The 57,671-nt window shown below is 68.5% G+C and carries 37 protein-coding genes, 1 tRNA gene and 1 pseudogene (1 of these 39 running past the window's edge); 19 read left to right on the forward strand and 20 right to left on the reverse strand.

Features of this window, described 5'->3' with window-relative positions:
• The first annotated feature begins 494 nt into the window (after window positions 1-494).
• Together GWK25_RS38440 and GWK25_RS38445 are read left to right on the forward strand one after the other, a co-directional pair.
• The gene (locus GWK25_RS38440) at window positions 495-1,709 is read left to right on the forward strand and encodes an IS110 family transposase (protein WP_215456098.1); all 1,215 of its coding nucleotides are present in this window, start codon (window positions 495-497) and stop codon (window positions 1,707-1,709) included.
• Between the two features lie 97 nt (window positions 1,710-1,806).
• Complete coding sequence (locus GWK25_RS38445) at window positions 1,807-2,241, forward strand: hypothetical protein (protein ID WP_215456106.1); 435 nt, start codon at window positions 1,807-1,809, stop codon at window positions 2,239-2,241.
• Between the two features lie 174 nt (window positions 2,242-2,415).
• Here GWK25_RS38445 and GWK25_RS38450 read toward each other — a convergent pair whose 3' ends face one another.
• The gene (locus GWK25_RS38450; RefSeq protein WP_215456109.1) at window positions 2,416-4,680 is read right to left on the reverse strand and encodes a LemA family protein; all 2,265 of its coding nucleotides are present in this window, start codon (window positions 4,678-4,680) and stop codon (window positions 2,416-2,418) included.
• A 572-nt stretch (window positions 4,681-5,252) separates the two neighbouring features.
• Between GWK25_RS38450 and GWK25_RS38455 the strand changes: the two genes are divergently transcribed.
• The 8 genes and pseudogenes from GWK25_RS38455 to GWK25_RS38490 all read left to right on the forward strand — a co-directional run bounded on the left by GWK25_RS38455 (window position 5,253) and on the right by GWK25_RS38490 (window position 16,863).
• A complete protein-coding gene (locus GWK25_RS38455) occupies window positions 5,253-5,675 on the forward strand; it encodes a hypothetical protein (protein ID WP_215456114.1) in 423 nt (140 codons plus the stop codon).
• 18 nt (window positions 5,676-5,693) lie between these two features.
• Complete coding sequence (locus GWK25_RS38460; protein ID WP_308404425.1) at window positions 5,694-8,438, forward strand: KGGVGR-motif variant AAA ATPase; 2,745 nt, start codon at window positions 5,694-5,696, stop codon at window positions 8,436-8,438.
• 281 nt (window positions 8,439-8,719) lie between these two features.
• Window positions 8,720-10,097, forward strand: a pseudogene (locus tag GWK25_RS38465) (IS1380 family transposase).
• 175 nt (window positions 10,098-10,272) lie between these two features.
• Window positions 10,273-11,487, forward strand: a complete 1,215-nt coding sequence (locus tag GWK25_RS38470; protein WP_215451804.1) for an IS30 family transposase — start codon at window positions 10,273-10,275, stop codon at window positions 11,485-11,487.
• Between the two features lie 102 nt (window positions 11,488-11,589).
• Window positions 11,590-11,659: transfer RNA gene (locus GWK25_RS38475), tRNA-Ser, on the forward strand.
• Window positions 11,660-11,993: 334 nt separating this feature from the next.
• The gene (locus GWK25_RS38480; RefSeq protein WP_215457881.1) at window positions 11,994-12,383 is read left to right on the forward strand and encodes a RidA family protein; all 390 of its coding nucleotides are present in this window, start codon (window positions 11,994-11,996) and stop codon (window positions 12,381-12,383) included.
• 385 nt (window positions 12,384-12,768) lie between these two features.
• Window positions 12,769-13,686 (forward strand): GNAT family N-acetyltransferase, encoded by a 918-nt coding sequence (locus GWK25_RS38485; RefSeq protein ID WP_215456118.1) that lies wholly within the window; start codon window positions 12,769-12,771, stop codon window positions 13,684-13,686.
• Window positions 13,687-14,838: 1,152 nt separating this feature from the next.
• Window positions 14,839-16,863 carry a glycosyl hydrolase gene (locus GWK25_RS38490; protein WP_215456121.1) on the forward strand — a complete coding sequence of 675 codons (2,025 nt, stop codon included), beginning with the start codon at window positions 14,839-14,841 and terminating at the stop codon, window positions 16,861-16,863.
• A gap of 55 nt (window positions 16,864-16,918) precedes the next feature.
• Here the strand turns inward: GWK25_RS38490 and GWK25_RS38495 are convergent, their stop codons facing one another.
• Together GWK25_RS38495 and GWK25_RS38500 are read right to left on the reverse strand one after the other, a co-directional pair.
• Window positions 16,919-17,635: a TetR/AcrR family transcriptional regulator gene (locus tag GWK25_RS38495; protein WP_215456124.1), complete on the reverse strand. Its 717-nt coding sequence runs from the start codon at window positions 17,633-17,635 to the stop codon at window positions 16,919-16,921.
• Window positions 17,636-17,716: 81 nt separating this feature from the next.
• Entirely contained in the window at window positions 17,717-19,333 is a 1,617-nt protein-coding gene (locus GWK25_RS38500; RefSeq protein WP_215456128.1) for a gamma-glutamyltransferase family protein, read from the reverse strand.
• A gap of 191 nt (window positions 19,334-19,524) precedes the next feature.
• On the opposite strand from GWK25_RS38500, the gene GWK25_RS38505 reads away from it, so the two are divergent.
• Genes GWK25_RS38505 through GWK25_RS38515 form a run of 3 tightly spaced genes read left to right on the forward strand, consistent with a single transcriptional unit; the run spans window position 19,525 to window position 22,032 of the window.
• Complete coding sequence (locus GWK25_RS38505; protein ID WP_215456129.1) at window positions 19,525-20,406, forward strand: ABC transporter substrate-binding protein; 882 nt, start codon at window positions 19,525-19,527, stop codon at window positions 20,404-20,406.
• A gap of 2 nt (window positions 20,407-20,408) precedes the next feature.
• Window positions 20,409-21,248: an amino acid ABC transporter permease gene (locus tag GWK25_RS38510; protein WP_215456131.1), complete on the forward strand. Its 840-nt coding sequence runs from the start codon at window positions 20,409-20,411 to the stop codon at window positions 21,246-21,248.
• A 1-nt stretch (window position 21,249) separates the two neighbouring features.
• Window positions 21,250-22,032, forward strand: coding sequence for an amino acid ABC transporter ATP-binding protein (locus tag GWK25_RS38515; protein ID WP_286014574.1), 783 nt, complete (start codon window positions 21,250-21,252; stop codon window positions 22,030-22,032).
• A gap of 153 nt (window positions 22,033-22,185) precedes the next feature.
• On the opposite strand, the gene GWK25_RS38520 is transcribed toward GWK25_RS38515, so the two are convergent.
• The 10 genes from GWK25_RS38520 to GWK25_RS38565 form a co-directional block, all read right to left on the reverse strand.
• Window positions 22,186-25,284, reverse strand: a complete 3,099-nt coding sequence (locus GWK25_RS38520; protein WP_215456132.1) for an RICIN domain-containing protein — start codon at window positions 25,282-25,284, stop codon at window positions 22,186-22,188.
• A 231-nt stretch (window positions 25,285-25,515) separates the two neighbouring features.
• Window positions 25,516-26,514 (reverse strand): aldo/keto reductase, encoded by a 999-nt coding sequence (locus GWK25_RS38525; RefSeq protein WP_215457883.1) that lies wholly within the window; start codon window positions 26,512-26,514, stop codon window positions 25,516-25,518.
• A gap of 71 nt (window positions 26,515-26,585) precedes the next feature.
• Window positions 26,586-27,347: an SDR family oxidoreductase gene (locus GWK25_RS38530; protein WP_215456133.1), complete on the reverse strand. Its 762-nt coding sequence runs from the start codon at window positions 27,345-27,347 to the stop codon at window positions 26,586-26,588.
• A complete protein-coding gene (locus tag GWK25_RS38535) occupies window positions 27,344-28,402 on the reverse strand; it encodes a zinc-binding dehydrogenase (protein ID WP_215456138.1) in 1,059 nt (352 codons plus the stop codon). Before GWK25_RS38535 ends, GWK25_RS38530 begins: the two co-directional genes overlap by 4 nt.
• A 38-nt stretch (window positions 28,403-28,440) precedes the next feature.
• Window positions 28,441-29,325, reverse strand: coding sequence for an amidohydrolase (locus GWK25_RS38540; RefSeq protein ID WP_215456141.1), 885 nt, complete (start codon window positions 29,323-29,325; stop codon window positions 28,441-28,443).
• Between the two features lie 37 nt (window positions 29,326-29,362).
• On the reverse strand, window positions 29,363-29,710 hold the full coding sequence (locus tag GWK25_RS38545; RefSeq protein WP_215456143.1) for an L-rhamnose mutarotase: 348 nt from the start codon (window positions 29,708-29,710) through the stop codon (window positions 29,363-29,365).
• Entirely contained in the window at window positions 29,707-31,716 is a 2,010-nt protein-coding gene (locus tag GWK25_RS38550) for a hypothetical protein (RefSeq protein WP_215456145.1), read from the reverse strand. Before GWK25_RS38550 ends, GWK25_RS38545 begins: the two co-directional genes overlap by 4 nt.
• 66 nt (window positions 31,717-31,782) lie before the next feature.
• Complete coding sequence (locus tag GWK25_RS38555; protein WP_215456146.1) at window positions 31,783-32,661, reverse strand: carbohydrate ABC transporter permease; 879 nt, start codon at window positions 32,659-32,661, stop codon at window positions 31,783-31,785.
• The gene (locus tag GWK25_RS38560) at window positions 32,651-33,565 is read right to left on the reverse strand and encodes a sugar ABC transporter permease (protein WP_308404426.1); all 915 of its coding nucleotides are present in this window, start codon (window positions 33,563-33,565) and stop codon (window positions 32,651-32,653) included. Before GWK25_RS38560 ends, GWK25_RS38555 begins: the two co-directional genes overlap by 11 nt.
• Entirely contained in the window at window positions 33,562-34,923 is a 1,362-nt protein-coding gene (locus tag GWK25_RS38565; RefSeq protein WP_215456147.1) for an ABC transporter substrate-binding protein, read from the reverse strand. The genes GWK25_RS38560 and GWK25_RS38565 overlap by 4 nt, the downstream gene beginning before the upstream one ends.
• Window positions 34,924-35,264: 341 nt before the next feature.
• Between GWK25_RS38565 and GWK25_RS38570 the strand changes: the two genes are divergently transcribed.
• From GWK25_RS38570 to GWK25_RS38580, 3 genes are all read left to right on the forward strand, one after another.
• The gene (locus GWK25_RS38570; RefSeq protein ID WP_251829227.1) at window positions 35,265-36,062 is read left to right on the forward strand and encodes a FadR/GntR family transcriptional regulator; all 798 of its coding nucleotides are present in this window, start codon (window positions 35,265-35,267) and stop codon (window positions 36,060-36,062) included.
• Between the two features lie 408 nt (window positions 36,063-36,470).
• A complete protein-coding gene (locus GWK25_RS38575; RefSeq protein WP_215456148.1) occupies window positions 36,471-38,522 on the forward strand; it encodes a family 43 glycosylhydrolase in 2,052 nt (683 codons plus the stop codon).
• A 252-nt stretch (window positions 38,523-38,774) separates the two neighbouring features.
• Window positions 38,775-40,268 carry an alginate lyase family protein gene (locus GWK25_RS38580; protein ID WP_308404427.1) on the forward strand — a complete coding sequence of 498 codons (1,494 nt, stop codon included), beginning with the start codon at window positions 38,775-38,777 and terminating at the stop codon, window positions 40,266-40,268.
• A 261-nt stretch (window positions 40,269-40,529) separates the two neighbouring features.
• On the opposite strand, the gene GWK25_RS38585 is transcribed toward GWK25_RS38580, so the two are convergent.
• From GWK25_RS38585 to GWK25_RS38605, 5 genes are all read right to left on the reverse strand, one after another.
• Window positions 40,530-41,408, reverse strand: a complete 879-nt coding sequence (locus GWK25_RS38585) for a carbohydrate ABC transporter permease (RefSeq protein WP_215456149.1) — start codon at window positions 41,406-41,408, stop codon at window positions 40,530-40,532.
• The gene (locus tag GWK25_RS38590) at window positions 41,405-42,385 is read right to left on the reverse strand and encodes a carbohydrate ABC transporter permease (RefSeq protein WP_215456151.1); all 981 of its coding nucleotides are present in this window, start codon (window positions 42,383-42,385) and stop codon (window positions 41,405-41,407) included. Before GWK25_RS38590 ends, GWK25_RS38585 begins: the two co-directional genes overlap by 4 nt.
• 98 nt (window positions 42,386-42,483) lie before the next feature.
• The gene (locus GWK25_RS38595; RefSeq protein WP_215456152.1) at window positions 42,484-43,794 is read right to left on the reverse strand and encodes an ABC transporter substrate-binding protein; all 1,311 of its coding nucleotides are present in this window, start codon (window positions 43,792-43,794) and stop codon (window positions 42,484-42,486) included.
• A gap of 67 nt (window positions 43,795-43,861) precedes the next feature.
• Complete coding sequence (locus tag GWK25_RS38600; RefSeq protein WP_215456153.1) at window positions 43,862-46,828, reverse strand: glycoside hydrolase family 2 TIM barrel-domain containing protein; 2,967 nt, start codon at window positions 46,826-46,828, stop codon at window positions 43,862-43,864.
• Window positions 46,829-46,936: 108 nt separating this feature from the next.
• Entirely contained in the window at window positions 46,937-47,935 is a 999-nt protein-coding gene (locus GWK25_RS38605; protein WP_251830659.1) for a LacI family DNA-binding transcriptional regulator, read from the reverse strand.
• Between the two features lie 446 nt (window positions 47,936-48,381).
• Here GWK25_RS38605 and GWK25_RS38610 point away from each other — a divergent pair, with 446 nt between their 5' ends.
• On the forward strand, window positions 48,382-51,189 hold the full coding sequence (locus tag GWK25_RS38610) for a DNRLRE domain-containing protein (protein WP_215456155.1): 2,808 nt from the start codon (window positions 48,382-48,384) through the stop codon (window positions 51,187-51,189).
• 175 nt (window positions 51,190-51,364) lie between these two features.
• The gene (locus GWK25_RS38615) at window positions 51,365-54,262 is read left to right on the forward strand and encodes an RICIN domain-containing protein (RefSeq protein ID WP_215456156.1); all 2,898 of its coding nucleotides are present in this window, start codon (window positions 51,365-51,367) and stop codon (window positions 54,260-54,262) included.
• 58 nt (window positions 54,263-54,320) lie between these two features.
• Here the strand turns inward: GWK25_RS38615 and GWK25_RS38620 are convergent, their stop codons facing one another.
• Both GWK25_RS38620 and GWK25_RS38625 read right to left on the reverse strand, forming a co-directional pair.
• Window positions 54,321-55,601 carry an MFS transporter gene (locus tag GWK25_RS38620; protein WP_215456157.1) on the reverse strand — a complete coding sequence of 427 codons (1,281 nt, stop codon included), beginning with the start codon at window positions 55,599-55,601 and terminating at the stop codon, window positions 54,321-54,323.
• Between the two features lie 306 nt (window positions 55,602-55,907).
• The gene (locus tag GWK25_RS38625; RefSeq protein WP_215456161.1) at window positions 55,908-56,849 is read right to left on the reverse strand and encodes a LysR family transcriptional regulator; all 942 of its coding nucleotides are present in this window, start codon (window positions 56,847-56,849) and stop codon (window positions 55,908-55,910) included.
• Between the two features lie 121 nt (window positions 56,850-56,970).
• Here GWK25_RS38625 and GWK25_RS38630 point away from each other — a divergent pair, with 121 nt between their 5' ends.
• Window positions 56,971-57,671, forward strand: partial view of a fumarylacetoacetate hydrolase family protein gene (locus tag GWK25_RS38630; RefSeq protein ID WP_374200715.1) — the 5' portion only. 328 nt of this gene lie beyond the right edge of the window; only the first 701 of its 1,029 coding nucleotides appear in the window; the start codon lies at window positions 56,971-56,973; its stop codon lies beyond the right edge, outside the window.

Genomic DNA, 57,671 nt, shown 5'->3' on the forward strand with positions numbered 1-57,671 from the left:
CCCGCGCACGGCGCGGGCGCGCGCCGCCTCGACGGCGCGGCCTGCCTCTGTCTTCGCCCCGGCTGGCCGCGCCAAGGCGGCGCGCTGGCGAGCTGCAGGCATGAGATGGGAGACACCCTCTGTGGCTGGGGCCGGTCGGCTCCACGGCTTTAGGCAGCCACTTTGGGGCGAGCCTCGAAGATCATGGCCCCAACGTCGTGCTTTACCGGGCAGGTCCACAGACTGCCCGACGCGCCGGAAGCTTACGGGGCCATGATCACTCGCCCCAAAGCAGCTCCAGCCCAAAGCCGCTCCGTAAGGTGTTTGGCGGTCCGGAAGAGTGGGGTGTGGCTCTAAAGTCGCTTGCCCCCGGTGGCTCCGGTGGAGTGGCCGCCCCGCTCTTCGGGACGCCCGGGCCGCTGATTGAGATGTGCGAATCGGTCGCTGTTTACGGAGCTGACGGCGGGGTGTCCTCGGACCGGAACGGCACGCTGCCCGAGGCCGAGGAGAGGCACATGACCACACAGTTGCCCTGTTTATGGGTCGGTATCGACGCCAGCAAGGCCCACCACTGGTGGGTCGCCATCAACGACACCGGAACCACCGTCTGGAGCCGGAAGGTCAGCAACGACGAGGCCGTCATCCTCGCCGGCCTGAGCGAGATCCTTGCACTGGCCGGTGAGGTCCGCTGGGCCGTGGACCTCACCGGCACCGCGCCCGCCTTGTTGCTGACCCTGCTAGCCGACCACGGCCAACGAGTCGTCTACGTGCCAGGCCGAACGGTCAACCGCATGGCCGGCGCCTACCGGGGCGAGGCCAAGACCGATGCCCGCGACGCCTACGTCATCGCCGAGACAGCCCGTCTGAGGAGGGACTTCTCCCCCGTCGAGGTGCCCACGAACCTGGTTGCCAACCTGGCTCTGCTCACGACCCACCGCTCCGACCTGATCGCCGACCGGGTCCGCCTGCTCAACCGTCTCCACGACGTGCTCACCGGCATCAGTCCTGCCCTGGAAGCGGCCTTCGACTACGCCGACCACAAGGGCGCCCTGGTCCTGCTCACCGGCTACCAGACCCCCGGCGCCCTGCGCCGCTGTGGCCAGGCCCGTCTGACCCGCTGGCTCGCCGCACGAGGCGTGCGCCACGCCGAAACGGTCGCCGCCACCGCCCTCACCGCCGCGCATGCCCAGCACATCCAGCTGCCCGGTCAGGACACGGCCGCGGGCATCACCGCGGACCTCGCCGCGCAGGTGCTGGCCTTGGACGAACGGCTCAAGCAACTCGACCGGCAGATCAGCGACACCTTCCACACCCACCCGCAAGCCGCTGTCATCGAGTCGATGCCGGGGATCGGCCCCATCCTCGGCGCCGAGTTCCTTGTCGCCGCGGGTGATCTGGCTTCCTACCCCGACGCCGGTCACCTCGCCTCCGCTGCCGGCCTGGTCCCCGTCGCCAAAGACTCCGGACGTCGCACCGGCAACCTCCGCCGACCTCAGCGCTACAGCCGCCGCCTGCGCAGAGTTTTCTACCTCTCCGCACAGACCAGCATCATCCGCGACGGCCCCAACCGGACCTACTACCTCAAGAAACGCGCCCAAGGACACAAGCACATACCCGCCGTCATTGCCCTCGCCCGCCGTCGCGTCGACGTGCTCTGGGCCCTGCTCCGCGACAACCGCCCCTTCGCCACGAGCCCACCAGCAAGGACGCGTACCACCACAGCAGCTTGACCCAGTCGAGAAGACTCCGCCGACCGCCATCACAAGTGCGGCGTGCATGATGACGCAGTGCAAACACTTCTGGTCAAGTGCGGACGACGGGGGAACCGTGGCCTACCAACTCAGCTTCTTCTGCCGCTCTGGAGAAGACAGCGGCGACGAGGCGCTTGATCGCCTGCTGGACCACCTCCTGGAGAGCGGCGACCGACTGGTGGGCGAGTGGCTGGGGCCGTTCGAGAATTCGGTGGCCGCGTTCAGGCTCGGCACTGGTTCCAGCGACAGCGACAGGCCAGTCGCGGACTTGCTGACACTGGAAGTACACGTGGGCGTAGCAGAGATCGCAGAGTCTGTGATCACTGCATCGCCTAATGACGAGCAGGGCATCTGGGGGTGCGACCTGCTCGCCACCGTCACCCTCAGCGGGGACAACCCCGACTGGGCTCTGCTGCACCGCATTTGGGCCGCCGTGGTGAGCCTGTGGAAGGCGGTTCCTTGGGACGAGTCGTCCGGGTTCGAGATCGCTGCCGGCATGCCGCAGCTCTGAGCTACTACCAAGATCACGGCCAGTTGCGGCGCCGGTCAGCAACGCCGCAGGCCAGGCACCACCCACATACGCGATCTCCAGACTGATGCTGAAGCACCCGGCGAACGGCGCTTGACTGGGTCATTAAGACTCCACCGACCTCAAAATAGCGGCCTACGGGTCAAGATCTGCCAACTACGAGAGTTTTCGGATCACGCTGTCATACTTGTCCTGGATGTGGTCTTCTTTGATTTTTCCGTTACGGGCCTGGCGCAGAAATACCATCAGGTCTTTTTCATTGAGCGGTAACACGAATCCCTTGTTGTGCATAGCAATCCGCTTAATGTGCCCATAGTAAGAGGCTTTCATCTCACCCCGAAACACCACGACGATGAATCCGCCACCGAAGTCGTTGAGGTAGTAGCTCAATTGATGAAAGTCGTCAGCGTGCAGTTCCGCATAGTTCTTACACTCCCAAATCACCTGGGTAGCGCCGTACCTAGTACGCATCGCCTCCCAGAATCCACCGCTTGCTCGGTTCGATGTGATCCAATCCCTGATGACCCTGCCATCGCTATCTCGGGATTTCGGCTCCACATTCCCAAGGGCACGGAAGAAGCACAGACGAATTACGTCCCCGACTACTTCCTCAAAGTCCTGCGCACCAGCAGTACCCAGCTCGATTTGCTTGAGATCCTCCATGAGCATCTCGATGTGAGTAACGTACTCAGTTCTTTCGAGACCGCCAGGCAGATCCTCAATCTTTCCAATTTTCCCAAACTCAACATCTTCGGGAACGCTTCTGACAAGTGTGTCTTGGAGATCCAGCGCGTCCCAGTAACAACGATGGATGACGATATCCGTCGTGTCACTTACTGGAGGCGGGCTGGTATCGAGCGGCCCCAGAGCGCGGAATTTAGGAGCCTTCCCGGCAGCTCTAATTCCAACAAATCCGATGTCATAAAGAAGGCGGATGAACTTCTCAGGCGATGCATTGACAGAGAGCCATGACCCACAGAGCTGCACAACCTCTGAATCTTTCATCAATTTCCTGATGAGATCCTCGACCGCGCCAAAGGTGAAAGAATTACCGAGCCCATAGAAGCGCGAAAGTACGGTCGCTATCTGAGGGAAGTTCTCTGAGTACTCGTCACCGAGATCACGGAATCGGTTGTCCGAGAACCGGCGTCGGGCCTGCTGAACATCCTCAAGAAGAATCTTGTCGTGACCCGCCCCTTGCGCGGCTTCCACGGCATTGCTGGTATAAATCAAAATGTCGCGTGGTCGCCTCTGGCAGTACGTTAGAACGTTACTCCACGCCTCATCCGGGTGCTCAAAGAATGCCTGCCAAGTTGCGCCCCGCAGACCGAATTTTGCCGTCAGGTTTCGATTCAGGCGCTTCTCAATGACCTCCAAAAGTTGGCGCTCATTCCACTCCATCCCAACCACCGCAGTCTCAAGCCGGGAAGACTCAGTATCGAGTGCCCGTACTCGCTCAAAGATGTTCTCCCGAAGAAAAATGATCGCGCGAGCCCATGGGATCTGAGTAGAGACTTCCTGGCATGCATGCATGAACGCCGTCAGGTAGATAAGCCCTTCGTCACTCCCTTCCCAATAATCATCGATACTGTCAATCAGCACCGTATGCGTAGCGATACCCTCGGACGATAGTTGCTTCATCTCGTCCGCCACTTTGCGAGCGACCTTGTTCTCTGCGAGCCACCGCTCGTCATCGCCATCAGCAAGTGCGCCACTGATTCGCGCAATGATTTTCAGGCAGCGCATGTCAAAATCCATGGCGGCATAAGAATCTAGTTCAGCTTGGATTTCGCTCGGCAACCTATCGCGTCCTGGGCGTTCCCGGTGCCACATGGAGACGATTTCTACTTGCAACGCTCTACGAAACGCCGAAACAAGGGACCTGAATGGCTTCTGTTTGACGTTAGTGAGTAGCTCGACCTCTTGCAAGGTTGAAGAAGGGCTGAAGATCTCCGGAACGATGACACACGTAGCGCCGCCGTTAATTCCGCAATACTTCCTAACCGCTGTCTTTCCGGTTCCGCGCCGCCCCACAAAGAACACCTTTCCGCTGTCCGGATCCAAGGCGGCTTCGAGCGCAGGGGTGTGAACATAGATGCCTGGGTCACTCAGAGCGGCATCATATTCAGCGAAGGACTGACCAATATTGATCCGCTTGATCGCATCCTTGGGAAGGCGAAGGCCAGTGGAAGGCTGCGCCACTTCCCGTGCAGGAGAAGCAACCGGTTCCGGCGTTCCGGATGGCTTTGGTGCCCTACTTCTCTTACGACGAACCACGGCAGCTCCCCACACCGACGACGCTCGATTCGCACCATAGTGCCTGACCCAGTGCGTAAGCGCCCAGGAAACGAGTGAAATCACAACTTCTGCGACCAGCGGCACGAGCTGGGAGCCGTGCGACATCACCGCCAGCACTCTCATCGCCCTCATCTAGAGGATGAGCATGGGGCCGTCCCTGGACCCCCAGGTCAGCCGACCTCCACCGACAACGACAGAAGCCCACGGCATCCGGCCTGGTACCGGTCGGCATGTCTGGTGGCGCTGGGCCGACCGGCCGGACGAGCCTTCGGATGCCCGCCCAGTGCCTGATCTGTTCCGCTGACATCCAACGCTGACATCAACGAGCGCGGACGGCGGCGACACGCGGCAACCACTTCCGGCACCGATACCCAACGCGAGTACCGACCAGGACGAGGGTAGATCGAACTCCTAAAGCGGGTGTCGCAGGTTCGAATCCTGCCGGGGGCACAGTCTCTGAACAGCGCGTTTACCTCTCTGAGGTGGGCGTGCTGTTCTTCTTTAGCCATGGCCATGACCATGAATAGGTTCGAGAACCGGAGCACCCTACGTAGACAAAGCGACGTCAGCGCGGCAGCATCCGTCCCAGCGGGGCCTGCTTCCAAGTACGGGTCGACGTCAGCGCCACCCTCCCTCTCACGAGGGTCCTTCTCCGACCCAGGGGAACCTTGGCACTGGGGTGACAGGATGGACCCATGGTGCTTCAGGTGGGGGTCAAAGCGCTCCAGAGGAGACGAGATCAACTGCGCGACTCAGCGGAGTCTGTTGACTCGAATAGCGCGCTTGGAGACGTGGCCACGGTCTGTCTCCTCCTCTTCTACGCCGCCGAGTGCGGGCTCAAGGAACGGCTGCTCGTTCGGCAAGGGCACCGCGACTCTGCAGCCTTGGAGGCCACCCATGACCTTCGCAAACTGGCAAAGGAACTGCGGCTGCCTCGGGTCATGGGTGCGCGCCTCGACCGGCTTCAGAGTTGCAAGATGCACCCGCCCACGCGTGGCTCTGTCGCCCTCGCCGATCTACATCAGGCATGGCGCTATGGTGCAAAGCTTGACTCGGAGGACGAGAAGGAAGCCCAGGAAGCGCTTCGCGCTCTGATCAGCTGGTGCCAGCAGGACTAGGGGTAGGAGTACGTGGTCGTGGCCGAACTAACTGACCTGGAAGGGTTGGCTCCCCCCGAGCATCTCTTCACTTGGGTTGACGTGGAAGAGCACCTGGCTCTCCTGGCGGCAGCGGGCCGATGGCCGCGTTGGCTACAGGCAGCGGATGGCTGGTGGGACGGCCTAGAGCTCGTTGTCTCACCTGGTACGGATGCCGAAGAAGTGAAGCGATGGTTGGACGAAGCTTTCGGAACGGGTTCGGCCGAATGGCACGACGCCACGCTGGTGCTGGCGCTCGACGACCCGAGGGCGACTGAGTTTGTTGGCCTGCCCGTCATGCTCAGCCCCGAACCGGAGAACGTGAACCAACCGCGACGTGTCCCGCTGCTGCGCGAGAAGCACATCACTCCGCAGCTGGCGAACCCGCTGGAAAGGCCCGCCGACGAGTCCTTTGCCGGCGACGTACAGCTAGTGGCGTTCCATTCATTCAAGGGCGGAGTCGGACGCACGGTCCACGCGGTTGCCATGGCTGATGCGGTGGCCCGGCGTGGCGGGAGCGTCCTGCTGATCGACGCCGATCTCGAGGCCCCCGGAATCACGTGGATGCACAGAGCCCAAGGGGGGCAGCTCGACTTTTGTTATGAGGACCTGCTCGCCCTGTTGCAGGGAGCCGAGGACAGCAGTTGGTCGGCGGCCGTGGAAATCGCCGCCGCTTACCTGCCAAATCAGCAGGTTGGACGGTATACCAGCGGGGGGCGTGTGACCGTGGTCCCGACCAGCCGGAGGCCACTGCTTGGTCCACCTCGGATCGACCCAGCGGATCTGCTCACACCGGGCCGCTCCCCGTACTTCCTGACCGAAGCACTCGTGGCGCTCGCCGCCCGTGTCGGCGCAGACACCATCGTCATCGACCTGCGCGCGGGAGCAACCGAGTTGTCCGCCCCAGTGCTGCTGGACCCGCGGGTCCAGCGCGTGTTCGTCACCACCCTGAGCCACCAGTCACTCGCCGGAACCGAGAGACTGCTGCGGCAACTGGGACACCAGGCACCGACGCTGCAGGGTATTGATCCGGCTAGCTCTGTGATCATCACGCAGTACCGGCAGGATGTGCACGAGGACCAGGCGGAACGCGCACGTAATGAGCTGGGCAGCGCGCTATTCGCGTCGCTCAGGCGGCCGGCCACCGAACCGGGCACTGAGCCTGACGACACCGGCGAAGTAGACACCGACCTCCTTTCCCAGCCACTACTCAGTCCGTTCAGAGAAGAGCTGCTTGCACTCCCCTCCTCCTGGGACGCTGTAATGCGAGTGCTGGAAAGCAGCAAAGTAGCCGAGGCTCTAGAGCCGATTGTGCCCACTTTGGTCGCTCCGGCCGCCCCTGCCGCAGAGGAACGGCCGGAGGCTGTCGACCACACCACGCTGCGTAGCCGACTAGCGGATACCGCTCGACGGTTTATCTATGCCGAACGAGAAGGCATGTCGTCAGCGAGCGGCTTCCTAGTTACCGATCCGCTGCGCAGGTTGCTGGGAGATCACCGTACAGAGCCGCCCGTAGCGCTCGTGGTGGGTGCCAAAGGCGCAGGCAAGACCTTCATGTACGCGAAGGCATGTGCAGCCCGGTCCTGGGACAGGTTCGCCAAGCAGTCTGGCATCGAGGGCGTTCAGCTAACTGTGCCTGTGGTCCCAGTGCTTGAGTCGGACAACCTGGAGTATGACGACGTAACAACGCAGGACTTGCGCAATGCATTCGTGGCAGGACACAGCGGGGAGTCGGGCCAGGGTGCCACCTCTCAGGAAATCAAGGACCGGCTGAAGACGGGCCTCACAACGCTCAATGCGCAGGACGAGCTTCAATGGCGGCACTTGTGGCTTGAGTGCCTGGCTATCGCGGCAGGCGTACGGCCGTCTGAAAGCAGCAGTGCGGAAGCCGCCCTGACCGAGCTCGGTAGGCGAGCGCGGGCTGTGTTCGTCATCGACGGGCTTGAGGACTTGCTGCAGTCGCTCGACAACGAGTCCAAGCGCACAGCACTGCGCGTATTGCTGATCGACGTTCTCGCCTGGCTGCGCTCGCTGCGGGGGCGTCCTCTTGGGCTGGTTGTCTTCGTCCGTCAGGATCTGGTGACGCGGGCTGTGCGCCAGAACAGTGGGCAGCTCTTGGCCCGGTACGAGCCGTACGCGCTGCGCTGGGACAAGGAAGAGGCATTGCGGCTCGCGCTGTGGGTAACCGCTCACGCCCGCGCGCTACCTACGCCCGTGGACGAGTCCCAGATCACTGAGCTGTCGTACGACGACCTCGTGGAGACCCTCATCCCAGTGTGGGGCTGGAAGATGGGAACAGAGAAGTCCAAGGAAGCACGTTCTCACCTCTGGGTGCCCGCTGCCCTCGGTGATTTCAATGACCAGGTGCAAGCCAGGGACGTGGTCGTGTTTCTGTCCGAGGCAGCACAGTTGTCGATTCCCCAGACGGCGTGGGAAGACCGCGTGCTGGTCCCCGGGGCCATGCGCAAGGCACTGCTCGCCTGCAGCACGAACAAGATCGACTCGATTCAGCAGGAGAATCAGGAAGTCGGCGAGCTGTTGAGCCGACTACAGCAGGTACGCAAGCCAGTGACGGTGCCCTTCGAGTTGGAGGAGGTGGAAATCTCAGTACAGGAAGCGGATTTCCTCGTGGACTCCGGGGTCTTCGCTCGAGGCAACGATGGTCGCTACTGGGTGGCCGAGATCTATCGACACGGTCTGGGGTACGGAAGCGAGCGCAGAGCCAAGGTGCTGTGGCGACGATGACAGCGCTGAAAACGCCCCGCCGGTCGCGAAGATGTCGCGATACCCCAGGGTCCGCGACTGCAGAACGCGCAGGCGGGCTGGTCTGCAGAACGGATGCAGCACACATGAGCATGGGAAGCCCCACAGACACTTGAGAACTACGGAGGAGCGTTTCTCTAGCCTCGCGCTTTCATGAAGCGGGCTGTCCGGCAGGCGGTCAGGAAAGCAGAAAGTGCCCCTGACCAGCAAGAATGAGGATTGTCTAGGTCCTTGTTCCTGCCACCGCCGGAGGCACTTCCCAGGTGAAGCACCCTATCGGGTCCTACCCCCGTGTCCGCGTCCAGGACGAGGGCCGCCAGGTCGTCACCCAGGCCGGGTCGGTCCTGCTCGTCGAAACGGTCCGCAAGACCGGTCTTGACCAGGCCATATCCCAGGCTCTGGCTCCGTGGCGCAAACCGCGGGCCGTCCACGATCCCGGCAAGATCCTCCTGGACGTCGCCATGGCGGTCGCACTGGGCGGGGACTGCCTCGCGGACGTCGCGATGCTGCGGTGCGCGCCGGCCGTCTTCGGCCCGGTCGCCTCCGACCCGACCGTCTCCCGTCTGATCGACACCCTCGCCGCCTCCGGCGAGAAAGCCCTGCAGGCCATCCGGTCCGCACGCTCCGAAGTCCGGCGGCATGCCTGGTCGTTGGCCGGCGAGAACGCCCCGGACGCCGACGGTCAGATCACCGTCGACCTCGACGGCGTCCTCGTGATCGCGCACTCCGACAAGCAGGCCGCGGCCGCGACCTGGAAGAAGACCTACGGCCATCACCCCCTGACGGCCTTCGTCGACCACGGACCGGGCGGAACCGGTGAGCCCGTCGCTGCCCTCCTCAGACCGGGAAACGCGGGCTCCAACACCGCCGCCGACCACATCACCACCGCCCAACTCGCCCTGGCCCAACTGCCCAAGCCCTACCGGCGAGGGCGGCAGACGCTGATCCGCACGGACTCCGCCGGTGGCACCCACGACTTCGTGTCCTGGCTTGCGAAGCGGGGCCGATGGCTGTCCTACTCGGTCGGCATGACGGTCACCGAAGCGATCCACGAACACGTACTGAAGGTCCCCGCCTCGGCCTGGACCCCGGCCGTCGAGGCCGACGGTGAGGCCCGGGACGGGGCTTGGGTCGCCGAGCTCACCGGCAAGCTCCTGGACGGCTGGCCCAAGGGCATGCGACTGATCGTCCGAAAGGAACGGCCCCATCCTGGTGCCCAGTTGAGGATCACGGACGCGGACGGCATGCGGATCACGTGCTTCGCGACCAACACCACCGGCCGGCCGATCGCCGCCCTCGAACTCCGTCACCGGCTCCGGGCACGGGCCGAGGACCGGATCCGGGCCGCCCGGGCCACCGGCCTGCGCAACCTGCCCCTGCACGACACCGCCCAGAACGGGGTCTGGCTGGAGATCGTCCAGATCGCGCTCGACCTGCTGGCCTGGATGCCCATGCTCGCCCTGACCGGCCGGGCGAGGCTCTGGGAACCGCGTCGCCTGCGGTTCCGCCTGTTCTCCGCAGCCGGCCAGCTCGTCACCACCGGTCCCGCGCAGGATCCTTCGCCTCGCCCGGCACTGGCCCTGGACCGGCGACATCACCGCCGCCCTCGAACGGCTCGCGCTCCTGCCCGACCCCGGCTGACCAACAACCCACCGTCCCTGCGACAGCATCACCCGCCCCGGGCAGTGGAACCCGGCGCCCACCCGACGCGACAGCCGGGCCACCGACCTGCCCACCATCAGCTCCGGAAAGCAAAAGGGCCCACCGACTCCTTGGGTTCTAGTGGTCGTTGCAACACCCCAGCTCAGGGGATGCAATGGACTTCGAGATCCGTAGGGATCGGACGGCTCAGGGCCCTGTGAGGCTGAGGCGGGAGCGTGCGGAATACTCCCGGCTCGTGCAGCAGGGCTACAGCAACAAGGAAGCCTGCCGGCTCGTCGGGATCGACGCTCGAACCGGCAGGAAGTGGCGTAACGGCCGCAGCGCCGACCGCAGACAGAAGGCGGCACCACCGATCAATGCGGTGGTGCCGCCTTCCGGTCCGTCCCGGTATCTGCGTGAGGCCGACCGGATCCACATAGCCGACCGGCTACGGGAGAAGGCGACAGTCCGGGCGATCGCTGCCGAGCTGGGCCGCAGCCCGTCCACCGTCAGCCGGGAGATCCGCCGCAACCGGCACCCCGGCAACGGCCAGTACCGCCCGCACGCCGCCCAGGCCCGCGCCGACGCCCGCAGGCCCCGGCCCAAGCCGGGCAGGACCGGCCAGAACCCCGAGCTGCGGAACTTCATCCAGGACCACCTGGACCTACGGTGGAGTCCGGAGCAGATCTGCCAGGCTCTGCGGGCACAGTCCCCCCAGCGGCCGGAGATGCACGTGGTCCACGAGACGGTCTACCAGCCCCTCTACGTCCAAGGCCGGGGCGAACTGCGCCGCGAACTGGCCCGCGCCCTGCGGACCGGCCGCACCCGGCGCAAGCCGCGCCGCCAGGCCCAGCAGCGCCAGCCGCGGTTCTCCACCCCCATGGTCATGATCAGCGAACGGCCCGCCGAAGCGGAGGACCGGGCCGTGCCCGGCCACTGGGAGGGCGACCTCATCATCGGCAAGGACGGAAAGTCGGCCATCGGCACCCTGGTCGAGCGTGCCACCCGCTACGTCATGCTCCTGCACCTGCCCGGCGACCACAGCGCCGAGAGCGTCCGCGACGCGCTGGTCACCACGGTGCAGACCCTGCCCTCCCACCTCCGCAGGTCCCTGACCTGGGACCAGGGAAGCGAGATGGGCGCGCATGGCGGGTTCACCATCGCCACCGGCATCCCCGTCTACTTCTGCGACCCCGCCAGTCCCTGGCAGCGCGGCTCCAACGAAAACACCAACGGCCTGCTGCGGCAGTACTTCCCCAAGGGCACCGACCTCTCGCTCCACACCCCCGAGCACCTGACCGCCGTGGCCACCGAGCTCAACGGCCGCCCACGCAAAACGCTCGGCTGGGAAACCCCAGCCGAGCGCCTGCATAAGCTACTCGCGGCCTGATCAAACCAACCACGTGTTGCGACGATCCCTAGAAACCGCCCTCCGTCGGCGGACCCCCGCGAAAGATCGAGGCTAGGCGAAACGCACTACAGCCAGCGTTTCTGCAGGTCACAGCCCCGCCTCGAGAAAACTCCTAAAGCGGGTGTCGCAGGTTCGAATCCTGCCGGGGCACGACAAAAAAAGGCCAGCTCAGGAGGGTTTCCTCTCAGGCTGGCCCTTCGTCGTGTCGAGGCCGTGCCACACGCGTGCCAGTTGCTGAGATTCGTCACGTAATGTCGCGTGCCCCCAGCCCTCAGCCCAGAACTGCGGCGATGTCTGGGGCAAAGGCGGCTTCGCTCGAAGGTAACCTCTGCCGGGGCCTTCCACGATGCACGTAGCTGAGACGCGGCGCGCGTTGAGCCCGCGACCCAACGCGCTTTGGAGCGGACGGAGTTGGCGCCGTATACCGTTGCCTCTTCACCTGTCGTTCGTGGAGGCCACCTGTGTCCGATGAGTCGGTAGAGACCATGCTCACCCACATTCCGCCAGACGGGGTCGCCCCAGGGAACGGCTATAGCCATGTGGTTGTGGGTGAAGGCCGACTGGTCGTCATCTCCGGGCAGGTCGCACTGGACGAACAGGGAAACGTGGTCGGGAAGGGCGACGCGGCCGCCCAGGCCCGTCAGGTCTTTGAGAACCTGCGGCGCTGCCTGGCGGCAGGCGGCGCGACGTTCGCCGAGGTCGCCAAGTTGACCTTCTACGTCACCGACGTCGCCATACTGCCGGAGGTACGGGCCGCCCGCGACGCGCACATCGACACCGCGCGTCCGCCTGCCAGTACCGCGGTGCAGGTGGCCGCCCTGTACCGGCCGGAGCTCATGCTGGAGGTAGAAGCCCTCGCCATAGTCCCTCGGTGACTCGGTAAGCCTGGGGCCGGGCGGTCGGACGGGTTACTGTTCTTTGGTCTCGCCCCGGGTGAAGACGCGGCCGACCTCCGGCCAGGCACCGCCTCGCTTCCGCACGGGCTTGTGACCTGCGGCCACCGACTGATCGTCTGTGGCGCCCGAACCCAACCGCCACGGGGAACGCTTCACCACAGCGATCACGGGTCAGGGCGTGGGAAATCCGTGGACGGGCCCGCGGCAGATCACTTAGCGTGTGGCTCCACGCCCTGAGACGGATGGAAGGAGGTGAGTGCCGTGCGGTTCACACCTTTCCAGCGCTCCCCCTTTCCGCTGTCCCGGCGTGGTTCGTGAGTTCTGACCGGGAGCGCTCCAAGCAGCCTGTATCCCGGAGGAATCCATGACCGATCCGGTCATCCGCGCGCTCTCCGCGAGCGATGCTCATCTCTTCGACGCACTCCCCGACCCCCTGGGCGCCCGTGAAGGCCATCGGCGTACCCGGTTCCGCCCCGACTGGAAGCGCGTCGCCCTGCGCGACGGCGAGGTCGTCGCACGCGGCGCGTGGTGGGGCGGCCCCGACGACTCGGAGCCCGTCAACATCAACTGGTTCGACGTGGCCGAAGGTGAGGAGGAGGCCGGGGCCGAACTCCTGCGCTCCGCTCCCTGGCAGGTCGAACTCGAGATCAACCTGCCCGGCGGCTGGCGGGAGAAGACCGACCTGCGCGCCGCCGCCGAGGCGCGCTTCGCCGCCGCACGAGCCGCGGGGTACGAACTCCTGGTGGAACGCTTCCTGTACCGCTGGACCCCGGAGCGAGGTCTGCCCGAGCGGCCCGGACGCCTGCGCTTCCGCGCCGAACCCGACGACACCGTGTTCTTCGACGCGTTGCGCCGCATCCACTCCGCCACCCTGGACGCCCACGCGCTCAAGGCCATCGAGGAGGGCGGCCTCGACCAGGCCGCCCGGGAGGAACTCGACTTCTTCCACTGGTGCCCCTCCCCACGGGAGTGGTGGCAGACGGCGTACACGCCGGAAGGCGACCTGGCCGGTATCCACATCCCGGCCCACAACCCCTCCGGCCCTATCATCGGGTTCATCGGTGTCGTCCCGGAACAGCGCGGTCGCGGCTATGCCTACGACCTCCTCGCGGAGTGCACCCACCTCCTCGTCGAGCAGGGCGCGGAGTTCGTCAGCGGAGCGACGGACCAGGGCAACTTCCCCATGGCCGCGAACTTCGCCAAGGCCGGCTTCCCTGTCATCACTGAACGCGTCAACTTCCACCCGGCGGGCCAAGCGGCCCAGCGGCCCAGCGAGGAGTAGCACGCGCTGAGGGGTCCGGTCCGAGGGCAGGTCCGGACCCCTTGTCAGCGACATTCGGGATCTGCGTTGTGGGCCCGCCGCCTGCTCGGTCGTAGCGGTTTGCCTGGGAGCGGTCCCGGTGGGAGTGGGTGTCGAAGTCTGTTCGGAGGGGTGCAGGGCGTGTCCGCAGACTTCGGGTCCTGGATCGAATCGCTTGGTCCTGGTCCTCACTGTTGACGAAGGACACCCTCGGAGTTGCTTGCCACGGGGGCTGAACGGCCGATTGCGCTGGTGCATCCCGGGCTCCGCGTGGGCCGGGCCACAGGCGACGAGGTCTACGGCGGCGATCCGCAACCACGGTCCGCGCCGGAAGAGCGCATGGCCGGCTACGTACTCACCGTCGCCTGCCCAGCCGAAGTCCCCACCGCTGCGGGAGAGTTCCGTGCGAATGCGCTGGCAGCCGCGCTCGCTCCCAGCCTGGCCGAGGCGATGCGGACCGCACGTCGGCCGGCCTTCGTAGTCCTCGACGGGACGCTTCATGCCGACGGTTGCTGTGAGCCATGCCCTCGAAGGCTGGCGGCACCTGCGGAAGCTCCGCATGAAGCGACTTGACCGAGTCACGCCAACCTCTTTCTTTCTTCTTCAACCTCTAGTCGAATAGCACCACTTGAAGCACACGCGTGTCGTGCGTTGCGGATGTCCCTGACCAGGACCCCATCTACCTGCAGCCGACCGCGTCACGGGAAGGACCCCACAGGTGACCCACAGACCCTGGATGCTCAGGGCAGCGGCGACAGCCACGTTCTCGACCTTCGCGGTGGCGCAGGCCGCGAAGGTGCACCGACGACGGCCGGGGATCGGCGCGATCCGATGGCCACGCCGGGCACGACCATGACAGCTCCGCCCGGAGTGCGACGGTCGTTCGACGGCCGACTGGGCAAGCCGAGCACCCGCCTGTCCCCAGCTACCTGAACGCCCCCGGCCCGCATACGGCTACGGCTACGGCTACGGCTACGGCTACGGCTACGGCTACGGCTACAGCAACGACTAGGCCGGCTCACGGCACCCCTGGGGCGGTGCACCCCGGCCCCCCGGCCCCCAGGCCCCCGGCCCTCCGGCCCGCCGCAGTCACCTCCCCCTGGCAAGAGATCGCCACGTCAAACGGAGACATACATGCCCAGCTCTCCCCTGAACCGCCGCGCATTCGTCCTCCTCGGTGCCACGGTCGCCGCGGCAGTCGGCGCCCGGACGTCGGTGGCCGCCGCGGCGACCTCCCCCACCTCCTCCACCGCGCTCGCCGGTACGCCGACGCCGGTCCGCATCGTCGACGACAAGGCGACCCCCGCCACCCGCGCGCTGTTCGCGTACCTGAAGCGGCAGCAGGGCAAAGGCATCCTGTTCGGTCACCAGCACGACCTCACCTATGGCTTCACCTTCACGACCCCCGACGGCAAGGCGTCCGACACCAGGGCGGCGGTGGGCGACCACCCCGCGGTCTTCGGCTGGGACACCCTCATCCTCGACGGCGACGAACGCCCCGGCGTCGAGGGCGGGACCGAAGCCGAGAACATCGCCGCGCTCAGCCGGTGCATCCGGCAGGGGGACGCACGCGGCGGGATCAACACCCTCAGCGCTCACATGCCGAACTTCGTCACCGGCAAGAACTTCTACGACACGACGGGCCGCGTGGTCGGCCAGATCCTTCCCGGAGGCGCGAAGCACGCGGACTTCAACGCCTTCCTCGACCGCGTCGCGAAGGCGGTCAAGGGCGCACGGCGGCCGGACGGCACCGCGATCCCGGTCGTCTTCCGCCCCTTCCACGAGAACAACGGAGCCTGGTTCTGGTGGGGCGCCGGCCACACCACCTCGGCCGAGTTCATCGAGCTGTTCCGGTACACCGTCGAGTACCTGCGCGACACCAGGGGCGTCCACAACCTGCTCTACGCCTACTCGCCCAACTCGAGCTTCGGCGGCGACCCGACCGGCTACCTGAAGACCTACCCCGGCGACCGTTTCGTCGACATCCTCGGCTACGACTCCTACGACGAGAACGCCGGACCGACTCCCTGGCTGGACGGTGTGGTGAAGGATCTGGCGATGGTGGCCCGGCTGGCGAACGAGCGAGGCAAGGCACCGGCCTTCACCGAGTTCGGGGAGGGCGGCACCGAGGTCCGCGACCCGCAGTGGTTCACCAAGCTGTCGCAGGCCATCCAGGCGGACCCGCTGGCCCGTCAGATGACGTACATGCTCACCTGGGCCAACTTCGGTGGCACCAAGCGTGCTTATGTCCCGTACCCGGGCCACGTCCTGCTACCGGACTTCGTCGCCTACCACCAGGACCCCTACACCCGGTTCGCCGCCGACCTCCGGGGGGTGTACTCCGCTCGCACCACCGCTGTCAGGAACGCCCCGTTCATGCACCTCGTGACCCCTACGGACCGGCAGCGCGTAGCTGCCTCCAGGACCACCGTCCGGGTGCGCGTCACGCCCGCGAGGGCGAGCCGGGTCACCTACCGCGTGAACGGCGGACGCGCCAGACGGCTGCGCCTCGACGCCGACGGCTTCTACTCGGGCGACTGGTCGATCGACCCGGCCACGCGGAACAACCGCTCGGTGACCCTCACCGTGAGCGCGCGGGTGGACGGCAGGACGCTCACCGACTCCGCCGTGGTCCTCCTCGACGAGGCCCGACCGCTGCCCGCCGGCTGGGTCGACGACTTCGAGGGATACGCCGGAGACGACGTCGCCCTGAGCGAGGCGTACACCCATGTCAACTCCCACACCCTCACCCTGTCGGCCGACCACAAGTCCTCGGGCTCCTACGGACTGGCCTACGCGTACGACTTCACCGGCGCCGAGTACACCGGCACCGGCAAGCCGGTCGACGCGGACTGGTCCGCCTTCACGTCCCTCGCGCTGTGGCTGCGGGGCGACGGTTCCGCAAACGGCGGGGCGCTCCAGATCGTCGCCGGCGGAGTCGATTTCTGGTACCAGGTTCCGCTGTCCGACACGAGCGGGCAGGACATCAGGGCACCCTTCAGCGAGTTCACACCCGCTCCCTGGGACACCGCGAACGCCGGGGCCGTGCTCGACGCGGCTCACCTCGCCGAGGTGAAGGCGTTCAATCTGTACCTCGTCCATGGGAGCGGCGCGGCGGCCAAGGGCATCGTGTACGTGGACGACATCAGGGCCGAGTGAGGACGTGGACGAGGTCCCCGTTCCTCCTTGAGGAGGTCGCCGCGCTCGGTGATTCTCACGGACTGTCGTCCGACCGGTCTCCGGCCCGTGCCGTCGTCCGGACCTGTTCGATCACCGACTGGACGGCGGTGACGAAGTTCTGGGGGTCGTCGAGCGCGCAGAACCGCGGGGAGACACGGGCGATGTTGGGGTACTGGTCGGGCGGCAGTGTGAGGTAGTCCGTCGTCCACGCACGCAGGTCCGCGTCCCTGAGTTCCGGTGGCAGCGCGGCGAGGCTGGCGTCCATGGCGCTGTAGGCGAGCACGAGGTCGGCGAAGACCCGGTAGTAGCGGGCGGCGTCCGTGTCGTCGAGACCGGCCCTGCGCATGCAGTCGAGCTTCCGCTCGACGGAGCGGAACTCGTTCTTCCGGCGTGCTGTACGCGCGGCGGCCAGGGCCCCGACGTTCGGGTGCCGGAGGAAGGCGTCGTGCGTGTGGATCGCGATCTGCATCAGGTCGTGCGCCCAGTCGTCCGTGGGCGGTGGCGTGTGCGCGAGCGCCTCCTCGTGCAACGCGTCGATGAGGGCGAGCAACAGTTCGTCCTTGTTGCGGAAGTGGCGGTAGATCGCCGTCGGGTGGGCCGACAGTTCCCGCCCGAGTGCCTGGAAGGTCAGTTTGTCCATGCCCGCCGAGTCGGCGACCCGGAACGCGGCCTTGATGATCAGCTGCTGGCTCAGGGTGCCCCGCGGCAGCCTGCTTCGGCTCGCGCTCGTGGATGCCTTGCTCGTTGTCATGTCTCCGTCCCCGTTTCCTTCCCCGACTTCTTCCCCGACGTCGTGCTCTCCCCTGCCGGCGCACCGGTGTCCGGGGCGGTGTCAGCCCGCCACGGCGGAGCCGTCCGCACGCGGATCCGTGGCCGCCGCCAGCCATGGCCGCCCGGCGACCGTAACCCGGCGCACCAGTTGCCCGTGGCCCACTCCGTCGTCGTGGGGCTCGATCCGCTCCACGGTGAAGCCGGCGCGCTCGATGGCGTGGACGCCGGCGGCGGGCACGTCCCGCTCCGCCTTGACCACGCCCGCGCCCTCCGTCACGCCCGCCTCCATGGCTCCGAGTACCCAGCGCGGCGCGGATGTGGCGTGCCGGGGCGGTGCGCCGTTGGCGAGGTGCAGTGCCAGGTGAGTGTGCACCTGCGGTTGGGCGCGTCCCCCCATGGCACCGTGGGCGGCGCTGAGTCGGCCGGCCTGGCGGGTCAGGACCGGCATCAGGGTGTGCAGGGGGAGCTTGCCGCCGGCGAGGCGGTTCGGCGAGGTGGGGTCGAGGGAGAAGGACGCGCCCCGGTTGTGCAGCACGACGCCGGTCGCGGGGTCGAGGAGAGCGGCTCCGAAGGCGTGGAAGACGCTCTGGATCAGGGAGACCCAGGTGCCGTCCGCGTCCGCGACGACGACGGCGACGGTGTCGCCCGACACCTTGCGCTGCCCCGCCGGTCGGACGGGCGAGTCCGACATCGCCTCCTCGGCGACGGCTCGGACACAGGCGTCGGACAGGAGCTCTTCGACGGGGACGGTCGTCCAGTCGGGGTCGGCGCAGTGGCGGTCGCGGTCGGTGGCGGCGCGGGCGAGCACGCGCGCGACCGTGCCGGCGTCGCGGCCCGCCGGGTCGAGGGGGCCGCGGGCCGCGCGGACGAGATCGAGCGCCTTGAGGGCCTGGAGGAAGTACGGGCCTTGGGAGTTGTCGCCGCTCGACAGGTACTCAACGCCGTCGTACGACGCGCTGTGCGGTCGCGAGAGCCGTACGGTGTGCTCGGCGAGGTCCTCCTGCGTCATGGCCGAGCCCCGTTCGGCCAGCAGCTTCACCAGGCTCGTGCCCACTTCACCGCCATAGACGGCGGAGGGGCCCTGGTCCGCGATCGTCGCGAGCGTGCGGGCGAGGTGGGGCTGGCGGAGCGTCTGCCCGGCGGCCAGGACGTCGCCGTCCGCGAAGAACACTCCGCGCATCCCGGGGTCGAGGGCGAGGCCGGCGCGTTCCCGCCTCAGGTCATGGGCGAGGCCGGGGGCGACGGCCACGCCGTCCCGGGCGGCGGTCTCGGCGGGGGCGAGCGCCGCCGCGAGCGGACGGCTTCCCCAGCGTGCGGCGAGTTCGGCCCAGCCGGCGACCACGCCGGGAACCGTCACGGGCAGGGCGCCGAGTACGGGCATCACGTCGTACGCCGCCGTCAGGGACTCGACGTCGACGGCCCGCGGCGACCGTCCGCTGGAGTTGACGCAGCGGATCTCACCGTCGGCGGTGCCGACCAGGGCGAGCAGGTCGCCGCCGACCGAGCACTGGTTGGGATACACGACCGTCAGCAGGGCGGCGGCCGCGAGTGCCGCGTCGACCGCGTTGCCGCCGCCGCGCAGCACGTCGGCCGCCGCATTGCTCGCAGCCGCGTGCGGGGTGGCGACGGCCCAGTCCGGACCCTGCGCGCCCAGCTGGCGCTCGGTGAATGCCGACATCGCTCCCTTTCCCGGTGGACCTCAGGACCTCTGCATCGAACCTCTGTTAACTGCCTTGTAACAGTGGGTCCTTGACAGTCCTGAACCGTCCGCCCTAGCTTCCCGTTTCACGGAACTCCATAGTCAATGGCGCTGACTATGGCATTGACTTACTTACCGCGCAACAGTGCGAATCCGTGAAGGAGTTCGGTATGGCCAGGTCGCTCCTCTGTTCTCGCCGATCGGCGTTCACGCTGGTCGGAGCCGTTGCCGCGGCGGCGGTCACACTCACCGGCTGTGGAGGTTCCACGGATGCCGCCGGCACCTCCGGCCCCACCCTCCCGGCGTCCGTCAAGGTGCCCGCCGACACGCTGGTGAAGGACGGACAGATCACCTACTGCTCCGACATCAGCGCGCCCCCGCTGACCTTCTACGACGCGTCGCAGAAGCCGGTGGGGGCCGAGATCGAGCTCGGAGACGCGCTCGCCGCCCAGCTCGGTGTCCGCGCGGAGTGGGCCAACACCAGCTTCAACGGCATCATCCCGGCGTTGCAGGCCAAGCAGTGCGACGCGATCATCAGCCAGCTCTACATCAAGCCGGAGCGGGAGAAGGTCGTGGACTTCGTGCCGTACATGTACGCCTCCAACACCCTGCTCGTGGCGGCGAAGAGCGCCGGGGACATCAAGAACGCGGACGACCTCTGCGGCAGGAAGGCGGCCGGGCAGACCGGCACGACCGTCGTCCAGTACCTCACCGACCGGTCGAAGCAGTGCGAGGCGGCCGGCAAGGCGAAGATCGACATCCGGCAGTTCACCAAGGACAGCGAGGCCCTCCAGCAACTGCGCCTCGGTCTCGTCGACTCCTACGGCACGACCCTCGAAACCGCCGCGTACGCCACCAAGCAGCAGCCGGACACCTTCGCGTTCGTCGGCGAACCGTTCAACCGCATCAAGGTCGGCGCCGCCACCCGCAAGGACAACCCGGCCCTGCACGATGCGCTGACCAAGGCCCTGGCAGCAGTGCGGAAGAGCGGGACGTACACCTCGATCCTCAAGAAGTGGAACCTGACCGGCGACGACATCGAGGGGAAGTAGACGTGGCCGACGTCCTGCTGCTCGCCGACTCGGCACCGGGAGCCGGCTTCGACTGGTCCTTCTTCTGGCACCAACTGATCTCGCCCTCCGGTGCGTTCCTGGAGGGACTCTGGCGCACCGTCTACATCTCGGTCGTCGCCCAACTCCTCGGCGTCGCACTGGGACTTGCCATCGCCCTCGCCCAGCGCAGCCGCTTCGGCGCCCTGCGCCAGGTGGGCCGGACCTACGTCTGGCTGGTGCGCGGCACACCACTGCTCGTCCAGCTCGTCCTCGTCTACAACGGCCTCGCCGCTACGGGCATCTACCGGTTCACGGACCTCGACCTCGGCGGCTTCGTCCTGCTCGGTGTCGTCCAGGCGGCCGTCCTCACGCTCGCCGCGAACGAGGCGGCGTACATGGCGGAGATCTTCCGCGCGGCGCTGGACGCCATCGACCCCGGGCAGACGGAAGCGGCCCAGGCGCTGGGGATGACTCCGGCGCTGACCATGCGGGTCATACTGCTGCCCCAGGCGCTGCGGATCGTCGTGCCGCCACTGGGCAACGAGTTCAACCTGATGATGAAGTCGACGTCCCTTCTGTCGGTCATCGGCCTGCAGGAGATGTTCCTGACGGCACAGTCGATCAACTCGGCGACGTTCAAGACCTTCGAGATCTTCCTCGTCGTCGCCTGCTACTACCTCGCCCTGACCACGGTCTGGTCCTTCGTCCAACGCCTCATCGAGCGCAAGTTCGCGGACCCCGGCGTCACCGTGGCCAGACCGTCCCTGCGCGAGCGGTTCGTCGGCGGGGGCCGCTACGCCGGTCGCAAGGAGGACTCGCTCGTCGGCAAGGGAGCGCACTGACATGGAAACGACTACGACGGCGGTGATGTCGGCCCGGGGAGTGGTGAAGCACTTCGGCGGCGTACGCGTCCTGGACGGCGTGTCCATGGACGTCATGGCCGGTGAAGTCGTGGTCGTCGTGGGCCCGTCGGGCTCCGGCAAGACCACGTTCCTGCGCTGCCTCAACCATCTGGAGACCATGGACGAGGGCGAGATCCTCGTGCACGGCCGCCCCGTGGGCTACCGGCCCGGCTCCGGGCGGCCGGTCGAGGAACGGCCGAAGGTCGTCGCCGAACGCCGTCGCGACATCGGCTTCGTCTTCCAGCGCTTCAACCTCTTCCCGCACCTCACGGCCCTGGAGAACGTGGCCGTGGCCCCGGCGAGGGTCCTCGGCCTGTCGAAGGCCGAGGCGCGGGAACGGGCGCACGCCCTGCTGGCGAGGGTCGGCCTCGCCCACAAGGCGTCGTCGCGGCCGTCCGCCCTGTCCGGAGGTCAGCAGCAACGTGTCGCCATCGCCCGCGCCCTCGCCATGAAGCCGGCCCTGATGCTCTTCGACGAGCCGACCAGCGCCCTGGACCCGGAGATGGTCGGGGAGGTCGTCGAGGTGATGAAGGAGTTGGCCGAGGACGGCACGACGATGATCGTCGTCACCCACGAGATGGGCTTCGCCCGCTCCGCGGCCGACCGCCTCGTCATGTTCGACCAGGGTGTCATCCTGGAGGAAGGGCCTCCGGAGAAACTCATGACCGACCCCGACCACGCGCGCACACGAGCGTTTCTGCACCGGATCCACGAGCACGGCTGAAAGCCGTTGTGTGTAAGCGGCTCGACCTGGCGACCGGTGCGGGTGGTGAAGACCGACGGACCGTGAACCCGAGGAGGAGCCGTGGCGACGGGTCCTCCAACGCCCCCGCGACCCCCGGCGCATCGCACGCCGGGGGTCGCGGGGGCCGAAGGGTCAGTCCACGTTGACCACCTTCCACAACTGGCTGTTGGCGTTCGTGTCCGTGTTCTGGACGAGTTGAGTGCCGCCCGAGGACACGTCGAGCAGCTTGTCGCTGTTCACGTTCTTGATCTTGTAGTAACCGTTTCCGGTGGCGACCAGTGTCCAGCGCTGGTTCGCGGCGTTGGTGTCGGCCGCCTGGATGACGGTCGCGCCGTCCGCGGTGGCGGCACCGCTGACCTCGATGAGCAGGCCACTGTTCCGGCTGACGATCTCGTAACTGCCGTCACCCACCGGGGCGAAGCGCCAGTTCTGGTTCAGGGCTCCGGAGTCGGTCCACTGGATGACATTCGCACCGGCGGACTTCGACGCGCCTGAGACGTCGATCGCCTTGTTGCTGTTCTTGTTGACCACCTTGTAGTTGGCGTTCGTCGCGGGGAACTGGATGGAGGCGAACGCGTCCAGGGCGCAGACCGTGCCGGAGGAGGCGGTGTTCTTCGTCCCGGTGCACACCACCTTGATCGTGTGTGGGCCCGAGGCCAGGTCCGTCTTCTCGAACAGCGGCACCTGCTTCGTCACCGTCGAGGCGTAGGCGTCGAGGCCCGCCTGGGCCAGGGTGCCGTCGATGTAGACGTCCACCTTGCCCATGTTCGGCTGCGTCATGCCGAGGTACCGCACGCCCGTGCCGGTGAAGGAGAACTCGGCGTAGGCGCCCGTGGTGTTCGTGAACTTCTCGGACCCGTTCATGTCCTTCGTGTCGTTCCAGTTCGACCAGGTCCCGGAGTAGGTCACGCCTGCGGCCTTGTCGTCGACGTGGCTCCAGCGCTGCCGTACGACGGCCTTCGACGCGGGGGACGCGTTGCCCTGGGCGTCCACGACGTAGAGCCGGTAGTCACCCGCTGTCTGCGGGACACGGATGCTCGTCGAGGTGCCGCTCGCGCTGGTCTTGGTGGGACCGGCGGCGAACGTCGTCGTACCGGCGGGCGCCAGCCAGAGCGTCTTGGTGGAGTCTCCCGGGCTGCGCACCGGAATGGTCATGACGCCCTTGCCGGTGAAGGTGCCGGCGGGCAGCGCGTGGTCCGGCGAGGTCGTGATCGCGGCGGGGAGGATGTCCTTGTAGGCGTCTTCCACACCCGCGTTCACGGCGATGGCGTACGCCGGTGACGGCCACACGTTGTCCACGTACGCGCGCACGTCCTGGATGGTGCTGTTCGGGACGCCCTTGTCCCAGATCTTGTTGACGGCACCGTAGGTGTTGGTGAACTTCAGGTCGTGCTGACGGCCCCACGTGCCGGAGTGGATGACGGACGTGACGTCCTTGTCCACGTCGAGCACGTTGTCGTGGTAGTTGATGAAGGCGGAGCCTTCATCGGGGTGCAGGCCGTACTTGTGGCCGGCCGGAACGCCCTGGATGTAGTTGTCGCTGATCTCGGTTCCCGGCTGCGCTCCCAGGGTGTAGATGGGGCCGGAGTCGGCGAGCGTCTGCATCGTGTCGACGATCTGGTTGTAGCGGACGGTGTTGTTCTTCGCCGTGGTGGTCGGGTTCCCGGGATTGATGGAGTTCGTCGAACCGTCGAAGTTCCACCAGCCCCAGCCGAGGGTGATGCCCGCCCACGGGGACTTCTCGATCCGGTTGTGCTCCACGGACAGGGAGTCCACGAAGTACGCCGACACGGGGCTGGATCCCTGGAACAACACCGCGCTGTCGTGGAGGTAGTTGTTCGTGATCGAGATGTTCTTGCAGACGCCCTCGACGTTCACCGGGTACTTCTCGTTGTTGGTCGAGGTGTAGTCCCCGATGTACACGTGCTGGGGGTGCCCCACGGTGATCGCGGAGCCGGCTATGTCATTCGTGACGTTGCCGATCAGCTGCGAGTCGGTCACGTCGTTGACCATGTTGATTCCGTCGGCGCCCGTGTGCTGCACCGTGTTGCCCCGCAGGGTGATGCCGTCGGCGTTCTCGATCTGGATGATGCCCGGCGGCAGGTCGACGTTGCGGTAGGTGTACGCGTGGAAGTTCTTCTTCGCGTACACGGTCGAACCGGAGTTGCCCTGCTGGCCCTGCCGGAAGACGGAGTCGCCCACCTTGGTCAGGCCCCAGTCGGAGTGCTCGACCTTGAGCCCGGAGAACGTGATGTTCCGCGCGTGGTCGGTCCTCGACGTGCCCGCGATCCTGAGGAGGGTGGACACGTTGTTCGGCGCGAAGACCTTCGCCGACGTCATGTCCTCGGAGCCCGACTTGTAGTAGTAGACGGTGTGCTGCGTCTTGTCGAAGTAGAACTCGCCCGGCTGGTCGAGGAATGCGTACGCGTTCATGAGGGTGTGGGTGCCGGAGGCGTCGAATCTGCCGTTCGGCGGCCCCTGGGCGATGGCCGCGCCCGGCTGCTGGAACAGGGCCACGCGGTTGGCGCCGTCCGAGCTCGTGGTGATCTGCCGGACGCCCACGATGGCCGACGTCCAGGTCGTCTGCGTTCTGATCTCCACGTCGTCCTGGTTGGCGGCGATCGCGGGCAGATCGGTGAGGCTGTACTTCGCGCCGTCGCACTGCGAACCCGACTCCCAGGCCCAGGGAGCCTGGCCGGCCGTGACGGTGTAGGTGCCGTGGCAGCCGGCCGAGGGAACCGTCTTCGAGGCCATCTGGGCACGCTTGCCGTCGACATACAGCGCGCGGAGCTTGTCGTCGCGGTCCAGCGGGGCCTTCCAGATGTTCCCGCTGTGCTGGGTCCAGCCGTCCACCGGGACTCCACCGTTCAGCACCGGCTTCTCGTCCTGGTAGGCGGCGTACACCACACGGTGGCCGTTCGTCCCGGAGTCGGCCGACGTGAAGTCGATGGTGCTGCTCACGGGGTAGTTGCCGCCGCGCAGATAGACGTTGATGTCGCCGGTCATGTCGTCGTTGACCGTGCGTACGACGTCCCGTGCGTGCCGCAGGGTCTTGAACGGCGCGGAGATCGTCCCGGCGTTGGTGTCGCTGCCGTCGGGGGCGACGTAGTAGGTGGCCTGGACCGCGGCCGAGGCCGGGGACGCCAGCGTGAGGGAGGTCAGCGGCGTCGCGCAGAGGACCGTGGCCAGCACGGCCGAGATTCTGCGGGCGGTGGAGGGGAAGGGCTTCATCGTCCGCCCCTCCTGCTGGATCGGTCGGTCGGGAAAGCGTTCATGCGGCGGCTCCGGGGGTGCGGGCGTGCGATTCAGCGGACGGGGGTGACTTCCTCAGTACTTCCTCGGTGCTTCCTCAGTGGCAGAAGCGGTACGGGTTTCCCTGGCGACGGACGCGGAGTGGCCCGGGTAATCGGTCGGGCGGGGGGAGGTCGACCGGACGTGGTGTGCCCTCCCCCTTCAGCGGCATCAAGGGGCACCGCCGGCGCTGATGGGGACGTCCTGCCTGATCAGTCCCCGCTCGCGCAGGTCGTCCCAGAGCGCCCGGGGTACGGCGCTCCGCTGGAGTGCCACGTTCTGCGTGACCTGCGCGCGGTCACGCATGCCGAGCGTGACGTTGACGGTGCTGGGGTGGGTGCCCGGGAAGGCGATGGCGGCGGCGGGGAGGCTGGTGCCGTGCTCCTCGCAGACCTCCGCGATCGCCCGTGCGCGGGCGACCAGCTCCCGGGGAGCGTCCTGGTAGTCGTACTTCATGCCTTCGGCGGGCCGTGGACGCGAGAGCAGCCCGGAGTTGAAGACACCGGCCGCGACGACGCTCTTGCCCGTGTCCCGCGCGGCGGGCAGCACGTCGTCCAGCGCCGACTGGTCGAGGAGGGTGTAGCGCCCGGCGAGCATGACCACGTCGGCGGCGGTCTCCCGCAGGAAGCGGGCGAGCATGGCCGACTGGTTCATACCGGCGCCGACGGCCCCGACGACCCCTTGGTCGCGCAGCTCCGCCAGAGCGGGCATGGCCTCGTCGGCGGCCTGCCGCCAGTGGTCGTCGGGGTCGTGCACGTAGACGATGTCGAGCCGGTCGAGGCCGGTGCGGCGCAGGGACTCCTCGATGGAGCGGAGCACGCCGTCGCGGCTGAAGTCCCACCGCCGGCGCAGGTCGTCCCGGACGACGAAGCCCTCACTGTCGACGCCCTGGGGACGCTCATTGGGGACGAGGAGCCGGCCCACCTTGGAGGAGACCACGTACTCGTCCCGAGGACGCTGCCGCAGCGCCGCCCCGAGGCGCCGTTCGGAGAGCCCGAGGCCGTAGTGCGGCGCGGTGTCGAAGTACCGGATGCCCGCGTCCCAGGCCGCGTCGACGGCGGCCGACGCGTCGGCCGCCGAAGTGGTGCGGTACAGGTTGCCGATCACCGCCGCGCCGAACCCGAGGGCGGTGAGTGCGACGGACGTGCGGGCGACCGTCCGGCGTCGCATGACGTCCTCCTCGTGGACGTGGCCGGGGACGCGGACGTCGACCTGGCCCGGTACGGAGTCGGGGCCGCCGCTCATCGGCCGAGCCATCCGCCGTCGACGGGCAGGGTGGTGCCGTGGATGTAGGCGGCGGCGCCGGAGGCGAGGAAGACGGTGGCGCCGGCCAGGTCGTCGGCGCTGCCCCAGCGTCCGGCGGGGATGCGGTCCAGGATCGCCTTGCTGCGGACGGGGTCGTCCTGGAGGGCCTGGGTGTTGTCGGTGGCGATGTAGCCGGGGGCGATGGCGTTGACGTTGACACCGTGCGGGGCCCACTCGTTGGCGAGGGCCTTGGTCAGACCGGCGATGCCGTGCTTGGCGGCGGTGTAGCCGGGGACGGTGATGCCGCCCTGGTAGCTGAGCAGCGAGGCGGTGAAGATGACCTTGCCGTGGCCGCGGGCGACCATGCCGGCGCCGACGGCGCGGGTGAGGACGAACTGGGCGCTGAGGTTGACCTGGAGCACCGACTCCCAGTCGGCGTCGCTGTGCTGGGCGGCCGGGGCGCGGCGGATGGTGCCCGCGTTGTTGACGAGGATGTCCACCGGGCGTTCGCGTCCGGCGAGGTCGGCGCCGAGGGCGCGGACGGCGTCGGGGTCGGCGAAGTCGGCGCGGATGGCTTCGAAGGTGCGGCCCAGGGCGGTGACGTCCTTCTCCACGTCGCTGCCGGATTCCTCCAGGGAGGCGCTCACTCCGATGATGTCGGCTCCGGCGGCGGCGAGGGCACGGGCCATGGCCCGGCCGATACCGCGCCGGGCTCCGGTGACGACGGCGAGCTTCCCGGTGAGGTCGAAGGCACTCATACGGCGGCTCCCTGGGTGTCGTCGGAGTGGTCGGTGTCGTCGGCGCAGTCGAGGAGGATCTTCATCACGTCGCCGCCCTCCAGCGCCTCGAACGCGGCGGGCGCCTGGGTGAGGGGGACGACCTTGCTGATCAGCCGGCCGGCGGGGACGGTGCCGTCGGCGACCAGGGCGACGGCCTTCTCGAAGTCGGAGCGGTCGTACAGGCGGGCGCCGACGAGGGTGAGTTCGCGCCAGAAGAAGCGGTGCAGGTTCACCTCCCGGGGCCGGGGGTGGATGGCGACCAGGCACAGCCGCCCCCGCACCCCGAGGACTTCCACGGCGGTGTGCACACCGCCGGCCGCACCGGACACCTCGAACGCGACGTCCGCGCCCGCGTCGGCCGTCCAGGCGCCGACCAGGGCGGCGATGTCGTCGGCGGCCGGGTCCCACGTGGCCAGCCCCAACTCCTCGGCCGTCGAACGGCGGTGGGCGCTCAGCTCCACCACCCGCACCTCGGCCCCGGCGGCCTGCGCGACGAGTGCGATCAGCACCCCGACCGGACCGCCGCCGACGACCACGACCTTCTCGCCCTCGGTGACCCGCGCCCGGCCTACGTCGTGCACGGCCACCGCGGTGGGCTCCACGAGCGCCGCCCGGTCCAGCGCGAGTGACTCCGGCAGGCGGATCAGGGTGGAGGCGGGCACGGTCCAGCGCTGCTGCATGGCGCCCGGGGAGTCGATGCCGATGAAGTCGAGGTGCTGGCAGACGTGTCGGTGACCGGCCCGGCAGGCGGGGCAGGTGTCGTCCCAGCGCAGCGGCATCACGGTCACCGCGTCGCCGGGCGCCCAGTCCTGCACGCCCGGACCGACCCGGAGGACCCGGCCGGACATCTCGTGCCCGAGGACGGCGGGCCTGGCGACGCGGGCGTCCATGTCGCCATGGAAGATGTGCAGGTCGGTGCCGCAGATGCCGACGTAGGCGGGGGCCAGCTCCACCTCGCCGGGGCCCGGCTCCACGCCCGTAGCGGGGGCCGTGTCCAGGGTGCGGGCAGCCGTGTAGTGGACGGCGAGTGTCATCGTGTTCTCCAAAGTCCTCTTGGCACGAGCGCTGTACGTCAGCCGCGGGCGGGGAGGCGGTAGAAGGCGGTCGCGGTGCCGGCGAGGAGCGCGTGGATCTCGCTCTCCGCGCCGCCGGTGAGCAGTTCGTCCACAGTGGCGGCCCAGCGGTTCCAGCCGCCCGCGAGGTCGGCGACCGGCCAGTCGGAGCCGAACATCAGCCGGTCCGGGCCGAACGACGTGAGCAGTACGTCCCAGACCGGGCGGATGTCGGAGGTGGTCCACCTGTCGTGGTCGGCCTCGGTGATCAGTCCCGACAGCTTGCAGACCACGTGCTCGTGCGCGGCCAGCCGTCGCACCTGCTCTCGCCACTCGGTGAGTTGGCGCCCGGCGATGTCCGGCTTGCCCGCGTGGTTCAGCACCTGGGGCAGGTCGGGGAAGCGTTCGGCCAGCCGGATCGCCTGGTCGAGCTGATGGCTGCGGACCAGGACGTCGTAGGAGAGCCCGCGGTCCCGCGCGGCCGCCAACCCCCGTTCGACATCAGGGCGTTGCAGCCAGGCCGGTTCCGTCTCGCCCTGCACGAGGTGGCGCAGGGAACGCAGGTAGGTGCCGCCCGGTCCGGCGAGCAGTCGGTCGAGCGAGTCGCCGATCGCCGGCGACGTGAGGTCCGCCCAGCCGACCACCGCCTCGATCAGCGGCTCCCGCTCGGCGAGGGCGAGCAGGTCCTCCGTCTCGGGCACCTCCGGCACGCACTGCACGGCCACCGTGCCGTGGAGGTGACGGCCCGCGACGGGGCGGGTCGCGGTGGAGCGCAGGTCGTCGGCGGTGAAGGTGCGGCGGATCGACGTCAGGCCGGGGTCGTCGAGCCACGGCTGCGGGCGCTGGTCGAGGTCCCACAGGTGGTGGTGCGCGTCGATGAGGACGGGTGCGGGGGCGGAGGTCATGGCGGTTCCAAGTCGGGTCGGTCCGGCGCGGTCCGTGTCAGACGGTGGTGTCCTCGCCGGGCGGGTCGAGGTGCCAGATCTCGGTCAGTTCCGTCCACTGGCGGGAGTCGCCCCGGTCGGGCCAGGGCTCCTGGCAGGGGTCGGTGAGCTTCCACCACTCCTGCGTCTCGGGGTCGGCTTCGAGGACAGCCATGTCGGCCTCGAAGTCGTCGCCGTGGTACTCGAGGTAGCCGAACAGCACGTCACCGTGGAGGAAGATGCCGAAGTTGCGGATGTTCGCCCGGTGCATGGCCGCCTCCACCCCGGGCCAGACGGCGGAGTGCAGTTCGAGGTACCTCTCCCGGTGCTCGGGCCGGAGCCTGATGGTCTGGGCGATGCGCTTCACGCCGTGCTCTCTTCCGTGCCGGGGGCGGGCTCGCCCGTGTCGAACGGGGTGCGGTAGCTGGGGGTGTTGGCGCGCAGGTTCAGTCGCAGGACGAGCTTGATCCGGGTGGACGCGGGCAGCCGGACGGTCAGGAAGGGGCTGTCGCAGGAGAGCTCTTCCTCGGTGACGACCGGCTCGGTGTGGCCGTAGTCGTACATGTCGCCGATCCAGCCGTCGTCCTCGCAGGTGGTGTACCGGACGGCGGTGATGGTGTGTTCGGCGAAGGCGCCGGCCTGGACGATCACCGTGCGGTCCGTCTCAGGGGCGAGGTTGACCAGTTCGACGGTGGTCGCCTCGGGGTCGATGGAGCTGACCAGCGCGGCCACGTCCTGCGGGAGGCCGGCGCGGCGGGCGTCGGCGTCGTGGTAGCGCAGCCGGGCCTGCTGCAGGCCGCCGTTGTAGAGCACCTGGGGCCCGCCCCAGGTCAGCTGGACGAGGGCTTCGGTGGCCACGGGGTTCGACTGCTGCCAGACGTGGATGTCGGCCTCGGGCACGTCCAGGTCGCGGTAGCGGTCGACGCGGCGCAGGCGGTGGCGGATCTGGGCCTGGGCGGTGGCGAGGATGCGCTCGGGGTAGTCGGGGTCGTCGCCGGCGAGGAAGGCGAACCAGGCCTTCTCGTGCCCGGACTCCTCCTTGGCGCGGAACGGCCGCAGGGTGCGCCAGTCGATCGCCTCGGCCTCGCGCAGGTTCTCCAGCCGCTCGCGGTCGGCGTCCGAGGCCGAGTGGTGCCACAGGGCCACCGGCACGGGCGGGGTGGTCGGGTTGTAGTCGAACCAGCCGGTGTCGTTGTGCCGGAACGGCACGTGGAGCGTGGGGACGTCGGCGTCCGGGCCGAGTTCGACCGCCCACTTGGCGGGCAGGCTGGAGTCCGCCTCGGTGTGGGGCATCACCTTGCCGCGGGCGATGAGCGAGTCGAGCGTGGTGCGGACCATGGACAGGAAGTCGTCGTCCCCGGTGACCGTCGCCGCCGCGAGCGCAGCCACGCAGGCCGCGGTTCCGATGCTGTGCCAGCCGTGGGGCCAGGACCAGCCGTAGTGGCCGCCGTACCAGCGGCCCTCGAGGAGGCCGCCGACGACTCCGTCCGGGCTGACGTTGTCGGGGATGACACCGTCGTTCGCCTCGGTGCGCTCCCGCCACGCGCCGACGTAACCGACGATCCAGTCGCGGTAGCGCTCGTCGCCGGTAAGGATCCAGGCGTTGAGGACCAGACCGGTGGCGCCGAGGTTGAGCGCGGTGTCTCCGACGCCCATCCGGTCGCGCATCTGTGCGCCGAGACGCGGGTCGGAGGAGAGTGGGAACGGGCCGCCGCCCTGCGCCTCGGGGATCCACTCGAGCGGGTACCCGTAGGTATCGGCCTCCTTCTGGAGCCAGGGGTAGACGTCGCCGTCGAACAGGCCCGTGCGGTCGGGGTCGCTGCCGTTGTGCGGGCGGGTGATGATGCGGTGCTCGGGGTCGTAGTTGCCGTGGGCCGGGTCGACGTACAACTCCGCGAAGCGAAGGGCGCGTTCGGACCAGCGCTCGGGGTCGGCCATGCACAGGAAGAAGAGCAGCAGCAGGCTCTCGCCCTGGTGGAACCAGTCGTAGCCGCGTTCGTACTCGTCGCGCAGCATGTCCAGTTCGGTGAGCTGCCTGGTCACGCCCTCCCAGTGCTTCTCACTGGCGGGCAGCAGGTCGTCGGCGCCGCCGAGGAGGTAGAGCTGGGGCCAGTTGAAGAACACCTCGTAGAAGTCGTCCACTCCGTCGCGGGTGGTCAGCGGGCCGGAGTAGTTCAGACGTCCGTCGGGGCCGGTGAAGTCGCGGGCGAAGCGCCGCCAGGCGTGGTCGAGGAGGTCGAACAGGGACCGCTGGGCCACCGCCCAGCCGGGTGGTTCGAGCAGCGGCACTCCCGCCTCGATGTGAGGTGGCGGGGCCGGCTGCTCGCAGGGGGTGGCCTCGGCCGAGGAGGGATCGGCGGAGCTGTAGGGCATGGGGGATCTCCGTTCGGGGTGGGCGGCGGGACGGCGCACGCCGGGGACGACGGCCAAGAGGGGCCGCTATTCCTTGGTGGCGCCGGCGAGCATCCCGCTGACCAGGAAGCGCTGCGCGAAGAGGAAGACGATCAGTACGGGTGTGATGGCCACGAGCGTCGCCAGGGCCAGCTGCGGCCGCTCGATCGCGAGGGTGCCGACGGCCGGATTGAAGGACGGCACATTGCTGAGCAGGGTCCCGACCCCCACCTGGATGGGCATCTGGCCGCTCTCGGGCAGCATCACGTAGGGCAGGAAGTAGTTGGTCCAGTTGGCGACGAAGCTGAAGAACCCGACGAGCGCGACGACCGGTGTCGCCAGCGGCAGCGCGATGTGCCGGAAGACACCGAACTCCGAGCAGCCGTCCATCCGTGCCGCCGCCAGCAGGTCCTTCGGTACCGCGGTGGTGAAGTAGATGTACGTCAGATACACGCCGAACGGGTAGAACGAGTACGGCAGGATGATCGACCACATCGTGCCGATCAGACCGACCGCGTTGATCTCCAGGAACAGCGGCACCACCAGCGTGGCGGTCGGCATGAGCATCACGACCAGGGTCGAGACGAGCAGGGTGTGCCGTCCGCGGAACTCGGTCATGGCCAGCGCGTAGCCCGCCGGGATGGCCACGCAGAGCGTGATGACCAGCGAGATCAGCGCGTACAACGTCGAGTTGCCGAGCCACTGCAGGACGGCGTTGTCCTGGAACGCGGTGAGGGCGTCCCAGTTGGCCTGGAAGGTGTGCCAGGAGCCGAAGGAGAGCGGGCTGCCGTGGACGAGTTGCTGGTCGGTCTTGGTCGCCGCGAGGACGAGCCACAGCACCGGCAGCACGAAGAACACCAGGAAGACGAGCAGGACGGAACCGGTCAGCAGACGGGGCACGAGACGGCGCGGGGAACTAGTCGGCATCGAAGAACCCCGATCGCGCGACGAAGAGGGCGGCGGCCGACACACTGACGACCAGGAGCTCCACCGAGACCGCGGCGGCACCGTTGATGTTGTTCATCTGGAAGGCGAAGTCGTACGTCAGCTGGTTCAGCGAGTAGTCGCGTCCGGCCACGCCCACACTGGCGAGGGACAGCAGCTGCGGCTCCACGAAGAGCTGCGCACCGCCCGCGAAGGCCAGGATCACCATGTACACGATCCACTTGCGGAGCATGGGGATCTGGATGTGCCAGGCGGTCTGCCAGGCGCCCGCGCCGTCGATGCGCGCGGCTTCCATGACGTCGGTGGGGATGTTGTTGAGCGCGCCGTAGATGACGACGATCCAGCCGCCCGCGCCGGTCCAGAACGCGATGACCGTGAACAGCAGGGGCAGGTTGCCGGGCGCGATCACCTCGCCGAAGGTGCCGTACCCCAGCATGCCCAGGAGCGAACTGACCGGGCTCACCGTCGGGTCGAGCATGAACAGCCACACCAGCACACTCGCGGCGCCGGCGAGCGCTCCGGGGATGTAGAAGAGGAAGCGCAGGGACTTGCTGAGGGAGCCCGAGGCGAGGCGGTGCAGCAGCAGCGCCAGGCTCACCACGAACACCACGAGGGAGACCAGCCAGAACAGCAGGTACAGCGCGACATGGCCGACGGCGTCCAGGAAGCGGAAGTCCTGTGCGGTGGTGACGAAGTTGCTGAAGCCGGTGAACGTGCCCCCGGCGTCGGTGAAGGCGAAGTAGACGGCGTACCCGGTCGGCAGGATGCCGAACGCGATAAGGAGCAGTACGTAGGCCGCGACGAATGCGATGCCGGCCCGGCTCTGCCGGTCGGTGCCGTGGGGGCGCCGACCGGCAGAGCGGGGCGGGGAGGGGCTGAGGCTCACTGCTCGACCTTGTATCCGTTGGACTTGGCGTGCTTGACGATGGAGTCCTGCCAGGCCGGCAGCATCGAGACGATGGACTTGCCCTGGGTCAGGCCCGGCTTGATGGTGGCCGCCCAGATCGCCTCCTGGCTGAACTGGCCCGAGCCCCACTCCGGCCACACCTGGGAGGCGGCGGTGGCAAGCGCGCTCAGGTCGCCGGCGAAGTAGCCGGAGGCGTCCTGCTGCTTCAGCCATGCCTCGGCCGCCGGCGCGTAGGCCGGGAAGCCGGGCGACTTCTCCGCCTGGTAGGCATTGTCGGTGGTGACCCACGTCAGGAAGTCGGTGGCCGCCTTGAGGTGGGTGGAGTGCTGGGACAGCAGCCAGGTGCCGCCGCCGACGTTGCCCGTGGACGGCGCGCTGTCGCCCTGCCACTGCGGCATGGGCGCCACCCCGATCTGCTTGCCGGGGACCTTGAGGGTGTCCTTGAAGACCGCGCCGCCGAACCACGCTGGGCCCGGCATGAGCAGGACCTTGTCGGCCTGGTTCTTGCCGAAGTCGGTGCTGAAGACGCCGCTGATGGACATGGACTTGTTCTCGATCAGTACGTCCATGAGCTTGGCCATCTTGGTGCAGGCCTCGCTGGTGGTGTTCACCGACACGGACTTGGGGCCGGTGATGTGGTTGGCGCCGCACTTGCTCGCCCACAGATAGATCTCGGGGGTGAAGGAGTCACCCGCGTCACCGACGAGATAGCCCGGATGCTCCTTGGCCACCTTCGTGCCGAGCTTCTGGTACTCCTCCCACGTCGTCGGCACCGTGTAGCCGAACTTCTTCATCAGCGGGGCGTTGTACCAGAGCACCGCCTGGGAGAGGTCGTTGCGCAGACAGTAGACGGTGCCGTCGACCGTACAGACGTCGTTGGCGCCCTTGGAGAACTTCCCGAGGGTCGACTCGGGGACCAGGCCCTTGTTGAGCGGAGCGGCGAAGCCCGCGTCGACCGCCCAGGAGGTCTCGTTGTTCTGGGAGCTGAACACGACGTCCGGCCAGCCCTTGCCGGTGCGGTTGAACAACTGGACCTTCGTCTGAAGGTAGTTGGACCCGTTGGCGTTGCCGTCATAGCTGACGATGTTCAGCTTCACCTCCGGGTGCAGCTCCTGGTACAGCTTCGCGGCGTCCATCCGGGTCGCGTCCACCCAGACGGTCAACGCCCCGTCCTTCTGCGGCGCCTGCGCGAAGCCGTCCTTGGTGGTCTTGCCGGCGGTGCCGCCGCCACAGGCCGTCACGGTCAGCAGCACCGTGACCGCACACCCGGCGAGCGATGCCGCCCGCTTCCTGCCGAGGGCTCTCTTGGGGCTGGACGAGGACTGGTTGACGGTCATGAGTGACTCCACTGGGTGTGCGGGTGCGAGCAGAGGGGCGGCCCGGAAGGACGACGGAGACGGAAGAGGCGGCTCCGCTGCGAGCGGCGTGGAAGAAATTAGCCGCCTTATCGAGCAATACGTCAAGGGTGCGCGCAGCGTTCTGTTGCTGGATTTCTAGCAACAGGCGAGCACTTAGACTACATATGCCCGATAAGTTTCGTTTGCTCGCCCGGATGACTATGGCTCTCGCTATGGATCTTGGTCAGAATGAGTACGACTCATACCCCCTGTGCGCTACGATGCCGTCGGCTCCACCGCGATCAGTCGCGTGAGCAGAAGTCACCCGGGAGGCAGCACAGATGGACGACACGCCAGCGATCGAAGCGGCCCTGCCGGCTCAAGTCCCTGCTGCCGCGCCCACGAGGGTGGCCGACCCGGACGAGCGGCGTGACTACCGTCCCGGGTACGAGATCGTGGCGGAGCGGATCCTCGCGTACATCGCCGAGGAACGACTGGCGCCGGGTGACCGGCTGCCCACGGAGATCGACCTCGCCCGGACGCTGGACACCAGCAGGGCGGTGGTGCGGGAAGCCGTCAAGATCCTTTCGGCGCTGGGTCGGGTACGGGCGCACAAAGGGCGGGGTCTGTTCGTCGCGGACGACGAGGGCATGCTCACCACCAGCCGGTGGGGAGGCTTCTTCCGCCCCGTCGACATCGACCACGTACTGATGCTGTTCGAGTTCCGCAGGGTCCAGGAGATGGCCGCCAGCAGCCTGGCGGCCACCCGCGCCACCCCCTCGGAACTGCGCACCATCGAAGTCGCCATGGAGCAGTGCCGGCACGGGTTCGCCCACGGCCAGGTCGACGTGTTCAACCAGGCGGACGAGGACTTCCACACGGCCGTGTCGGCGGCCTCGCACAACACGTTCCTGGTCAGCGCCGTGCGGGACGCGCGACGCCTGCAGCGCCAGTCAAGCGCCATCGGAATCCACGACTCGTTCGGGGAGAACACCGAGGCGGCCGTAGAGGAGCACGAGACGATCTACCGGGCCATCCGTGACGGCCGCCCCGAGGAAGCGGCGCAGGCCACCGCGGCACACCTCGACCGAACCCTGGAGGACTACCGCCGCGAGATCCAGCGCCGCCTCTTCGGCTGACGCCATCTGGCCCCTTCGGCCGACGCCGCCCGTCCGTGCCCGAGCGCGCCCTGTTCCGGCCGCCGCCGCACGTCTCGGAAAAACGCGGACGAACCGTTGACTTCTGTGCGGCCGGGACTCTAACTTCGGCGTCGATCGGTTCGGCAAACCGATAGCCGTTCGACATATCGATCAATCGTCGTCCGCCCTCGGCCGCCGCGTGTACCCAAGGACGCGTTGCCCAGGCGTTCGACGGTGCGCCTTGCTCATGCCCCCGCACAACGCCGGTGAGGGCCGTCAGCCCGCTGGGACGCGGCGCGCACGACGCCAAGGCCGTGCCCTTCCACGTTCTCTCTCCCCCGCGTTCCCCTCGGGGTGTCCACCCACCGCTTCCCCCGCACCTGACGACCTCCAACCAAGGACTGCATCGTGGACCTCACCAGAAGACAACTCGGCCGGCTCGCCGCGATCGGTACCGGCGCCCTCCTCCTCCCGGGCCTGCTCCCGTCGAGCGTGGCGTCGGCAGCCCCTCCCCCGGCCGGCACCTGGGGCGACCAGGGCGACGGCACCTACGCCAACCCGATCGTCCCGGCCGACCTCAGCGACTGGGACTGCATCCGGGTCGGCGACGACTACTACGGCATCACCAGCACGTTCGGGTACTCGCCCGGCATGGCCGTCCTGCACTCGAAGGACCTGGTCAACTGGCGCCCGATCGGCGGCTCGGTCGACGACGTCACCCGCATCGGACCCGAGCTGAACTGGGACCGGATGAACCGCTACGGCCGCGGCGTGTGGGCCGGGGCCATCCGCTTCCACGCGGGCCGGTACTGGGTGTACTTCAACACGCCCGACGAAGGCTTCTTCATGACGTCGGCCCCGTCGCCGGAAGGGCCCTGGGAGCCGCTGCACTCGATGTGGCGGACCTCCGGCTGGAACGACGTGTGCCCGTTCTGGGACGACGACGGCCAGGGCTACCTGGTCACCACGCACTACTCGGACAGCTACAAGGTCCACCTGTACAAGCTGTCCGCGGACGGCAAGTCGCTGGTCGGCCCGGCCCCGGTGATCCACCAGTCGAACCGCAGCGAGGCCAGCAAGCTGTACAAGATCGACGGTGTCTACTACCACCTCTTCAGCGAGGTGAAGCCCGAGGGCCGGGTGCTCATGATGAACCGCGGCTCCAGCATCTTCGGCCCGTTCGAGACCAGGCAGTTGCTGCACGTCAACACCTCGGTGGACCGCGAGCCCAACCAGGGCGGACTGGTCCAGACTCCGGGCGGCGACTGGTACTTCGTGACCCATCACGGCCAGGGCCGCTGGGAGGGGCGCGTGCTGTCCCTGCTGCCGGTGACCTGGGTGGACGGCTGGCCGATCATCGGTGAGGTGGGCTCGGACGGCATCGGAAACATGGTGTGGACGGGCCAGTTGCCCGGCACCGGCACCCCCGGCCTCCCCGTCGACGCGCTGCCCGCCGTCGTGACCAGCGACACGTTCACCGACACCCGCCTCAAGCCGCAGTGGGAGTGGTACTACCAACCCCGTTCGGGCTACTGGTCGCTGACCGAACGCCCCGGCTACCTGCGGCTGAAGGCGTTCGCGCCGCTGGCCGGGGACAACCTGACGAAGGTGGGCAACACCCTCACCCAACGCGTCCTGCGCACCGCGGGCGGCGCCACGGTGACCGTCCGCCTCGAACTGGCCGGCCTCGCCGACGGCCAGCACGCCGGACTGTGCCACTACGCCGCCACCTACGCCGGACTGGGTGTCCGGCGCACCGGGACCACCACCACGATCGAGCACAACGCGGGTGGCACCCTGACCAGCGGTGCGGCCATCACGCAGAACGCCGTGTGGCTGCGCACCACATGGGACGTGAACGGGGTCAGCCGCTTCTCCTACAGCCTCGACGGGAGCACGTTCACCCAGGTCGGTGGGACCTACCAGCTCACCTGGGGCGGCTACCGCGGCGACCGGATCGGCCTCTACACCTACAACCCGGGCGGCACCGGCCACGTCGACTTCGACTCGGTGCAGTACACCATCGCCCCGGCGCGGACGTACACCTGCGTCAGCGTGCGCAGTGGCAAAGTGGCCGAAGTCTCCGGTGGGTCCGGCGCGGACGGCGCCGCCGTGATCCAGTGGACCGACAACGGCGCGACGAACCAGCAGTGGGCCTTCCAGTCCACGGCCGACGGCTACCACACCATCACCTGCGTCCGCAGCGGCAAGGTGCTCGACGTCGCCGGATCCTCCACGGCGGACGGCGCGCGGGTCGTCCAGGCGACCCCCGACGGCAGGACCAGCCAGCAGTGGCAGCTGCGCCCGCTGTCCGGCGGGGTGTTCCAGGTGGTCAACCGCAACAGCGGCAAGGTGCTCGACGTCAGCTCCGGCAGCACGGCCGACGGCGCCGCGCTGATCCAGTACACCAACAGGGGCAGCACCAACCAGCAGTGGACGTTCCGCCGGGTCACCGGCTAGACGCACATCGATCCCGCCCGCCGGCTGATACGAGCCGGCGCGGCCACGGCCCGGCCCGACGGCTCTCTCGCCGCGGGGCCGGGCCGTCTCGCACTGGATGCATGCAGTTGCAAATCATTGGCCATGGTGCCGGAGGGTGCCGGACGCCCGGCTGCCTTTCATCGGTGGTGCCCACCTTTTGTGTTATCGCCCGCTCCGTATCACGTCTCCCTACGTAGGCACTGTCCCCACAAGAGCCCGAGGAACGACACAGTGGCACTACAGATCAGCCGACGCAGCATGCTCAAGGCCGCGGGTGCGGCGACCGGCGCGGTCGGTATCGGTATCGGCACGGGCGTGGCCGCCTCCCCCGCGACGGCGGCGGGCACGTCCTTCGCGCATCCCGGGATGCTCCACACCCGGGCCGATCTCGAGCGCATGGCCGCCAAGGTGAAGGCGGGCGCCGCCCCCTACACGGAGGGTTTCGCCAAGCTCACCCTCACCACCGGCCGCCACTCGCAGGCCGCATGGCGGCCCAACCCGCAGGTGACCCCGACCCGGGGAGGGGGCGGCGTCCAGAACTACGGGGCCCTCTACCGCGACATCCACGCCGCCTACCAGAGGGCGCTGCGCTGGAAAATCACCGGCGACACCGCATACGCAGACACCGCGCGGGACATCTGCAACGCCTGGTCGGGGACCCTGAAGGGCATCGGCGGAGGCTCCGAAGTCGTGCTCCTGGCAGGCATCTACGGGTACCAGTTCGCCAACGTCGGCGAACTCCTGCGCGGCTACCCCGGCTTCGACCTGGCCCGTTTCCAGGACATGCTGGTCAAGCACTTCTATCCGATGAACCGCCACATGATGTACCGCGAGACCAATTGCATCGGCCACTACTGGGCGAACTGGGACCTGTGCACCATGGCCTCGATCATGGCCATCGGGATCCTCTGCGACGATCGGGCCAAGTTCGACGAGACGGTGGACTACTTCCACAACGGCGAAGGCAACGGCGCGCTGGCCAAGGCGATCCCCTTCGTCTACGACGACGTGGACCTGGCCCAGTGGCAGGAGAGCGGGCGCGATCAGGCCCACAGCCTGATGGGCATCGGCCTGATGGGCACCATCTGCGAGATGGCCTGGAACCAGGGCGTCGACCTCTACGGCGCGGACGACTCCAGGTTCCGCAAGGCGTGCGAGTACGTCGCCCGGTACAACCTCGGCTATGACGTGCCGTACACCACGTACACCTGGAGAAACGGCGTGCACTGCGTGGAAACGGCGCAGACCGTCATCTCCGAGCACGGCCGTGGCCAGGTGCGCCCCGTCTGGGCGCGGGTCTACAACCACTACGCCAACAGGCGCCGCATGGCCATGCCGAACACCCGCGAGATGCTGGCCCGCAGCGGGCCCGAGGGAGGCGGCGGCCACTACGGCCCGAACAGCGGCGGATTCGACGAACTCGGCTTCGGCACACTGGCGTACACCCGGGACAAGGCCACCGCGGCCGAGGCGGCGGCCTCACCGTCCCCGTCGAAGTCGACGGCCGCCAGGTCCGGTACCTCCGGGTCATCCGGTTCGTCCAAGTCCCCGGCCGGGCAGTCCTCCGGGGGCGCCGGCGCCCAGGGCGGAAAGAGCGACAAGGACCTGGCCGCCACCGGCGCCTCGGACCTCCCTCTGTGGACGGCCGCGACCGGCATCACCGCGGTCGCCGGCGGCCTCCTGCTGCTCCGCCGTCGCGGCCAGGCGCGCCGCGAGGCGGAATGACACCCACGGTGCCACGAAAAATCCGGTGACTGATCACAGGCGGGCTCCCTGCACGCGCTGTGCGCCACCGCACGTGGTTCGGGTTCGGGTCTCCTCCGGGACGGTCGCCCCCGCCGCTCCCGGAGGGGCGCGTACGGCGGCCGGCACGCGCGGCCGGCCGTCCGGGGCGCGGGCAACGTCCCTACGTAGCCCGTCGCCGTTCGCGCTCGGGTGTTCCGGCTCGTAGAGCCCGGTGTACACGCAGCCGCCGAGGTGGTCGCGTCACTTGACGGCACCTGCGGTCAGGCCTCTGCGCCAGAACCGCTGGAGGCTGACGAAGGCGACGAGCAGAGGGATCAGCGACAGGAACGCACCGGTGATCGGCAGCAGCGGCGGCACTCCGTTGGCGAACTGCGCGCGCCACTGCACCAGACCCACCGTGACGGGCTGTAGCGAGGGGGTGTTGAGCATGAGCGAGGGCAGCAGGTAGTTGTTCCAGACGGCGACGAACTGGAACAGAAAGACGGTCACCAGTGCCGGGGTCATCAGCGGCAGGGCGATCCGGAAGAAGGTGCGCTGTTCGCCTGCTCCGTCGAGCCGTGCGGCCTCGAGGAGTTCGTCCGGGACGGACGCCGCGGCGAAGATCCGGCACAGGTAGACGCCGAACGGGCTGACACAACTGGGCAGCAGCACCGACCAGTAGGAGTTGGTGATGTCCAGCTTGGCCATGAGCAGGAACAGCGGCAGGGCGAACATCGGCGCCGGGATGAGGACCGAGGCGAGGATGACGTTGAAGACGCTTTCCCGGCCGCGGAAGGTGAACTTGGAGAGCGCGTAGCCGGCCATCGCGGACAGCAGAGTGCCGACGGTCGCGCCGACCAGGCTGTACAGCGCGCTGTTGGCGAGCCAGGTGGAGAAGATGCCGCCCTCGAAGCTGAACACGTTCCTGATGTTGGTGACCAGGTCGAAGTGGGAGAACCACAGCGGCGTACCGGTGTAGAGGTAGCCCGATTCCTTGGTCGAGGAGACGAACAGCCACCACAGCGGGATCAGCGTGTACAGGGCCATCAGGCCCAGCATGCCGTTGACGACGGCCTTGCTCGCGAGGTCGGGGCCCCGGCGGGCCAGTCGGGTCGGTCGGCCGGCCGAAGTCACGCTCATCCCATCGCTCCCTTGCGCTGGTTGTACTTGAGGAATCCGAACGAGAGCACGAGGGTGATCAACGCGAGAATGACGGACTGAGCGGCCGCCAGGTTCTGGCCGCCCACGTCCATGGCCACGGTCGTGTTCATGATCGGGGAGAACTTCGGGTCGACGCCCGGGATGCGCGCGCCGACCAGGACGGCCGGTTCGGTGTACATCTGCGCCGTGCCGATGATGGAGAACACCGTGGTGAGCACCAGCGCGGGACGCACCAGCGGGATCTTCACCGCCCATGCCAGGCGCCATCCGGTGCAGCCGTCGAGCGCGGCGGCCTCCATCACCTCGGCCGGGATCGTCTGCAGCGCGGAGTAGATGATCAGCATGTTGTAGCCGGTCCAGCCCCACGTGATCATGTTCCCGATCGAGAACGGAACCCATGACGGCGACAGGAAGTCGGTGTCGATTCCGATGTGGGACAGCGGTCCGGTGAACGGCGAGAGGTCTTTCACCAGGAGGAAGGACCACATCAGCGCGGCGATCGCGCCCGGCAGCGCGTAGGGCAGGAAGAACGTGAGCCGGAAGGTCTTGCGCAGCCGGGCCGAGCGGGAGTCGAGCAGGAGCGCGAGCAGGAGGGCCAGACCGAGCATGACCGGGACCTGGACGCAGCCGAAGAGCACGACCCGGACGATCGACGCGACGAAGTCGTGGTCGCCGAAGGCGTCGGTGTAGTTGGACAGCCCCGTGAACTCGCTGGACTGCGCACCGCCGAACAGCCCGGCGCGGCGGACGGTGAAGAAGCTCTGGTAGATCGCGTAGCCGATCGGCGCGACCATCATGGTCACGAAGAGGACCGCGAACGGCGCCAGGAAACCCGACGCGGTCAACGCGCTGCGGCGGCCGGCGCGCCGCGGCCGGCCGGTGGGGGAGGCGCGGCGGGTGACCGCGGGCACCGGCCGCGGCGGTGACGCGGTCCGGGTGCTGCTGGGACTGCTCATGGAAACCTCGCTGGGCGGTTGGTCGTCAGGGGGCGGGTCCCCGCGGCGCCGGGAGCAGGCGGCCGCGGGGACCCTGTGAGGCGGCAGGGCCAGCCGCCTCAGCCGTTGGTCACCGACAGTCCGAGCTTCTTGATCGCGGCGACTGTCGATGCCTGGACCTTGGTGATCGCGTCCGGCAGGGTGCCCTTGCCCATGGCTCCGGTGAAGTCCGTCTCGACCTGCTGGAAGGTCGGGCCGTTGGTCCAGGTGCTGGGTACCTGCGCGGCGGAGGTCTTGTACACGTCACCGACCTTCTGGCCGCCGAAGTACGGGTCACCCCCCGTGAGTGACGGGTCGTCCTGTCCGGCCTTCGACGCGGGGTACAGCCCGCCTTCGATGCCCGTCTTCACCGCCTGCGGGTCACTGGACAGAAAATCGGCGAACTGCACTGCTTCGCGGGGCGTCTTGCATCCGGTCATCACCGAGGTGGCCGAGCCGCCGCCGCTGGCGCTCGTGCCGTCGCCGGCCTCCCAGGTCGGCATCGGGGCGACCCGCCACTTGCCGGACAGGGCCTTCAGGTCCGACTTCAGACCGCCGGCGGCCCAGGCCGGGGCGACGAACGTCAGCACCTTGCCGGCTTCGGAGGCCTTGTTGAACTGCGGGTCCCAGGCGCTGCCGTGCTTCGCCACCAGACCCTTGTCCTTCAGGTCCTGCCAGTACTCGGCGACCTTGCGGGTGCCGGGGTTGTCGATGCTGACAGTCCAGCTGTCTCCCTTGGTCGAGTACCAGGACTCGCCGGTCTGCAGGGTGAAGGCCGCCAAACCGCCGGCGTCGCCGAGCATGGGGCCGAACTTCACATCGGGGTCGGCGGCGGTGACCTTCTCGGCGTCGGCCTTGTACTCGGCCCAGGTGGCCGGCGGCTCGGTGATGTCGTACTTGGCGAACAGGTCCTTGCGGTAGAAGAGGACCATCGGGCCGACGTCCACCGGAACCCCGTAGATCTTGCCGCCGACGCTGGAGGAGGAGACGGCCGACGGGACGTACTTGTCCATGCCGTCGCTCGCGTACTCCGTGATGTCCATGACCGAGTTCTTCACGAGCATCGACGGGATGGTCTGGTACTCGATCTGGGCCAGACACGGGCCCTCGCCGGCGGTGAGCGCGTTGCTGATCTGGGTGTAGCCGCCCTTGGGGCCCGACGGGATCTTCTTGAAGGTGACCTTGGCGTCCGGGTGGGACGCGTTCCACTGGTCGACGATCTTCTCGTAGCCGGCCCAGCCCCAGAACTCCATGTTCACCGGCCCGGCCTTGCTCTTCTCGGCGGTGTCGGAGGTGCTCTCGGTGCTGCTGCACGCGCCGAGGCCGGCCACGAGGAGCGCCGCGGTGGTGATCGTCAAAAGTCTGCGGGTGCGTATGGTGGTGTTGTTCATGTGAGGAAACCTTCTGTGACAGGGGCGGACTTGCTGGATGGCCGGTGGGCGGGCGGGCAAGGCCCGTCTACCGGCTGGTGCCGAACTCCACGCCGAACGCGGTGGTGACCGCGGCCAGGACGTCCGGCGCCGACGGGCCCGGGCCGCAGGCCGCGCTGCCCAGGCCGTGGTGGGCGTGGTCGAGGTGCAGATGGAGTCTGCCGTCGCGGACCAGGTCGTGCTGGTGGGCCGCGGCGGCCAGCGCTTCGGTGCTCCAGGGACGAACGGTCAGGTCGATGACCGGGTCGCCGGTGATGAGCAGGGTGCCGTCCGGGGTCGTGATCCCGGCGCGGCGGACTTGGTGGCGGTTGCCGTTCTCCTGCGGGCGGATCTGGGGGACCTGCATCGCGGAGACGGTCGACCGGTGGCGGCCGACGCGAGCCGCGGCGCGGGAGTCGCGGTAGGCCTCACCGGGACCGGGGCCGAACCACTCGACGTCGGCGTCGGTGCCGGGCAGCGACATCGCGACGCCCAGTCGGGGCAGCGGCACCGACCACGGGCCTTCGGGGGTGACGACGGTTTCCAGCCGGAGCCGGGCCTGGCCCGCGTCGGGTGTGTCGCATGCCGTCCAGCGGTAGACCACGCCGAGCCCGCAGGAGGACCCGGCGGCGGCCAGCCGGGCGGTGACCGTGAGCCCGGAGGCGTCGGGCTCGACACCCAGGACGTCGTGGCGCATCCGGTGCAGGCCGGCGGCGAACCAGGCGTCGGTCTGCGGCTCGCCGAAGGCGCTGAGCAGGTCGTTGTCGATCGGGGCCCGCCAGACGTCCAGGCGCGGACCGTCGAGCTCCAGGTCGCCGAGCCGTGTCAGCACCCCGCTGCGCGCGTCGAACCGCGCGGGACCCAGTGCGATGTACCCGTCGTGGGCGATCGCCGGCGCCGGTGTGAAGCACACGGGAGGGGCGGCCGGAGCCATGACCAGCCCCTGGGACCAGGCGATCTCGTGGCCGGCCCCGGCCCAGGTCTCGTCGGCGGCGAGCACCGCGGTCACGGTCAGCCACACCTCGTGGCCGGAGTCGTTCTTGCGGGCCGCGTCGAGCGCGGCGGTGACGTCGGCGGGCCATGCGATGGTCGTCGTCGTACCCGGAGCCGTCGCGGGCACGGTCAGGTCGCCGGAGCCCACCGGCTCGCCGCCGTCCTCGACGGTCCACCGGAAGTCCAGGTAGCCGCTGTCGCGGACGTGGTGCAGGTTGTGCACGCCGATCTGCCGGGTCGCCGGGTCGACGCGGATCCGGACCGGTTCGACGACCTTCTTGTACTCGACCAGGCCCGGCGACGGCGTGCGGTCGGGGAAGAGCAGCCCGTCGGCGACGAAATTGCCGTCGTGAACCTCCTCGCCGAAGTCACCGCCGTAGGCGTAGTACGACTGGGGGTCCTCCTGCCCGGTGAGCCGGGCGATCCCGTGGTCGATCCACTCCCAGATGAATCCGCCGGCCAGCCGCGGATGCGCCTCGATGACCTGCTGGTACTCGGACAGCCCGCCGGGGCCGGTGCCCATGGCGTGTCCGTACTCGCACAGCACGGCCGGCAGGGCGCGGCGGTGCGCGTCGTCGGCCGGGTCGGCCGTCGGCGCCTCCTGGCCGCGTCCCACGGCGGCCAGTTCGTCCACGCCGATGTACATGCGGGAGTACAGGTCGACGTACGCGCAGCTCGCGAAGTCGCCCTCGTAGTGGATCGGGCGGCTGTCGTCGCGCTGCCGGATCCACGCGGCCGAGGCGGCCAGGTTGGCTCCGGTTCCGGACTCGTTCCCCAGCGACCAGACGATGACCGAGGGGTGGTTCTTGTCGCGTTCCACCAGCCGCTCGGCCCGGTCCAGGTAGGCCTCGCGCCACGCGGGGTCGTCGCTGGGGTTGCGCCGCCAGCCGCCGGGTTCGAAGCCGTGCGTCTCGAGGTCGCCCTCGCAGAACACCCACAGGCCGTGCTCGTCGCACAGGTCCAGGAAACGGTGGTCGGGCGGGTAGTGGGCGGTGCGCACCGCGTTGATGTTGTGCCGCTTCATGAGCAGCACGTCGGTCAGCATGGTGTCCTCGGTCAGGGTCCGCCCGGTGAGCGGATGCCATTCGTGGCGGTTGACGCCCCGCAGGGAGACGGGCCTGCCGTTCGCGGTGAGGACACCGTCCACGACGGCCACGGTGCGGAAGCCGATGCGCAGCGGTATCCGCTCCCCGGCCTCGGAGACCAGTTCCCCGGTGTACAGGCGCGGCTGCTCGTCCGACCAGGGCTCGACGCCGTCGACCACGTGCGGACCGGCCGGGTCGGCGCCGGATATGCCGAGCTCGGGCACCGAGAGGGAGACCCGGGTGGGGGCGGTGACATCGACGGCCAGGGTGCCCTGACCCGTCGTGTGGTCGTAGGCGGCGTGGACGAAGAAGTCCTCGACACCGCGGGCGGCCACGGACACCGACCGGAAGATCCCGGACAGCCACCACATGTCCTGGTCCTCCAGGTAACTGCCGGACGACCACTGGTGCACGCGGACCGCGAGTACGTTCCGGCCGGGCCGCAGAGCGGTGGAGACGTCGAACTCGGTGGTCAGCCGGCTGCCCTTGCCGTCGCCGAGCCGGATCCCGTTGAGCCACACCGCGAACGCGGAGTCGACGCCCTCGAACCGGAGCACCGCGGCCGATGCCGGGAACCCGTCCGGAACGTCGAACGCGCGGCGGTACTCGCCGGTCGGGTTCTCACGGGGCACCCTCGGCGGGTCGACCGGGAACGGGTACAGGATGTTGGTGTAGGCGGGGGCACCGTAGTGCGGCTCGTCGGGCAGGCCGGTCATCTGCCAGCAGGACGGCACGGCGAGCAGGTCCCAGGCGCCGTCGTCGAACTCCGGCGCGGCGAAGTCCCCGGTGAGGTCGTCCAGCCCCGACGCCAACCGGAATCGCCAGTCGCCGTCGAGCGTGATCGTGGGCAGGTCGGTGGCGAACGCGGCGCGTGGCCGCAGCCGTCCGGTGCCGGGCGCCCGGTCTTCGACGTAGGCGTGGGGATCGAGGTCTGTCATCAGTGGAGGGCTTTCTGTGTCGGAGCTCGTGGCGGTGACGGGAAGCCGGCAGGCAGGACCGTGCCCTCGGCTCATGGGGAGCGAGCGCGGGTCGAGCGGAGCCCGGTGCTATCCGGTCGCCCGGGGCGCGGCGCTGCTGTCCCGGACGGTCAGGGTGGGGCGCAGCAGCGTCAATGCGTTGGTCGGCGGCCGGCCGGAGTCGACGGCGCGCAGCAGCAGCTCGACTGCCTGCTGGGCCATCTCCCTCTTCGGGAAGGTGACCGTGGTCAGCGCGGGCTGGATCTGTCCGACCTGGGAGATGTCGTCGAAGCCGACGATGCTGACGTCGTCGGGGACGCGCCGCCCGGACCGGACGACCGCCTCGATGGCGCCGACGGCCAGGACGTCGTGGGTGGCGAAGATCGCCGTCAGTTCCGGATCGGCCTCCAGCGCCGCACTGCCCGCGGCGAACCCGCCGGCGGCGTCGTCCCTGGTGCAGGCGAACACCTGCCGGTCCTCGATGGTCAGTCCGTCCTCGGCGAACGCCCGGCGCAATCCGCGTACGCGCGGCGAGTGCGCGGGGAGGTCGGCGATCACCGCGACGTTCCGGTGGCCGAGATCCCTCAGGTAGCGCCCGGCCAGGAACCCGGCGTGCTCGTAGTCGATGGACACCACCGGCAGCGTGGTGGGCGGGTCTCCCTCCCAGGCGCACAGCGCGACCGGGAAGGCGGCCTCGACGAGCATCGGCAACTGCTGTTCGACGCCGTTGTCCCCGGCGACCAGCAGTGCGTCCACCGAGCGCGCGGCGAGGTTCTCCAGATGGGCCCGGGTGTGGTCGGGGTCGTCGCGGGTCGTGGCCAGCAGCAGGTTGTACCCGTGGCCGACCAGCACGTTCTCGACTTCCTCGACCACTTCCGAATAGAACGGGTTGGCCACCCGCGGCACGAACAGCCCCACGGTGGACGTGCTGCCGGTTCTCAGCGAGCGCGCCACCAGGTTCGGCTTGTAGCCGAGCTCCTCTATCGCCGTGTTCACCTTCGCCAGCGTCTCCGGCCGCACCTTCTTGCCGGACACCACGTTGGAGACGGTTTGCTTGGCGACTCCCGCCCGAGCGGCCACCTCCGCCATCGTCACCACGAGCCCCACCCCAGAACATGTATCGATCCACGAAAGTGGCGACAGCGTAGGTCGACTGTCGTGACAGAGGCAAGACTTCGTCGGATTGTCGTAATCCAGCGGTTACGTGCACACGTTGAGAACGGAGCACGTCGCACTCAGTTCAACATCGGAAAGACGACGGAACCGTTGACGGCTCCAGAAATGCGACATTAACATCCCGGCCACACCGGTTACGTGGATCGGTCAACGAAAAAGCCGTCGCGGTCCACCGCCGCGGAACCACCACCCGTGCCACTCGGCGCCATCGCCCTCGAGGCGCCGTAGTGGACCTCTCGGTCACGACAGCGCCGACGGCCGCACCCGGCCGGAGGCATCGCGCATGCTCCGCGCCGCCTCCGGCCGGCGGGGAGCGCCTGAACAGACCTGCGAAGGTCTCGTCCTGAGGAGAGACAGGCATGATCCGACCGGCCGGCGACGACGCCGTCCCGAACCTCGCCCCGGCGCGACGCAGATCGCGCGTGAAGCGCGTCATCGCGGCCGCCGCGAGCGCCACCATCGCGGCGGCGAGCCTCATGCTCACCGGCGCCGCCCCCGCACAGGCCGCCACCACCGTCCACACGTACGCGCCGAGCGGAGTGGGAGGCGGTACGACGACGTCCCCGGACGTGGCGTCCACCAAGTACCAGGTGCAGGTCGCCGGTACGCCCGTCCAGGCCGTGCGGTACACCGCGAACCGCAACAACTTCGACATCGCGCGCTTCGCCTCGGACTCCCGGACACCGACGGTCACGGTCACGCTGCCCAGCACCACGATCGAGACGGTGAACATCTACCCGGCGCGCTACTACCCGTCCAGCAGCGTCTCGGTGAGCGCGGACAAGCACACCCTGACGTTCCAGATGTCGGCCGAAGCCGGGTTGAACCAGGCGATCGTGATGGTCAACGGCGACTCGACCAGCGTGACGGGACAGCCCTACCTGGCGGTCATCAACGACCCTCTGGAAGACCCGGCGCGGCGCCCGGACACCACGAGCGCACCGGACGGTTCCGGCGTCAACCTGCAGACCGGTGTCCTCAACTTCCAGCAGTTCGCCGCGAAGTATCTCGCGGAGCACCCGAACAGCACGGCTCAGAAGGCTCCCGCCGCGACGACGAGCTCCATGGCCGGCAAGACCGTGGGCGGCACCGCCATACCCGCCGGTCAGAAGACCTCGGCCGGGGCCCTGGTGAGCGCGAGCACCGTCAATGTGCGCTACCCGAATGTGCGGACGATGGCCGCGGGCGACGTCACGTACGCCCTGAAGGCCGCCATCGACACCATCAAGGCCAACCCCACGGCACTCAACACGCTCTACTTCCCGAACGGTACCTACATATCGTCCGGTCTCCTGGTCAACGGTGTGGACGGCAGCAAGCTCAAGGGCGGCAAGCTGAAGATCTACACCGACGAAGGTGCCCTGGTGAAGAACCGCATCCAGGCGTACATGGAGGCGTTCGAGCCGGCGGTCGCGATCATCAACTCGAACAACATCGAGATCAGCGGTCGCGGTGTCTTCGACGGCAACGGCGTGGCGAACTACAACGCCCGCAGCGTCGGTGACTCGCACGACGCCTACCGCAGCCAGCACCAGGGCGGCGTCATGGTCATGCACTCGTCGGACATCACGTTCAACGACACCTACCTGCGCGACTCGAAGCAGTGGAACTACGAGACCCACACCGCCAGCCGGGTGACGTTCAACAACATCAAGGGCCTCACGCCGTACCCCCAGCCGTGGATCGACGGGATCGACTTCGCGAGCGGCCAGGACATCACCGCCAACGGCGTCTTCACCCTCGGCAACGACGACGCGTTCGCCTCCGGCCACTACAACCCCAGCGACGGATTCACCCCGATGGCTTCCGGCGTGTGGGGCAACTTCCAGCTCGGCACCTCCACCCCCGACATCCAGGGCTATGCCAACGCGGTGGGCGCCCACGACACCGTCGTCGACGAGCTGGGGTTCGACAACTACCACTGGGACAGCGCGGACTCGAAGAACATCTCGGTCAGCAACACGCTGAGCTGGTCCTCCGGCGCAGGCAACTCGATGCGCATCGGATGGAGTTCGTGGGGATACAAGCTCAACAACTACACGTTCGACAACTTCAACTCGATCTCGCAGGGGGCCGGCGGCATCTTCACGCAGAACAGCCCCAAGCCGTACCCACGTATCTCGAGCATCGTGATCAAGAACAGCTCGTTCGACACCTCCCGGTACGGGTCGGGACCGATCAGGCTCAACGGCGGCAACGGGTCCACCCAGACCATCACCGCCGAGGATCAGGCGACCTACGGGTTCGCCCCCAACCCTGACGGGTCGGGCACCACGTACACGTACACCAAGACCCCGATCAGCACCTTCAAGCTCGACAACGTGTGGTTCACGGAGCAGAAGACGAACAGCAGCCCGCTGAACGGCGTCACGAACGTGACGCTGAACAACCTCCGCGTCGGCGGCAAGCTCGTCAAGTACTCCAGCCAGTTCCCGCTGGCGCCGAGCGGGATCTCCACGCTGACCAGCACCTACACGGACGCGAACGGCCAGACCCAGAACGTCAGGACGGGCGCACCGGCCGACGGGGACACCTGGGTGGGCGCGTGGACCGGCGACCAGAGCAAGAACAGCTCCTCGGACCTGACGCTCATCACCCGCAACACCGGCGTGGGCCTGATGGGCGAGCAGTACACCACAGGATCCGGAGACGGGAAGCTCGCTTACCTCCAGTTCCCCCTCAACGGCATCACCAAGACGCCGACCCAGGCGACACTCCGTCTCACCTACATCGGCCACCGCTACTCGTCGGTCCCGTCGACCGACACCGACCAGCTCCTCGTGCAACCCGTCAGCGACACCACCTGCACCGGCGGCGGCACGTCCTGTCCGGTCAGCACCATGACCTGGCAGAACCGGCCGAGCTTCACCGCGACGAACTCCTCCGTGGCGAAGTCGGCCGCCTTCACCCTCGGTTCGACCGTCGTCCCCGAGGGCAGCGGCAACCACCAGGGCGACGCGATCGACGGCCGCGTCATCACCGTCGACATCACCTCCTTCGTCCAGAGCGCCTACGCGGCCAAGCAGTCCACGCTGCTGCTCGCCGTCGGCAACGCGGGAGGCACCAACCACGAGCTGCGCTTCGTCAGCTCCGAAGGCGCCACCGGCTCCGGGAAGCTCACCAACGCGGACGCCGACATGGTGCCCGCGCTGACCGTGACCCCGTAGACGCGCGAGGCCGGTCCGTCCCCACGGGGCGGGCCGGCCTCAGCCGTGCGGATCTGCCGTCGACGGCCGATCCAGCCACCGCAGGTCTGACAAAGCGCTGTTGTCCACCACCGCACCCGTACCGGTGGCATCCCTGTGCCCAGTAGCACTCACCGCCCGACAACGGAGTCGCCCCATGTCACTGCCCGACCTTCCCCTGGACCGTCGACGTTTCCTCACCACGGCCGCCCTCGCCGCCGGCGCCACGGCCCTGCCCGGCCTCGTCTTCGCCGACCGGGCCGCCGCAGCTGTACCGCCCCAGGTCACCCTGCCCGACCGCGGCATCTGGGACAACGCCACCGCCTCCGCCTGGACCGACGGGTTCCTGAGCGGAAACGGTGAGTACGGGGCCGTCTACTACGGGGCGCCGACGCTCGAGAAGATGATCCTCAACCATCACCGGTTCGTGCTGCCCAACGGCACCCGGAACGTCATGCCCCCGGTGCTCTCCGGGAAGCTCGAAGCCGCCCGGGACCAGGCGCTGGCCGGCGACTACTCCGGTGCCTCCACGACCTTCGCAGGCGGCTGGAGCCTGCGCTGGACGCAGACCTTCCACCCCGGCTACGAACTCCAGCTCAGCACCCCGGGCATGACCACGGTCAACGACTTCGCCCGCGTCACCGACTTCCGCACCGGCGAGATCACCCACACCTGGACCGACCGGTACGGCACCTGGAAGCGCCACGTCTTCGTCTCCCGCGCCGACCAGGTCATCGTCCACGAGCTGCTGCCCGCCACCGGCCGCACCGTGGACACCACCATCAGCGTCAACACCGCTCTTCCGGGCGTGCCGACCAGAGTGTCCTTCTCCACGACCGCCACCGTCACCAGCGGCAACGGTTACCTGAACCTGCGCGGCACCTACCCTTCCGGCGGCGCGTACGGCTACGAGGGCGTCACCCGCGTCGTGGCCTTCGGCAGCGGCTCCTCCGTCACCGCCAACGGGCAGACCCTGGTGGTCGCCAAGGCCACCAGGGTGCTGCTGCTGACCAAGCTCGGCCGGTACGAGACCTCCACCGGCTGGAACAGCCGGCCCCTGCAGACCGCCCTCGCCGCGCTGACGGCCGACTACGCCACCCTCCTGGGCCGCCACACCCCGAAGCACCAGGCCATGTACGACCGCTCCAGCATCGACCTGAACGTCTCCGCCGCGGACCGCCGACTGGCCACCGGCGAGCTCATAGCCCGCCAGAACGGCAACGCGTCCGCCATCGACGTCGCCCTGCTGGAGCGGATGTACGACTCCGGCCGCTATCTCTTCGTCAGTTCCAGTGGTGTCCTGCCACCACGCCTGACCGGCATCTGGGCGGGCACCTGGAACGGCTCCTGGGCCGACGACTTCACCACCGACGCCAACGTCAACCTGCAGGTCGCCGGCGGCAACATCCTCGACCTCACCGACGCCATGCAGGGCTACTTCGACCTGGTTCTCGGGCAGTTGCAGCACTGGCGTGACAACGCCACCAACCTCTACGGCGCCCGCGGCTTCCTCGCTCCGTCCCGCACCGACGGCGAGTACGGGCACATGCTGCACTTCAACAACACCAACTTCCCCGGCGAGGCCTGGACCGGCGGCGCCGACTGGCTGCTCCACCCGCTTCTGGAGTACTACCAGGTCACCGGCGACGCGGCCTTCTACAAGAACAAGCTCGGCCCGGCCCTGATGGAACTGGCCCTGTTCTACGAGGACTTCCTCACCCGCACCGACGCAGGCGGCAAGGCCGTCTTCGTCCCCTCCTACTCCATGGAGAACAGGCCGCTCAGCACCAGCCAGGCGTTCTCCATCAACGCCACCGGCGACATCATGGCCGGCCGGCATGCCCTGGAGGCCGCGATCGACGCGGCCAACACCCTCGGCCTGGAGCAGGGCAGCGGTCAGGGCGTGCAGCGCTGGACCGCCCTGCTCGCCAAGCTGCCCGACTACACCGTCAACAGCGACGGGGCGCTCGCCGAGTGGTCCTGGCCGGGCCTGACCGACCGCTACGACCACCGGCACGTCCAGCACCTGTACGGCGCCTGGCCGCTGCACGAGATCAACCCCGAGGACAGGCCCGACCTGGTCAAGTACGCGGCCAAGGCCCTGGACAAGCGAGGCGACGGGGGTTACTCCGCCCACGGCAGCCTCCACCGCGCCCTGGCCCGCGCCCGACTCAAGGACGGCCCCGGCGTCTACGGCAACCTGCTGAAGATCTACGGCAAGAACATGGTGTGGCGGAGTCTGATGACCTCCCACAACCCCAACCTGGACATCTACAACTGCGACGCCGCCAACGCCATCCCCGCCGTCCTCGGCGAAGCACTCGTCTACAGCCGCCCCGGTGTCCTCGAGATCCTCCCCGCCCTCCCGGACCAGCTGGACAAGGGCACCATCAAGGGCGTCCGCGGCCGCAACCGCATCACCGTCCAGTCGCTGTCCTGGGACACGGCGGCCCGCACGGCCACTGTCACGCTCACCTCCGACATCGACCAGGACATCACCTTCATCTGCCGGCGCGGCATCACGTCCATCAGCACCGGCGCGACGGTCACCACGTCGTCACTGGGCAACCACGCCCGCAGGGTGTCGCTGACCGCGGGAACGAGCACCACGATCACGATCGGCCTGCTGACCGGCCCCTTCAAGCTGGTCAACCGCAAGAGCGGCAAGGTCATGGACGTCTCCGGCTCCTCCACCTCCGACGGCGCGCCGGTCATCCAGTCCACGTCGTCCGGCGGCGCGAACCAGCAGTGGGAGCTGCTCCCCGACCACGACGGCTCGTTCCGCCTGTCCAACGTCAACAGCGGCAAGGTGCTCGACGTCCCGGGCGGCTCCACCAGCAACGGCACAGCCCTGGACCAGCGGTCGGACGCGGGCGGCACCCACCAGTGGTGGAAGCTCGTTCCGGCGGCCACCAGCGGCCACTACCGCCTCGTCAACATCAAGAGCGGATTGTGCGCGGACGTGCAGAGTGGATCGACCGCCGACGGCGCCAAGGTCATCCAGTGGCCCGCGGGCGGCGGCGCCAACCAGGAATGGCAGCCAGTGGGGGTGTGACGGCCCTGGACAGGTGAGCGGCGGCGATCCGACTCGCCGCCGCGGCCTGCTCAGAAGGTCAGCCCGCCGTCTGCCGGATCGGTGCCGGGGCGGCCGTCCGGCGGCGGGCGGCGAGGCCGAGAGCGGTGGTGGCGACGGCCCCGGCGAGGGCGAATACGCCCAGGGCGTTCGCCAGGGTGCCGACGGCGGCGGTGAGCGCGAGGACCACGAGCGGGCAGACGAACTGGCCGAGGAAGAAGGAGCCCGTCCACAGGCCGGTGCCGCGGCCGCGGTCGGCGTAGTGGAGCTTGGACATGGCGAGAGTGAGCAGGCTCGGCAGCATGATGCCGCTGCCGAGGCAGTTGATCACCGCGCCGGCGGTCAGCACGCCGGGGTTCGGGGCGAGCCAGATCACCGCGAAGCCGAGGGCGCTCAGGCCGAAGGCGGTGGGCAGCCAGGCCTGGGGGCCCCGGTCCACCTTGGCGAAGACGACGGCGCCGATCACGACCGCCGCACTGGAGGCGGCCGTGGCCAATCCGATCACAGCGGAGTTGCTCACGCCCATGTCGTCCAGGAGGAACGCCATCTCGACCTGGACGGCGTAGAAGAGGATGGCGCCGAAGACGGTCAGGGCGCAGGTGCCGGCCAGCGGACGCCACGGGAAGGGCCGCTTGACCGTCGGTTCCGAGGCGGTGGAGGAGGGCTCGTTCGCGCGGTCGGCCGGCCGGGGCCGGGGCAGGAAGGCGGCCATGGCGGGGGCGAGCAGCAGGCTCACGGCGTAGGCCCAGAACGGTGCGCGCCAGCCGGCCGATCCGGCCGCGCCGCCCAGCGCGAAGAAGGCCGTCGCGGAGATAGCGGCGCACATCGTCTGCATCGCGAGGTAGCGGTCGCGTTGCCGACCGGAATAGTAGTCGCCGATCAGCGTGGTGCAGCAGGTCATGATGGCGGCTTCGGCGACCCCGACGAGGGCGCGGCTGGCGACGATGGCGCCGAGGGAGTCCAGCCACAGGGGTGCGGTGCCGAGGATCGCGTACAGCACGGTCGAGACGATGAGGAGACGCTTGCGGCCGAGGCGGTCGACGAGGACTCCGGCGAAGGGGGCCAGCAGCGCCAGGGAGAGGGCGGGGATGGTCAGGGCCATGGGGACGAGCGCGTCGACGCCCGGCACGTCGGCGAAGTGGTCCTGCATCTGTGGCAGGACGGGGGCGATGAGCACGGCGCCCAGGATGGGCAGACAGGCGCCGGCCATCAGCAGCGTGAGGCGAAGCCGGTGGCCGGGGCCGGAGACGGTCTGCTCGGGCCGGTCCTCTGCGGCAGCGTCGGACGGCGGGGAAGGGAGCGAAGGCACGGATGCAGGCATGCGGGAACTCCACGTGGCGGGTCGGGAGGGGAACGGGATGGCGCGGCCGTCATGGACGCGCCGACGGGCCGACGGGCCGCCCGGCATCCGTGGCAGGTCAGGAGCGGGAGCCGATGGCTGCCGGGCGTCGCGGCGGGCAGGCGCGCCGGGCGCCCGCCCGGTTCCGGCAGCGGGGGACGGTGTGGCTACGGCGCCGGGTGGAGACGACTATGGGCCAACGGACAGGCCCTGCCTAGCCCTCGTCCGATCGATATCGAAGATGTGGATCATCCGGTTCCTGGATGCCAGGCGCCGACACGGGCCCCTCTATCGCGACGCGACCGTGGCGATACGGCCGGGCTCGGAAGCGGCCAGCTCCGCTCCCACGCGGGCCGCGGTCTCGCGCAGCCAGATGTGGGCCGCGTCGTGGGTGTGCACCGGGTGCCACCACAGTGCCTCCTGGAGAGGGACAGCCCCGTAGGGCGGTTCCATGAGGCGTACGGCCGCCACGCCGCGCAGCAGCTCGGCCAGGCGCTGCTGTACCAGGGCGATCCGGCGGGTGCCTGCGACCAGGAAGGGCAGCGACTGGAAGCTGTCGACGGAGATCTCCACGTGCGGATCGACACCGAGCATGCTCAGCTGCCGGGCCGCCGGAGCGTCGTAGGCACGCTGGTAGATGACCCAGGGCAGCCGTGCCAGGTCCTCCATGGTCAGCTGGTCGCCGACCTCGTCGTTCGTCTCGGCCACCAGGAAGGCCCAGCGGTCGGTGAACAGGTCGACGGCGGGGAACCCGCTGATGATGCCGCGCGGCATCAGCAGCCCGTCGGCCGTGCTGAGCAGCGGTGCGGTGTCCTCCGTGACGTCGATGGGCGTCCGCTGGAAGCGCAGCCGCACCCCCGGGGCCTCGGCGTGCACGGTCCGGGCGAGTGCGGCGCCGAACACGGCGAGGGCGTAGTCGGAGCTGAGCAGGGTGAACTCGTGCTCCTCGCGGCCCGGGGCGAAGTCTGCCCTGCTGCTGAAGACCCGTTCCAGCAGGTCGCAGGCGGTCGAGGTGCGGTCCAGCAGAGCGCGGCCGAGGGCGGTCAGCTCGTACTGCTTGCCGACGCGCGAGAGCAGGTCGTCGTCGAAGTGGCGGCGCAGGCGGGCCAGGGCCGCGCTCATCGCCGGCTGACTGAGCCCGACGCGCTGCCCGGCGCGGGTGACGTTGCGCTCCTCCAGCAGGGCCCGCAGGGACAGGACGAGATTGAGGTCGAGGCCGGAGAGGGACACGACGCCTCCAGAGCGAGGCCGCTCACGGCGGCATTTACACCACGGATGATCAACATCTAAAGAATCGATTTCCCAGATTACTCGGAGAGGGCCACATTGGTCCCACCGCAATCTGGAGGACATTCCCGTGAAACCCGCAGCCGCTTCCCCAGCCGCTTCCCCGTCCTTCTCCGGACCCTTCGCCCTTGGCATCCTCTCCGCCTCTGACCAGGTGCTTTTCCCCGGTCTCGTGCTCCCCGACGGGCGCGTGCTGGATCTTCGCACGGCCCTCGGAGAACCGGCCCTGACGACCCGGGGGATCTTCGAGCGCTGGGACGAGATGCTCCCCCGCCTGCACGCGCTCGCGGCCGGCGAGACGGTCGACGGGACGGCCGACTGGCAATCGTTGGAGCACCTGCGGGCGCACGCCCCGGTCGAGCCCCGCCAGATCTTCCAGTCCGGCGCCAACTACCGGCAGCACGTGATCGACCTGGAGGTCGCCCACCGCTCCCCCGACGACCCCCGCACGGTCGAGGAGGCGCGCGCGGAGATCGCCGCGATCATGGACCGGCGGGCGGCCGAGGACCTGCCGTACGTGTTCATCGGCCTGCCGAGCACGATCACCGGCCCCTTCGACGACGTCGTGCTCCCGGACTGGGCGCAGCAGCCCGACTGGGAGCTGGAGTTGGCAGCCGTCATCGCCAGGCCCGCCTACCGGGTCTCCGTCGAGGAGGCCCTGGAGTACGTGGCCGGGTACACCATCGCCAACGACCTCACCGACCGCGCCACCGTCTTCCGCCGGGACATGCCCGCCATCGGTACCGACTGGCTGCGCTGCAAGAA

Source organism: Streptomyces sp. ATCC 21386 (assembly GCF_018728545.1).
Lineage (GTDB): Bacteria > Actinomycetota > Actinomycetes > Streptomycetales > Streptomycetaceae > Streptomyces.

What these genes read in the sequence shown, in the direction of transcription:
- GWK25_RS38440 (WP_215456098.1), top strand. Translation starts at nt 495, where the DNA reads ATGACCACACAGTTGCCCTGTTTATGGGTCGGTATCGACGCCAGCAAG.
- GWK25_RS38450 (WP_215456109.1), bottom strand. Translation starts at nt 4,680, where the DNA reads ATGAGAGTGCTGGCGGTGATGTCGCACGGCTCCCAGCTCGTGCCGCTG.
- GWK25_RS38455 (WP_215456114.1), top strand. Translation starts at nt 5,253, where the DNA reads ATGGTGCTTCAGGTGGGGGTCAAAGCGCTCCAGAGGAGACGAGATCAA.
- GWK25_RS38470 (WP_215451804.1), top strand. Translation starts at nt 10,273, where the DNA reads ATGGACTTCGAGATCCGTAGGGATCGGACGGCTCAGGGCCCTGTGAGG.
- GWK25_RS38480 (WP_215457881.1), top strand. Translation starts at nt 11,994, where the DNA reads ATGCTCACCCACATTCCGCCAGACGGGGTCGCCCCAGGGAACGGCTAT.
- GWK25_RS38485 (WP_215456118.1), top strand. Translation starts at nt 12,769, where the DNA reads ATGACCGATCCGGTCATCCGCGCGCTCTCCGCGAGCGATGCTCATCTC.
- GWK25_RS38490 (WP_215456121.1), top strand. Translation starts at nt 14,839, where the DNA reads ATGCCCAGCTCTCCCCTGAACCGCCGCGCATTCGTCCTCCTCGGTGCC.
- GWK25_RS38495 (WP_215456124.1), bottom strand. Translation starts at nt 17,635, where the DNA reads ATGACAACGAGCAAGGCATCCACGAGCGCGAGCCGAAGCAGGCTGCCG.
- GWK25_RS38500 (WP_215456128.1), bottom strand. Translation starts at nt 19,333, where the DNA reads ATGTCGGCATTCACCGAGCGCCAGCTGGGCGCGCAGGGTCCGGACTGG.
- GWK25_RS38505 (WP_215456129.1), top strand. Translation starts at nt 19,525, where the DNA reads ATGGCCAGGTCGCTCCTCTGTTCTCGCCGATCGGCGTTCACGCTGGTC.
- GWK25_RS38515 (WP_286014574.1), top strand. Translation starts at nt 21,250, where the DNA reads ATGGAAACGACTACGACGGCGGTGATGTCGGCCCGGGGAGTGGTGAAG.
- GWK25_RS38520 (WP_215456132.1), bottom strand. Translation starts at nt 25,284, where the DNA reads ATGAAGCCCTTCCCCTCCACCGCCCGCAGAATCTCGGCCGTGCTGGCC.
- GWK25_RS38525 (WP_215457883.1), bottom strand. Translation starts at nt 26,514, where the DNA reads ATGCGACGCCGGACGGTCGCCCGCACGTCCGTCGCACTCACCGCCCTC.
- GWK25_RS38530 (WP_215456133.1), bottom strand. Translation starts at nt 27,347, where the DNA reads ATGAGTGCCTTCGACCTCACCGGGAAGCTCGCCGTCGTCACCGGAGCC.
- GWK25_RS38535 (WP_215456138.1), bottom strand. Translation starts at nt 28,402, where the DNA reads ATGACACTCGCCGTCCACTACACGGCTGCCCGCACCCTGGACACGGCC.
- GWK25_RS38540 (WP_215456141.1), bottom strand. Translation starts at nt 29,325, where the DNA reads ATGACCTCCGCCCCCGCACCCGTCCTCATCGACGCGCACCACCACCTG.
- GWK25_RS38550 (WP_215456145.1), bottom strand. Translation starts at nt 31,716, where the DNA reads ATGCCCTACAGCTCCGCCGATCCCTCCTCGGCCGAGGCCACCCCCTGC.
- GWK25_RS38555 (WP_215456146.1), bottom strand. Translation starts at nt 32,661, where the DNA reads ATGCCGACTAGTTCCCCGCGCCGTCTCGTGCCCCGTCTGCTGACCGGT.
- GWK25_RS38565 (WP_215456147.1), bottom strand. Translation starts at nt 34,923, where the DNA reads ATGACCGTCAACCAGTCCTCGTCCAGCCCCAAGAGAGCCCTCGGCAGG.
- GWK25_RS38570 (WP_251829227.1), top strand. Translation starts at nt 35,265, where the DNA reads ATGGACGACACGCCAGCGATCGAAGCGGCCCTGCCGGCTCAAGTCCCT.
- GWK25_RS38585 (WP_215456149.1), bottom strand. Translation starts at nt 41,408, where the DNA reads ATGAGCGTGACTTCGGCCGGCCGACCGACCCGACTGGCCCGCCGGGGC.
- GWK25_RS38590 (WP_215456151.1), bottom strand. Translation starts at nt 42,385, where the DNA reads ATGAGCAGTCCCAGCAGCACCCGGACCGCGTCACCGCCGCGGCCGGTG.
- GWK25_RS38595 (WP_215456152.1), bottom strand. Translation starts at nt 43,794, where the DNA reads ATGAACAACACCACCATACGCACCCGCAGACTTTTGACGATCACCACC.
- GWK25_RS38600 (WP_215456153.1), bottom strand. Translation starts at nt 46,828, where the DNA reads ATGACAGACCTCGATCCCCACGCCTACGTCGAAGACCGGGCGCCCGGC.
- GWK25_RS38605 (WP_251830659.1), bottom strand. Translation starts at nt 47,935, where the DNA reads ATGGCGGAGGTGGCCGCTCGGGCGGGAGTCGCCAAGCAAACCGTCTCC.
- GWK25_RS38610 (WP_215456155.1), top strand. Translation starts at nt 48,382, where the DNA reads ATGATCCGACCGGCCGGCGACGACGCCGTCCCGAACCTCGCCCCGGCG.
- GWK25_RS38615 (WP_215456156.1), top strand. Translation starts at nt 51,365, where the DNA reads ATGTCACTGCCCGACCTTCCCCTGGACCGTCGACGTTTCCTCACCACG.
- GWK25_RS38620 (WP_215456157.1), bottom strand. Translation starts at nt 55,601, where the DNA reads ATGCCTGCATCCGTGCCTTCGCTCCCTTCCCCGCCGTCCGACGCTGCC.